Here is a 57,671-nt window from a genome sequence, read left to right on the forward strand (position 1 = left end):
AAGTGGAAACGTTTACTTACTTTTCCCCATCCAAAGAACATGACGGCGATAAATGTGGCTTCCATAAAGAATGCCAAAATTCCTTCTATAGCCAACGGAGCACCGAAGATATCTCCTACAAACCACGAATAATTGCTCCAGTTCGTACCGAACTCAAACTCCAGAATCAAACCGGTTGCCACACCAATGGCAAAGTTTATACCGAAGAGTTTCATCCAAAACTGGGCAGTCTTTTTCCAAAATTCATTGCCTGTTTTATAATACAGCGTCTCCATGATTCCCATCACCACTGCCAGTCCGAGTGTGAGAGGAACAAAAATCCAGTGGTACATGGCTGTCATCGCAAATTGGGCTCTCGACCAATCGATCAGCGAGGTGTCAATACTTTCAATCATAATCCTATGTAGTTTAAGAGTTAAAAATCAGTAGATTTACCGGGGATGGCACGTTCTATCAGTTCGTTTCCCACGTATGTTCCCTTGTCGTCATCCGTAGGATGGTCACGGAGGAAATCAGGGAAGAAGAACATTTTAAGGATGAAGAACATGACGAATAATTTCAGCAGAATGATAACCCAAAGGGTACGCCCCAAGGTCATACTACGGAAGCCCTCCAAATAGAAGTTCCAGATCGTAAGCAGTGTATTCTTCATATGTTGACGTTATAATTTGTAATGAGTACAAATATACATTTTTTATAATTAAAACAAACAACTAGTCAAAAAAGTTGTGTGATTTGTTGTGTTTTTCTTCAAAAACCTGCCTATCGACAGAAAAAAAACATTTAACGGCGAAAATCCGTCATCCGTCTATCGTTTTTGCGGCATATATAATATGTACGTACCTTCGCCAACAGTAAATCAATAGAAGTATGAATATGATAAATGTAAGAAGATTGACAGTGATGACATTTCTTGGAGCAGGTATGCTGTCCGGCATATCCGCCCAAGTTTCTCCGCTGCAAGTCGATACGCTGAAAGAAACGAAAATTCCGGCTCAATGGGATTTGCAGTCATGCATCGACTACGCAAAAGAGCAGAACATCACGATTCGCAAGAACCGGATCACTGCGGCTAGCACGCAGATTGATGTGAAGACAGCTAAGGCTGCCTTGTTTCCCAGTCTTTCGTTCTCTACCAGCCAGCAAGTGGTGAACCGTCCGTATCAAGAGACGAGTAGCCGGGTGAGTGGCAGCGAAATTATCAGTAGTAACAGCAAAACAAGCTACAATGGTAATTATGGACTGAATGCGTCGTGGACTCTATATAATGGTAACAAAAGACTGAAAACCATCCAACAGGAAAAGTTGAACAATCAGGTAGCCGAACTGGACGTAGCGACTTCCGAAAATAACATTCAGGAATCTATCGCCCAAGTGTATATCCAGATTCTTTATGCAGCCGAGTCTGTTAAAGTAAACGAAAGTACCCTGCAAGTTTCTATTGCGCAGCGCGACCGCGGACAGGAACTTCTGAACGCCGGAAGCATTGCCAAAAGCGATTTTGCCCAACTAGAAGCACAAGTGAGCACAGACCGATACCAACTTGTCACAGCGCAAGCCACTCTTGAAGATTACAAATTACAACTGAAACAACTGCTCGAACTGGATGGGGAGAATGAAATGAACATCTATCTCCCCGCCCTGTCCGACGAAAATGTACTGGCTCCATTGCCTACAAAAAAAGATGTGTACATTAGTGCATTGAGTCTTCGCCCCGAAATTGAAGCGAGCAAACTTAATGTAGAAGCTTCCGAACTGGGTATCGATATTGCCAAATCGAGTTATTTTCCCACGATCAGCCTTAGCGCCGGAATCGGTACCAACCATACCAACGGCAGTGACTTCACTTTTGGAGAGCAAGTGAAAAACGGATGGAACAATTCCATCGGATTATCTGTCAGTGTGCCGATCTTCAATAACCGTCAAACTAAAAGTGCCGTACAGAAAGCTAAACTGCAATACGAGACGAGCATGTTATCCTTGCTCGACGAACAAAAGACGCTGTACAAAACCATTGAAGGACTCTGGCTGGATGCTAACAGTGCACAGCAACGCTATGCAGCAGCAAACGAGAAGTTGAAGAGTACACAAATCAGCTATGAGTTGATTAGCGAACAGTTTAATCTGGGAATGAAGAATACCATAGAACTTCTTACTGAAAAGAATAACTTGCTGCAAGCACAGCAGGAACAGCTTCAGGCTAAATATATGGCCATACTGAATATGCAACTGCTGAAGTTCTATCAGGGAGATCAATTAGCAATCTAAATAAAAGCATAATAAACGAATGAAAACTAAAAAGATTATCTTAATCGCTGTGGCAGTCGTTGTGGTAGCAGGTGCAGGAATCTGGTTCTTTGCAGGTTCACCGGCCAAGCACAAAGTCACCTACGCCACTGCCAACGTGAGCAAAGGCGATATTTCAAATTCGGTGACTGCTACCGGAACCATCGAACCGGTGACGGAAGTAGAAGTCGGTACACAGGTTTCCGGTATCATCGACAAGATTTACGTAGATTACAACTCGGTAGTAACCAAAGGACAGTTGATTGCCGAAATGGACCGTGCCACATTGCAAAGTGAACTGGCATCACAACAGGCAACGTACGATGGTGCAAAAGCCGAATATGAATATCAGAAGAAGAATTATGAACGCAGCAAAGGCTTACATGAAAAGTCACTGATTAGTGATACGGATTTCGAACAGGCCCTCTACAACTACCAGAAAGCAAAAAGCAGCTATGACAGCAGTAAGGCATCGCTCGCAAAAGCGGAACGTAACCTGGCTTATGCTACTATCACCTCACCGATTGACGGAGTAGTCATCAGCCGTGATGTGGAAGCAGGACAAACCGTTGCTTCCGGATTCGAAACTCCGACACTGTTCACCATCGCTGCCGACCTGACACAGATGCAAGTGGTAACCGATGTGGATGAAGCCGATATAGGCGGCGTAGTAGAAGGCCAGCGTGCCAGCTTCACGGTAGATGCTTATCCGAATGATGTATTCGAAGGTGTAGTTACACAGATTCGTCTGGGAGACGCAAGCAGCACGAGCAGCACAAGTACCACTACTACAGTGGTTACTTATGAAGTTGTAATCTCTGCTCCCAACCCTGATCTGAAACTGAAACCGCGTTTGACGGCTAATGTCACTATCTATATTCTTGATAAAAAGGATGTGTTGTCCGTTCCGAACAAAGCACTGCGATTCACACCGGAAAAACCTCTAATCGGCAATAATGACATCGTAAAAGATTGCGAAGGCGAACACAAACTCTGGACTCGTGAAGGAACTACATTCACCGCTCATCCGGTAGAAATCGGAATCAGCAACGGTATATCTACAGAGATTATCAGTGGTATTTCCGAAGGAACAAAAGTTGTGACAGAAGCTACCATAGGAGCAATGCCCGGTGAAAATGTAGCCGCTGAAGGGAATCAGGAAAGTGGCGGAGAAAGAAGTCCGTTCATGCCTAGCCGTCCGGGAAGTAAGAAGAAATAATAATTATTAAAGAGGGTGCCATAATGAATAATAAAATGCAGATTAACGCGATTTATCGCAGAAATAATTGTATAAGTCGTTGATTAATATATCAATATAATTGAAATAATCTGCGATAAATTGCGTTAATCTGCGTTTTGACACACTCTCTTAACACATTATTTACGATGAAAAAAGTAATTGAAATACAAAATATCAAACGTAACTTTCAGGTAGGCGACGAAACTGTCCACGCATTGCGGGGCGTTTCGTTCAATATCAATGAAGGGGAGTTTGTCACCATCATGGGGACTTCCGGTTCGGGGAAATCCACGCTGCTTAATATATTAGGCTGTCTGGACACCCCAACCAGCGGAGAGTATCTGCTCGACGATATTCCTGTACGTACGATGAGCAAGCCTCAACGTGCGGTACTAAGAAACCGGAAGATTGGCTTCGTGTTCCAAAGCTACAACTTGTTACCTAAAACGACGGCTGTAGAAAATGTGGAACTACCGCTTATGTACAACTCTGCCGTGAGCGCTTCCGAACGCCGTCGCCGTGCCATCGAATCCTTACAGGCTGTAGGATTGGGAGACCGCCTGGAACATAAATCCAACCAGATGTCCGGTGGACAGATGCAACGCGTTGCCATTGCACGCGCATTGGTCAACAATCCGGCAGTGATTCTTGCCGACGAAGCGACCGGAAACCTCGACAGCCGTACCTCTTTCGAGATACTTGTACTATTTCAAAAGCTTCATGCAGAGGGACGTACGATTATCTTTGTCACACATAATCCCGAACTTTCGCAATATAGCAGCCGGAATATCCGTCTGCGTGACGGTCAGGTTATAGAAGATACGACCAATCCGAAAATTCTGTCTGCCGCCGAAGCGCTGGCTGCATTGCCGAAAAACGACGAGGATTAATAATTATTCAATGTGCCGATATACTAATGTGCCGATTGCTGTACAATAAACAGCTTGGGTGACTATACCTTCAGGAAATTACCCCATTAGTATATGGACAAATTAGCAAATTATTCATTATGAATGGAACTAATTTATTTAAGATAGCTCTCCGGGCATTGGCGAACAATAAGCTGCGTGCTTTTCTAACCATGCTCGGTATCATTATCGGTGTTGCTTCCGTCATCACGATGCTGGCTATCGGACAAGGTTCGAAGAAAAGCATCCAGCAGCAGATTTCCGAGATGGGATCGAACATGATTATGATTCATCCGGGAGCCGATATGCGTGGAGGTGTCCGTCAGGACCCGTCTGCCATGCAGACTTTGAAGCTTGCCGACTACGAAGCCTTGCGCGATGAGACAAGTTTCCTGTCCGCCATCAGTCCCAATGTTTCATCATCGGGACAACTCATTGCCGGAAACAACAACTACCCGGCTTCCGTGAATGGTGTCGGAACAGAATATCTCGACATCCGCCAACTGACTGTTGAAAACGGAGAGATGTTCACAGAAGCCGACATACAAAGTTCGGCCAAAGTGTGTGTGATCGGAAAGACGATAGTAGACAATCTTTTTCCGGACGGAAGTGATCCGGTAGGTAAGATTATTCGTTTCAGTAAAATACCGCTTCGTGTGGTAGGTGTGCTCAAAGCCAAAGGCTACAACTCTATGGGACAAGACCAAGATGCAGTAGTGCTTGCACCATACACCACAGTGATGAAACGTCTGCTTGCCGTTACATATTTGCAGGGAGTGTTTGCCTCTGCCCTCACCGAAGATATGACGGATTATGCTACTGACGAAATCAGTACGATCCTCCGTCGCAACCATAAACTGAAAGCTTCGGATGACGATGATTTCACCATCCGTACCCAACAGGAATTGAGCACGATGCTCAACTCAACCACCGACCTGATGACAACCCTGCTGGCTTGTATTGCAGGCATTTCGCTGGTAGTGGGTGGTATCGGAATTATGAATATCATGTATGTATCCGTTACGGAACGCACCCGTGAAATCGGTCTGCGTATGTCCGTCGGTGCACGTGGAGTCGATATTCTAAGCCAATTCCTTATCGAGGCCATCATGATTAGTATCACGGGAGGTATCATCGGAGTAATTATCGGTTGCGGGGCCAGCTGGATTGTCAAGAGCGTAGCGCATTGGCCTATCTATATCCAGCCGTGGAGCGTATTCCTTTCCTTCGCAGTATGTACCATTACGGGCGTCTTCTTCGGATGGTATCCGGCTAAGAAAGCAGCAGATTTAGACCCGATAGAAGCCATCAGATACGAATAATTGATTGACAACCGTCGGTTGTCAATTAAAAAAATTATCTTTGTCTTTATGAAACAAACCTTTACATCCGCACGTCGTCCCCTGGAGATACTGATACACATTATCAGCTGGGGGATTATGTTCGGTTTCCCGTTCTTCTTCGTTGAACGTGGAAACGGGAACATTAACTGGATGGCCTATATACGCCATCTTGCTGTACCACTCTCTTTCATGATTGCGTTCTACGTGAATTATTTCATTCTTGTTCCCCGTTACCTGTTTCAGAGTCAGGCCAAAAGATATATCGTCTACAACATTATCTTTTTATGTGTCATCGGCATTTTGTTACATCTCTGGCAAAGCCTGACATTCGATCCGTCATTTATGCCCAAATCCAAAAGACCGGGGATGCCTCCGGGATGGTTGTTCTTCCTTAGAGATATGTTGAGCCTCGTATTTACTATCGGTCTAAGTGCCGCTATCCGTATGAGCGCGCGATGGACGCAGAATGAAGCAGCCCGCAAAGAAGCGGAACGAAACCGTGCGGAAGCGGAACTGAAAAATCTACGGAACCAACTGAACCCTCACTTTCTGCTGAATACACTGAATAATATCTATGCACTGATTGCATTTGATTCGGACAAGGCGCAACAAGCAGTTCAGGAGTTGAGCAAACTGCTTCGTTATGTGTTATATGATAATCAACAGACATACGTTCCTCTCTGCAAGGAGGTTGATTTTATCCGGAATTACATTGAACTGATGCGCATCCGCTTGTCGGCCAATGTACAGATGATTACTAAATTCGATATTCAGCCCGACAGCCAGACGCTTATAGCCCCGCTTATCTTTATCTCATTGATAGAGAATGCTTTCAAGCATGGCATCTCCCCTACTGAATCGAGTTTCATCAGTATTCATCTTTCGGAGAATGATAAGGAGGTGATTTGCGAAATCCGCAACAGTAATCATCCAAAGACAGTGGAGGATAAAAGTGGCTCGGGTGTGGGACTGGAGCAAGTCAGCCGCCGGTTGGAGATTCTTTATCCCGGGGCTTATACTTGGTCGAAAGGCATCTCAAAGGATGAAAAAGTATACGAATCGAGATTAAGCATCAAGATCAAAGAGTAGATTTCAAAACATTGGATATAAGAACTTTAGATATAAATTAGTATGATGTTACGTTGTGCAATTGTTGACGATGAGCCGTTAGCTCTTAGCTTGTTAGAGAGTTACGTGAATAAAACCCCGTTCCTGCAACTCATAGGAAAGTATTCCAGTGCGGTTCAGGCAATGAAAGAATTGCCTGGCGAAGAGGTCGATCTCCTGTTTCTGGACATCCAGATGCCGGAGCTTAATGGTTTGGAGTTTTCGAAGATGGTAGATCCGCACACCCGCATTGTGTTTACCACTGCTTTCGGACAGTATGCCATCGACGGTTATCGTGTCAATGCACTCGATTACCTGCTGAAACCGATCTCATACGTCGATTTCCTGCAAGCCGCCAACAAAGCCCTTCAATGGTTCGAACTTGTGCAGAAACCGGAAGAGATAGACAGTATCTTTGTGAAAAGTGACTACAAACTGGTGCAAGTGGACTTGAAGAAAATCATGTATATCGAAGGACTGAAAGATTATATTAAAATATATACGGAAGATGCTTCCAAACCCATTCTATCACTGATGAGTATGAAAGCAATGGAGGAACTTTTACCTTCCAGCCGTTTCATACGTGTGCACCGCTCATTCATCGTACAAAAAGATAAGATACGCGTGATCGACCGCGGCCGTATTGTTTTTGACAAGACATATATTCCTATCAGCGATAGTTACAAACAAGTTTTTCAGACTTTTCTTGACGAAAGGAGCTGATTATTCATGAATTTATCGGTAAAAAAGTGATTTTTGTCGATTATAGTTTGTCAAAACCCGTTTTATATCTACCTTTGCAAAGAACAGAAAGGGATTGTGAAATTCCAAGAATAGAATAGTTTAGTTAAGTCTAGTTTAGTTTTTGTGTTGATCGGAAGCCTGCGAGCGAGCATGAGCTTCCGATTTTTTATTTTACTGATATACAGTATATTAAAAGCAAAATCGAACTATTTTTCTTATCAATTAGTAGTCTATATTAGAGAACAAAAACGTCACTTTTGACGCTATAAAATGGTCGGATTATGGTCGAAAAATTCCCGGATTAGAATCTGATTATAAGTAAATTACAATAGGATGTTAAAAAAATAATGGTCGAAAACGCCATTTTTACCCTAAAAACACAAATTATGGCTACATTAACATTGGTAATAGTTCCCGCAAAGAAGTTATCAGACGGGACACACAAAATAAGAATTCGAGTCGCACACAACTCCGAAACGAGATTCATCACAACGGATATAGTGGTAAGGGAAAACGAGTTTAAGAACGGGAAAATAATACACCGTCCAGACAAGGATTTTCTCAATACAAAATTACAACAGCTATACAATCTTTATTTCAAGCGATACATGGAACTGGAATACCCTGATTCGCTCACTTGTACGCAATTAGTCAGAATGATAACTAACCCGTTAAACGGAGAAAAGCACCGTAAGTTCGAGGATGTCGTGGATGAATATCTGTCCCAAATAGATAAAGAAGAACGTACCAAGACATACAAACTCTATCGGTTGGCCACAAACAAGTTTATGCAATTCATCGGGAGCGGTTCTCTCATGGAGCATATCACCCCTATCAGAATGAACCAGTATATATCATGGCTCAAAAAGACAAAGCTGTCAAGCACCACAATCAACATCTACATAACCCTGCTAAAGGTTATCATTAACTATGCTATAAAGATGAGATACGTCACCTACGATATCGACCCTTTCATCACAGCCAGAATTCCATCAGCCCAAAAGAGGGAAACGCAAATCACCGTCGAAGAACTCAAGACAATCAGGGACGCCAATTTAGAGCATTACAATCTCAACGTCACACGGGACATTTTCATGCTTACTTATTATCTTGCCGGCATGAACCTAGTAGACATACTAGCATACGATTTCCGGACGGATGAAATAAACTACATCCGAAAAAAGACCAAAAACACCAAAGAGGGGGACTCCCTGATTTCCTTTTCCATTCCCGAAGAAGCAAAGCCCATTATAAAAAAGTATATGAAAAAGAATACAGGGAAAATTATATTCGGAAAATACAAGAACTATACCTCCTGCTATAACCTGCTGGCCAGGAAAATCAGCCAACTGGGCAAGGTGGCAGGAATCAGGCATAAATTCACCCTGTATTCAGCCCGCAAATCTTTCGTCCAACATGGATATGACTTGGGAATTCCTCTTAGTACACTGGAATACTGTATCGGGCAATCAATGAAAGAAGATAGACCAATCTTCAACTATGTCACAATAATGAGGAAACACGCTGATAAAGCAATCAGGGAAATACTTGACAACTTGAAAAATGAATAATCACATATAAAATAAATCACTAAGAATTTGCATAATAACCAAATGCTTATTATCTTTGTAGTGTCAAATAAGAGTTCTTAATTTTAATGTTTAACTGATGAAAGATGAAGAAAAAAAAGAATTAGAACAAGAGTATGAGAATTTAAAACTTCTCGCTTCATTTCACGAGGCCTATGGGGTTCCTGAAAATGCCAAAGAACGGGAAGCGCTTATAAATGACATACTCGATCGGATGAACGAAATCCAAGAGAAATTAAAAAAGTTGTAATTAACATCCCTCCTTTCGGGGAGGGACAAACATTAAAAGCTATGATAGATTGGAATGATTGCCTGCCAACAAAAGAAATGCAGGCTGACTTTGAAAGATTCAAAGAACTAAAAACCACAGAAGAAAAAGAAGCTTTCAAAAAGGAAATGCAGAATAAATATAATAAACTACCGGAAGCCCAAAAGGAAGCCTACAAAAAAGCATCTGAAGCTGGGCTAAAAGCAACGGTAAATGCCTGCAATGATTATATAGAAAGAGCGGAAGAAGCCATATTACGTGATAAACTTGGAGAATTGCCCGAAGCAATCTCATTCAGTTATATTGCAAAGAAATATTTTGGTAAAAGTAGAAACTGGCTATATCAACGTATTAACGGGAATATAGTCAACGGGAAAAAGGCTCGCTTTACTGACAATGAACTCAAAACGTTCCTGAACGCTTTGAACGATGTTAGCGAAATGATTCATCAGACATCATTAAAAATCAGTTAAGCTCTTATTTGACACCATCCCTGCATTGAGCCGATGCAGGGATTTTTATTGTCTAATCGAAAAATAATTGTATCTTTGCAACATCAAGATAATACGGACATAATTCGGATTATTTTGGTTTGACTTTGGTGAGGGGGTGGTTCCCCTCACTTTTTTATTTCTACCGAACATTCTATAGTATATTATTTTCTGAAAGAATCACATTGTACAATTTTTCCAACAAATCACTAGACATATATTCGTTTTTGTTTGCCTTTTGAAACAAGACTGGTGGAAAATGTATATATTCCATTCGGCGGGATACAGATTCATCATTTATCCCCTCTTTCAATCGCACATCTTTCAACTCAAGGTTATTGAACAAATCGGCATTCAAGTATAACCTTCGTGTCTCAATTGTTGATAATGAACTAAATGAGTTAAAAAACAACAACACAAGTTCATACTTTGACAGTTGCGCTCGAAATATATTCGAATATTTTAGGGGCGAAGTGAATTCCGAAGTCATTTCCAAAATATAATAAGCATTCCTAAAATATGTGCCAAGTTGATTTTTATATGGGGCAAAACAATGATCAGCGGCTTTAGCACAAGCTTCAGCTATGGGCTTGAAATTATTCTGTTCAAAATAGATCTTAATTACATTTAAACAGAGGTAATCATAGGTGTTTATATGTACAGGATAAATATTAATCTTTCCTTTATGTACTCCAAATTCATGCTCTGAATAAATGTTGTTAATGGCAGCCTTCAATTGACCATATATAAGCATCCATTGCTCTTTAGACATATTCTTGGGAATAATTCTCCTTACAAATTCCTCTTTGGAAAAATTCTCAGGAATACCTCTTCTAATTTCCAAATAGAAAGTATGATATAACTCTACATAAATCTGTCGATAAGTTTTTTCTGGTGTACAAAACTCATTATAAGGAGTTATTTTCCATTCACATTGTTTTTCATCATATGCCCAATCTATTCTTTTCACTTGCAAGGCATCCCGATATGAAATGAAAATCCTAAGCAACTCAAAAAAGACAGCTCTATCCTCGCTATTCAAGAATTGCAGTTTATTCTGTCTTAATGTAAATAAAACTCCGACGAATGCTATTAATCCTGAAATCGCTCCTAATAGACTTCCAAATTCACCCCAGTCGGTCTTATCTGCAAACTTACCTTTGGTCTGAATAAAATAGAAAGCTAAAATGACTATTATAACTAATATGAGGATGATAGTTCCCCAAACGAGCCAACCTTTTACATTTCTTTTCATTCTTATCATAAATCAAAATCTAATAAGTTTTAAAACAATATTATCAATTCAAATATAATCATGATTTTGATAAATAAAAAATATTTCCAGAAATAATAGATTCCAAAGGTACTAAAGTTTGTTCCTATTTATCACAGCAAACAATATAATACAAGTGCTCACCAATTATAGCTATACTTGACTTAAAAGAAAAGTTCTCACTTTTTTATTTTCCCGACCGAACTTTTCAATTATATATTAGTACTATCTTATGTAACCCTTCTGGAGAGTTTGTTGATTCATGTGTTGTTGATTAGAAGGATTACAAAATAAAAGAGGTAGCCAAATTGTGGCTACCTCTCATTTTTTCTTGTACAATAATGAATTATTAATCAGTTTCTAAAATAACCGCATCTATTAATTTTTGCATATCTTCGATAAGATACAGAGGAACACAAACTATAATATCTTTCACACCAATGTATTGGGCCATTATAGCTCGATGTCTTCCTTCTTTTATGATGAGATCGTCTTGTTTCATCTCCAAAATAGGAGGATCAACATATTCTTTATTAAGCCATCTGTTTATAGTTCTGGCAAAACGAGATTCTTCAGGCCAATATCCATCAAATGTTTTGTTAAAAACCACATCATCCAAATTACTTGAATGTTCTATCAACTTTTCAAGATTACATCGCATAAAAACACAATTTGAACCAGGATATGCAGGATGATAAATTGGCCCTTGCATTTTTTCAATATTAGTTGTCCAAACAGGAACTATGTTTTTAAGTTCCTCATCACTCATTTCTCGACATTTATTCCTTAATAAAATATCTTCTTCATCTAAATCTTCATCATCATTTTTTTTCCAATCTTCCATAGTTATCACATTAGTTATAAAAAATAGCAATATTATGCTATGTTACAAAATACAACTACAAATTTAGAAAGCCCCGTATCCTTGAACGGGGCTAAATTCTAACTAATCATTTTCAGCTAATTTCCGAATAGCTTTTAGTCTTTCTTTTATAGCTAAAATTCTTTGTTTATCATCCGAAGAAGATAAGAATTTTAGCTCATCTTTAAGTAAATCGGCTTGTTGCCTTTCAAGTTCCCGAGCATCTTCCTGACTTATCGCTCCAAAGCCAGTAATTCTACAATTGTCATGTTCCATACAAATAATTATTTAAGTTAAACATTTGTATTCCGAGCAAAAAAATATGCCGGAACACATTTTCTTTGTATTCCGGCACGAAGGCACTTGTTTATACAGTTGCAAATATATATATTATTTCTCAAATATTGTATTTTTAACCATATATTTTTAATCAAGAATTGTATTCTCAACAAAATGGCTTCTTTCTTAATCCATACGCTAGCCAACAGATAATAATCAAAATAATTACTCCTATATAAACTTTATCTTTATGTAAATCCCACCAAGATAACTCGACTACCTTCTCTCTTTGATTTAGTAAAGCATTCACCTTGTTACTTATAGTATCAAGTCGATTCGAGAACTGCTGCAAAGTAATGGATAATGTTTCATCAACTTCACTCCGTTCTTGCTCCTGTTTGGAAGCGGTGGTAGTACTTTCTTTGACTAGATACTGTTTTCCGGTTGAATCCGGAAGCGACAAGTAAACTGTTTTATTCTCAATTTTCAGATCACTCAACTTGTCAGTAGTAACTTTCGTTTGCTTATTCACATCCAGCTGTAATGATTCAATTAAGTTTCGCAAATACAAAAAATCCCCTGAATAGTCAATCTGCTTTTGTGACTCAATGTTATGAGAAGTTTTGCAGGAAGTAAACCATATTCCTGACATCAGGAACATGGTTATATAGATTAGCATTTTCATACTTTCAGATATTTACAAATACCTTTCACATGAAGAGAGACAATAGTCCGTTTACCTTCTTCTGACAGCAAGAAATCCACATCTTCCTTGTTATCCTGAAAAAGGTTTTCCGTCAAAACAGCCGGACACTTCGTATGCTTCAAGATATAAAAACCACTCTCCTTATCTGGATCACCGTCTGCCATATCTTTCCGTATCTTCATTCCAAGCAAACATTCTTCAGCAGCTCCATACAGATAGTCAGCCAGCTTATCAGCTTTTGTCTGCCCCACACTGGTCCATGCTTCCCAACCACGTGCCTGCATCCAATTTGAGCCATTACCGGCTGCATTACAATGAATAGAAACAAGAATTGCTTCGGAAGCCTTATACTCGTTCACTCTCCGGCAACGTTCTGCCAATGGTACATCCACTTCTTCTTTCACGACCAGTTCCGCATCAATTCCTAGTTTACGCAATTCAAATACTACACGCCCGGCAATTTCACGGGTATAGGCGTATTCTTTTAACCTACCATCCGGGGAACACTTACCCGGAGTATTACTACCATGACCATTATCAATCAATACTTTCATTTTCTTCCTCCTTTTTATTAATTATTGCAATTCTACGTGGTGGAATACGGCGACCGCATTCACTATCAGGCCGGTCACAGCGATTATGTTCAGCATCTTTCAACTGCAATTCCAACTCATGACATTTATGTATCCAAGATAATTTATCATTTTGCTCATTACGTAATTCAACATAAATAGTGTCTATCTTCATATCACGTTGTGCAATACGATCCTCTAACCAATCCACCTGCTTACGCTCATTCTCATCTTCCATAGAATCAGCAGAAGCATCTTCCTTACGCGCATTTGTTTTGCGATTCACGTAAAAATTAACGATCCATTTAATCGCTTCAAACCCGCCCAATGCTCCTATTACAGCTAACCATTCATTTAAGCCCATTATTTTCTCAATCAATAGAAATGAACAAGAACAACCAGTATAGCAATTATACCAGGAAACAAGACAGTAGCTAACGCATCCAGCCAATCAAAGATGAACCCGCACTTTTTCTGAATGTACTCAACCACTATTGCAGCAATGGCGGTTGTCGTTAAAGAAACAATAGCAGATTTACAGAAATCAATGCCTAATAGAAGGAAACAGAAAACAAGCATTACAACAAAGACGAACATCCCGGCTTTGACGTGTGCCGGTCGGTTAGATTGCAAAATCCAATCATACAATACTTTTATACTCATAGCATTTAATTATTAATAAAATATTCTGTATGGAACAAATGTATTGAGTATAATAACGAGTTTTACAAAAATGGAAAATCTTGGAAATCAATTCTATGATAAATATCTATAAAACAAGACATTATAATTTTCACTTTTTCCATAAATAAAAAAGGGATGCTTGATAAGCACCCCTAAACAACCAACAGATTGAACTATTAATCCGTAAACATATACACGGAAAGATCAACCTTTTCTATTTCGTCTGAAATTGTATCTCCATACATTGTTAGACACACCCGATAACGGTCAATACTTCTTTGAATCTGTTGCAAGGTAGGTTTCTCGGGATATTCCGAACTGGCAAAAGTTACTAGTTCTTCACCATTCTCACTGGTACCAACCACCCGGAAGTGATGACGTACAATCCAAGTTCCGTCCGGCTGTTGCTCGATAGGCTTAGCAATCCCACGCGGTAAGATATTTTTTTGATCCATGTTTTTTGATATGTTTAATTAGTTGTTTTCTATGGTTATATTTATTCTTCAATACAAACTTTTCAAAATGTCCTTCGATATAAACATATTCCCACCATTCAGGAAGTAACATCGCTGCAATTTTACGGCGGATATTGTACGTTGCAAAGTGTTTCATCAGACCATAATAAGAGTTCATTGTACTCACAAACTTCTCAACATGTGCTTCAGCAAACCCGCTTTCAGCTATTTTATTAAATTTTCTAACAGCGTTATATGTGTTACCAACCACCCTGTCAGATACATAAATTCTACCCGGCAAAATGAACGCCCCTACAAACAATACTCCTTTTTTATAATGCTGAAGATACAGTTTCTTCGGATGCAACTGTAAAAGAAGCTGTTCTTTCAAGAAACCATCAAGAAGATGGACTTTGGACAATATTTCTTCCGGTGATTTCACTACGATACAAAAGTCATCAACAAAGCGTACATAATACATGAATCCCAGTATTTTCATCACGAAATAATCATATACAGACGCCAGAAAGTTGGCTATGAGTTGCGACGGCAGGTTCCCGATAGCCACTCCCCTGTCAGGGTCATTATGAAACAGACTTTTATTACTGGGAAGTTTGTCCCACATGGAGACGGGAGAGCGTCTGATACACTTATTTTGTGGACAATGAAAGATAGTAACGGCTAGAAGATAAAGCAGACATTCAATATCATCGCCTTTATAATTGTCCCTTACGAATATGTTCAGCATTTCCCATACCAACGATTTCGAGATAGACATGAAGAAACTGAACAGGTCATCTTTGAAAATGTACGCATCGGCAGTATAATTCTCACTGACCTCGACTATCATGTTATTCAGATAGTGCACGGCAGACAGACATCCCTCACCTTTCCGGCAGTTCTTCGAGACGTTCCCTTGTTCCCGAAAACGTTCCTCTAAAATCGGCTCGATACGAAGAGCGATCCAGTGATGGACAACACGATCAATGAAAGCGGCGGCAAAAACCTCCCGATATACCGGGTAAGTCCGTATGAATACTTTTGAAAAGTCCGGTACATATTCACCGTAAATAATAGAATACCATAGCCGCACCAATGCAGACTGATAATCATTATAAAACTCAACACAATCCGTACTCGTTCTTTTCTGCCTGGCACAATCTTCGGATGCTTCGAAAATACTGCTAAGAAGTATGTCATAGATTATATTACCTGTTGCGGCGAGGGGACGAACCCGGTTCGCGTTCTGGCGGTTGTTCGTGTTGACGTTGCCGTTGTTGAAGTTCACGTTCCAACTGCTGGAAGCCGTTGCATCCGCTATCTTAGTCTTTCCCGGCTCATCACCGGGGGGATGCCCAATAAATAATTCTAATTGCTCACCCATAATCTCCGTAAAGATTACAGCTCCGGCTTTGCGACTTGTTGCAATCCGTTAGCTTTTTGCCGTTGGAGATCTGCAACCGTTTTTTTGTACCAGCCGGTACTTTGCTTACCGATACTCTCTGCAAGCAGACAGATTTCAGCTGTTTGAGTCAGGCTGGTCAAATGTCGTTCTTCACACACTCTTAGCAGTAATTTCAATGCATCAAACTCACACAAAAACTTCATCAGATAATCTGCACGGTGCTCAAGGTTCATATCTGTATTTGCATAACGGATATATTCGCAACAATGGACGGCAAGCATCATCAACTCCGTACCAAATTCATACCGGAACGCCTTGGGGAATTGTTGCCGGGCATCAATGATAAGGTTCAGAAGCTTATACATCGAATTTGATATAGGAAGGTCCTGTGTAAGTGCCATGTTAATTTTTTAATATTTTAATGTATGTATTAGAGGACACAAAGTTAATAACTGTAAAGCAATTAACACAATTTTAGCACAAAAAAGTGAAACTAAAAAGCCCCTACCGGGGCTTTTATTTAGCTAAATCACTAAGGGATAAAGAATTAAAGGGATAAAGTGTTTATTGCGGCGAGGGGACGAACCCGGCCCGCGTACTGGCGGCTGCCCGTGTAGACGCCGCCGCTGCCGAAGCTCACGTTCCAACTGCTGGAAGCGTCATATTCGGTACTAGACCAATACCATTCGTTTGTAAATATATTTTGATTACCAAACATAGAAGTTATGAGCTCATTGATTTCGGTTTTATACTTGGCCACAAGCATAAGTTCCCCCAGTGCGGGCAGGTTCCACACGGTTGTATCTTCGATACCGTCGTTTTCAAGGGTACAGCCACGGTATGCGCGGGCGGCTTCAGCAGCAGGAGCGCCGACAGTTCCCTGAGTGTCCTTGACGCCTGCAAGGGTTTCAAGGATTACATCGGTATTTTCTTTGCCGTCGAACGTATCATAGAGTCCTTGGTTACCACTGCCGTAGTTTTTCAGGCCGCGCAGGTCTGTGCCGTAGCCACCCCATTTGAAGGTTTTCGTACCGTCGGCGGCGACACAGTCGCTTTTGGCGATAATGAACTGGTGACATTCGGCACGTAGCCGGATGCCGATACGGATATACTTGGAGCGGTTATTCGCGCTCATGGAGTTCCATTCGGAAGCCGTGAAAAAGACTTGTTCACCGTCTTCGATTCGAAGCGTAGCCAAAGAAAGGTCAAGAAGTGTACCTGCCCATTGCATATACTTGGCGATGTCACTCGCAGGGGTATTTTCATTGACGGTTGTAAAACCGATTGATTGCAAAGCTGCAACTTGGTCTTGTTTATTCAGGCGCATAAGCATTGCGTTAGCGATATTTTTATCCATTTTATTATATAATTTTAGGTTAATACTATTCAGAAGCAACAGCTCTCACATGGAGAAGATTTGAATTTTTGTTTTGGTTCGTAATACGTCCGGTATTCAGTTCGAACGTCCAGACGGAGTTAACATCCCAAATTGTTGATGACCAGTAGTATTTATCGGTCATCAGCATACTGTCACTACTCCAGAAGGTACGCATCATCTCATTGATTTTATCGCGGTAGCGGTACATCAAAAGCATTTGACCGGATGACGGAAGGAACCAGTTAGATTCATCCTCGATACCGTCACTTTCCAAAGTGTAGGCACGGTAGGCGCGGGCGGCTTCGGCAGCTGGCGCACCGATCACACCACTATTATTTTGGTCTTTCAGAGTTGCGATAATGAGGTCAGTATCTTCCTCACCCGTGAAGCAGCCATACATGGCGCCCAGTCCTTTTTGATTCAGGCCGTCTATGGCTTTGCCCTGACCGCCCCAGTAGAAGGTGGTAGTCATGTCGGCATTATAGCACTCCTGGGCGGAAATTACGAAGGAGTGTCCATGCGCACGGATACGAAGACCGCGTTTGATAAACAACTGTTTGTTGGTAACTGTGAGGGAGTTCCATTCCTCACGGGTGAAATACCATTTGGAGTTATCCGAGATGCGGTTACAGGCAAGATTCAAATCAAGCAGGCCGGCAGCCCACTTGATACGTTGTCCAAATTCAGAGGCGCGGGAGTTCTCGGTGATATCCGAGAATCCAACGGCGTTCAGTGCGGCCACCTGCGCCTGTTTGTTCAAGCGAAGCAGCGTTGCGCTTTGTTCATTCGTCATAGTTACTTGTTAATTAAATCATTAATATCCATATTGTCTTCAGCGAAGCGTTCGAGATATTCTTCGTAAGTTTCGCCGTTATAATATTCAAGGACTTCATTGATGTTGTCCAGCGTTACATTATCGTAGTACGGTTCCCCGCCATAAGACTCATTATTGAACCAGTTGATAAGGTCAATGTAGGCATCGATGACGGTAAGGATGACAAGGCCGTCGATGCCGGATTCAAGGGATTCGATTTCATCCGTTTCACGGATAACCGTCAACTCGTACGTGCCGTTGACCACCGGTTTATCCTGTCTGTTACCGTCCTCATCCATACCAGCAACTCCATATTCGAGAATGGCAAGAAGCTCGGAGCCGTCAGCTTTCAGTGTCATGTTCGAGATACGGAGCATGGAAAGTTTACGGGATGCCGTTTGTGAAGCGAGCACGTCACGGAGCATCTGGATGGCGTCAAGTTTAGGCGACGTTTCAAGACGCAGACGTTGAACGTTCGGCATGGATGTGATTTGCAGGCCGGACGAAGCGGAAAGGCCGGTATAGGTCAGTTCAGGAAGGCCGACAAAACGGATACTTGTCATTGTAGCCGGAAGAGAGATGTCATTAATCGGAGAAGTCTCTGCAAGAGTCAGGTTTTCCAATACACTGCCCTCGGTGTGGATATGCTCAATACGGGGACACTTGGAAGCATCAAGGCTCTTTGCTCCGGTATTCCTGATATCAAGTGTGGTTAGGAACGGCAAGTCTCCGAGCATATATGCCGCCAGTTTATTGTAACCCATACTACGTTCGACATGGTTTTCTCCACCTGTGACAAGGGTTTCCACAAGGCTCATGACCGAGAAATCGAAGTTGTCACTAAGCGTCAATGCGGAGAGGTCTATACTACTCATCCGGTCGGCTTGGTAGATGTACAGCAATGCACCCTCATCTTTGGCAAAGTTGGTGAATGTGTAGCTTTGTCCGGCTTCGAGGTAACAACTCTCCGAGAGGTTGCCCGATGCGTCATTGCCAACACCGAAGTAACCGGTTGCCGCTGCCATGATGGTTATTGTCGCATCTGCACCACAAGCGATACGCCCGGACAGAACACCGCTGAAGAAGTCTCCGGTCTGGTAATAACCGTCGCGGATGCGCCAACGGGTACGGATAAATGCCGGAAGTGATGTCAATCCAAGCCCTTGCAGAGCGTAGAAGTAGATAGCATCAGAAGTGGCGGTGTACTGGATATACTTCCGGTAGCCGTCGTAAGAACTGACCACTTTCGGCCATACCAACTGCCGTTTGGTACAATAAAAATAAATAGCACCATCCGGTGAGAAAGGTTTCATCATTTGACCGTCCACTTCTATTTGGCAGGAGCGCATAGCCGCGATGACCGTGCGCAGGTCTATGGTGTTTCCGTCGACAAGCAACACCTCCTGCTGTTCCCTACAACACACCCAAAGGATACTGTTCCACCCTGCAAACGGGTTGGTATACGTATCCGTCGAGGGTTTGCCGGGGTCTACTTCGGGGTCGGTATCGCAACCGCCGTCATTGTCCTTGTCGTTCACACCGTCAGCATCATATATCTTGTTAAGGTACATGATAAGCGCGTTCGGTGAATAGACGCCCTTGGTAACGCTCGCCCCGCTCTCCAAGAACCACATGGGCTGCATATTCTTTGCTTGCTGGTCTTTGCCGCAGGCGTAATCGGTAAAGCCGTAGTAGCTCATCACTGATTTGGGGTTGGCGTGCAGACGCAGATTATTGCGCCAGTTCTCCTGCCACCGGGCATCGTTGTCCTTGTTACAAGTATTGCAGAAGCGCAGCATATCATAGAGCTGGTAAGGCACTTTCTTCCCGAGCGCATAGTCGATGGCGAGCTGGTCATTGTCAACCATACACTCGAAATAGTATGTCCACGCCGGGAATGTGTCGCCGGATATTTCACCTTTGTCGATGAGTTTCTGAACCCAACTTGACTTCATTGAGCTGGGTTTCATCATATCCTCAACGGAAGAAACACCGCGCCACCAACACATCCCTTGGTACACGAGTAGTTCAAAACCTTCAACGGGGTTCAGCACATCACCCTCAATGAGCCATTTGCCACCTTCCTGATACATTGAACCGGTCGTATCCTTCCATGCGCCGTCAACGTAACGCATGAAGCGGTAGTCACGTCCGCAATACAAAGACAGCAGGTAGAGCATACCCGTATCAAGTCCGTCTGTAGCCTTGAAGCGTTCCTCTATCTGGTCAAGCGTTTCCTCTGCGCGGCCGAAGAACTCGACAAACGATGCGTCCTGATAGTTCAGACAGCCGAGGTTGTAACCGGGAGTGTTCATGAACCCAAGGGCGGTCTGTTCGCCTTTGTCCTCTTTCCAGTTACCGCGCGCCTCGAAGTAGACATTCTGCAATGTGTCCGACGTGGAACGGAACACGCACACCGGGTGGTTGGCGGTCGAGTGGTTCATCTCCAAGCCTTCGATGTGTATGTCACCCAAGTCATATGTGCCGTCAAAGAAGCGCTGGGCAGGGGTCAGGTAGTCGCCACCGAGAGAGCGGTAGGTGTAGTTCATCATGTCGCAAGTGCCGCAATCGTTCACACCGCTGGAATCAGAGAAGTCTATCTTGACGGTGATGATATCCACCGGGATGGTATTCTCGCCCACACGCACTTTTTTCTGCTTGAAAAGCGCGTAGGAAAGCAGTGCGTCCGCGTTGGTGTAATCTGGAAACAACGGAACAATCTCCTTCGCCTTGCCGAGATAATAACGGGGATTTTTCTTGCAACGTTTGGCTGATGTGGTTCCCTGCCTGCGTTTGCGTACGCCACGTGCCACAAATGAACGCCACGGATGAACGGGGTCGTAGTAATAAAGGTCGACGGTGAAGTTATCGCTTGTCGAAACACCGTTGTCAAACTCATTGAAGCTTTCATCCGATGCTACTTCCACAATATAGGGAATACCGCGCGCATAAAGTTCTGCGGCACTAGGACGTAACATCGTCGTGCCTTCAGCGGTCTGTGAGACAAGCACATTCTCAAACTCATATTCCTTGACCATTATTTCCGTGTCAGTAAGCCGGACAAGGTAGTTCTTATGTGCTTGCGCCCACTCAAAGTAGGTGTTCCACGCACAGAGGTTATAGAGGTAAAGGTCGCCTTTCTCTCCATTGAATTTGATATTGCGATCCTGGAAAAGATTGCCGGTGCCACCCACATAGCCGAGGGCCGCGACACGTTCGCCATCAAGGTAGAGACATATCATTGAATACTTGATGCCGCCACGTTCAATGTATATGCTTGTAGGCTCTACGACAATAGCGGCGGTTATCTCCTTGCCCTGCTCGTAGGAGCGTTCCTCACGCGACCTTATGCCGTTCTTGCAGTAGATGCCCACCTTTGAGCCGGTCACATAGAAGCCGGCGCCGGAACTCTCGTCGTAACACTCCATCAGTTTTGCGTTCTTGTCCTTCACGTTCTTGGTCGCAAAGGTGAACTGTATCGCCCCGCCCGTAGCCTCCAACATCGAAGAGCCGAACATATAATGGTTGAGCTGTCCGGTTACATTTTCCGCGATGCGCAGGCAATTCTTGCCGAGGAAGGTACCGAATCCGTTGCTGGTAAAGTTTGCACCGGCCAGTTTCAACTCATAACCGTTCGACGTGATGCTATGGTCTGCTTCATCGTTGGAGCGTCCCGAAAAATCAAAGTCGTAGATAGTGCCGGAAGTCAGTTCAGCGTCAATGGCCGAGCCGTCAACAGTAACAACGATATTGTCACTCGATACAGCACTGACAATAGCATTATAGGTTACCGCCGTGCCGTCAGCATAACCTTTTATCTGCTGTGAAACAGAATAACTACGAGTATTAAGGGCGAGAAGCTGCGTGAATTGTGTACCATTAGCAAATATGGCAACATGAGACTGTGACTTGCCGGGGACGTAAACCGCGACATCGAGTTTCAATGTATCGTACAGGCGCACTGTACCGCCGGTCGTATCATCGTACCGTAACGACACTATCGGAGTTTCATTCCCCTCTTCCACCACCATTACAGCCGTGTAGATGGTATTGCCTTTTGCACCGCTGGCTATATCAGTTCCCTGTATGCGGAGCGGGTAGCTGCCATGTGACAAGCCCAGTTCTGACGGATGCAGGGTAATGGAATGGGTAAAACTGTCATTGACGGCGGTTGTAGCAAGAAGATGCCATTCTCCATTAATCTTGATGTCCACCCGGACGGAAATGCCTTTATCCGACTGGTTGTTAGCGAACTTGTACAGGGGGATGGTAACGCTTCCTGTTGTCGGAGTTACGGGCGTGTCCGGGCTGTATTGCAACACTTGCACGCAGGTACAGGTTATATCAACGGCAGTAACCGAAATGTTCTTGCTTCCGGTATTCCCGGAATCATCGGTAGCCACAAGCTTGAACTTGCGGGAACCTGCAGCTGTGAAGAACGAAGTGAAGTCAAGCTCGAACGTGTAATCGGTCAAATCACCGGAACTCGGTCTGTTGACACGTTCCGTCCACACGGTCAGACCGCTGTCACGGTCAACTATCTCAAGTGTTTCAATGGAATTCTCTGTTTCAATGCCACCGCCGCTGGTCACGGAACGGACAGCCGCACGTCCCTTGATAGGTGAACCGTATGCCCCGTAGACGGGAGAGGATTCAAAAGCAATGGCCACAATAGTACCACCACCTCCTCCACCACCGCCGGTACCGACAAGAAACTGTTTCTCTTCGCCGACACCTTCGCCTTTGGCGTTGACCATTTGGATTTTGACAACGCCTTCAGTCTCGGTGTCAAGAGAAAAGTCCACAGGGATGCAATCATACGCACCACCGGTTGAGAGGGCTTTATCGCCCCCCTCTTCGGGAGCATCACCAAGTTCCACTTTCGAACCTTCACCGCCAAAGTTCTTCCAAAGTGCCACCTCATTAAAATCAGACACCGCACCTTGAAACTGCCGGGTTTCCATTTCATACTCGCCTGTTTTGTAAGTAATGATGAGACCCGTTCGCTCATATTTGATGCCAGATTCCTGTTGACAGGACACTATAGCAGCAATGGCTGTTTCAAGGGTATAGTAGCCGTCTTTCAATGGGCGGATTTCATCGACAATGACGATGGGGTGTGTTACATTGTCAGCGGGCGTACCGTTCTTCATATCCTCAAGGGCTTGCTTATCCTCGGCGGACAAAAGGCCGGCTTGTTCAAGGGTAGCGGAAGGCAGACGGAAGCTATCATCCGTTTCTTCACCAGTTGTTTTGGATACTTTCTTAAAATACACATTGAGATAGGAAGCGTCAGACAGGACGGAGAAAGAACCCGGTTTGATTATATCGAAAGGGATATTTTTCATTGTATCTTCCAAAGACTTTCCACGGTTGCCGGGGAAAGCTTCTTCTTCACCTTCCCCAAGAGACAACGGTTCAGGCAGGTATTTGGAAGGAACTTTGCTTTCTTCGTCCAAAGGAGCGATACCGTTCGCTTTTCCTATCCTTTCCTCAAAGTCATTTATTACAGAGGTCCATTTGCCCCATGTAACACTCCCACCGGAAACAATACCGATTCGTGAGATAGTACAAACCGTACCCAAATACACACCTTCTGCATTGTCTGACATAGTAGCCAGTTGTATGCACGAAGTGAACGATTGACAAACCTTATCAAGTTCCAACCGTTCAATCTGTATATTTACAGGAATCTTAGACGAATCAACAGACAAAATACACCGATAATTCCCAATAGAAGAATCACCGGAATACATTGTTTTCAATTTATCCTTAAAGCTACCAATAGTAGTAAAAGAGCCAATACTTTTAAATGGGTCAGTCAAAGGATTGGATTTATCAGACACTCCTGTTATACGTTTCAACAACTCGGCGTCTCCATCCGATAAATCTTTTGCAATCTTATTGACATTCTCCACTAATGCATCAAAATCCCCATTCACCATTTTAGCAATGGTACTTGAAAGTAAATCAATAGATATTTTCCGACCGCCGCTAACTTCAACGTACATATCTTTGGATAGCTCTGTTGTATCAGTCAGTTGCTCTATTGTAAGACTGTTTGTCTTCAACGCTTGTAGCACAAGGCTAATAATTTGTTGTTTCTCTGACTCTGTCATTTTATTCTATCTTTATTGTTTAAAACTATTATATTAATTTGATGACGGATCAGAAACTTCATCGGAAGCAACTGGTAACGTATCAACAAATTCACCGTCCCAAGTCACCTCATAATAAGTCCTATCATCAGTTCCTTTCAAGAACTCTAATATACCTCCTGATAATAAATCAATATCGTATGAACTTCCCTTTTGAGAGAATTGAACTTCACTCGAATAACCTCCCAAGGCAACTGTAATCTGATTAACTTCCGAAGTTACAACACCAGCGCTTGTGAGATTAAAAGGTATCATGAACGTCACCCCACTATTAGCAGGTTTATCTAAAATCACTTTACAACTATAATTATGAGATGTAAAAAGACTAGTCATAATCTTCTGATAATGCACATACAACTTACCGGTGATTACTGACGTATACTCTTCTACAGCTTCACCACCAGACTTTATGCTCCTCAACTCTCCACTATCAGATGTTATCCTATAAGTATCGTTTTGAATTCTTCTTATAGACATTTGGTTGTTCCATTCCAAAACAGGATTGATCGTTCTTACCCTCTGTAGCATTTGATTGAATACAAAACTCTTCAATCCCTCTATTTGCTGGTTAAGTTCCGGAACATTGCTTTCCTTTCTGGTATATCGAACACCATCAAAGTAGACGTAATTACAGCATAATACCCGATTCAGTAATTCTGCAAACCACACAGGGCATCCCATTCCATTTCCAAGTGTAAATAATACTGTTGTATATTCATGGCTGAACAGCTCAACAATATCCTCATCGGAAGTCACGAACTGCTCATTATCCACACCGAACGTCCATCCGTTATCTTTGAAACCACCAGGAACGCGAAAATCAAAAAAGTATTGCATCCCATCTATCCACCAGACAGCATCAAGACGCTGCTTATTATCTTTCATTGAATACTGGATAAGGCTGGTTTCTGATAACTCACATTCATCATCTGTAACTTTAAAAATCTCACTCGTATTCCCATTAACTGTTACAGTATAGTATCCACATGGAAGCAATGAAATGTTATAGAAATAAAGAATCTTATCATCATTCATCTTCCATGAGCTTAATGATACAGGTGTAGATATATTACTTAAAAGATTATTAATGTAAACTATAGGCTCCTGCTCTTTGGCTGTCAAAATCAATTCAACAAAAATCCTGTCTGTACGTGCGAATAATTGCACATATTTACTCTTCGCTCCAAATTTATCGGTAGACGGAGAAAAAAACAGCGGGGTAAACGGACTTATAATCATATTCTAGGCTTTTGTTATTGAACGGACAAATAAATCATACTTCACTCCCTCGTTTCTCTCAACTGTACTACTTACCTCTTTGATGTAGCCCTCGTAAACCAGATCATCTTTTAAGATTTTAATCGTTTCGTCATCTGTTGGTGGAATATCTTCATCATAAGTTGTGAAAGAAACATCTCCACAAGTTATAATACCACTTTCAACGTTAAAATCATCTTTCATTCCTATACCATTGACAACAACATCACTATTACCGTCAGAAGAAGAATAAGACAGTTTGTTAGTAAACATACCGATATAGCCGGCATTTGCCTGCAACATGGCACCCTGCCAATACATAGTATTAAACATCGTATCAGGACTAAGTACACCATCAACATTCCAGCCGGCTCTCATCAATTTATACTTCTTGTCATTGGAAGATAGAGTTGCACCGACAAAAAATACATCATTGTCACTTTCGTCATCTGTAGTATCCTTACCTCTATTTTGCGCCAGGAACTCAATACCATAAGCATCTGCACGGTAAGGGCTGATAAGTTCAAGTACATTGTCCGTTATGTCAACGCCAGTGGTATATTCAGTAGTAAACCGGAATTCGTCACGCCCATTCATACTCTCATACTCCTGTTTGTCATACCCGACCCTCACCCGGGAATATATCCTAGACTCTTCCATCTTATATTCAAAATCAGCGATATTACTCCCCAAATCTTTTACATTATTTTCTCCAAATAAGTTATTCCGATGCCTGAAAGATACTACTCGCCCATTAATCACGGGAACAAACCCAAATTCTGCTTCCATCCAATTAACGAATTTGGTATATGAAGTATATAGTTTAGCTTTTGGTATCCCACGAATACTCTCAGCGGTCAATATTACACAATTATCCAATCTTTCATCAATCCCGGAAGAAATCTCACCATCAATACCATCATTCCCGCCATTCATACTTTTAAGCAAACGCTTTAAGATAGTAACAGGCTTTATAGCATCTATATCAATAGGTAATCCAATAGAAGGAAATTCCATGGTTATTTTCAGGCTAGAAAAATAATACAACGCAAACTTTGTATTATAAGCTGCAAGCAAAACAATCCCATCATCAGCAGATAATGTTACTTCCCCATCCCAATTTACAGAAATTGATTCTCCGCCCCATCCCCCTTTCCACTCTTTCAAGAGTGTTCCGGATTTTGTTTTTAGCTGCATATCAGCAGCAAGGCTTGCGCCGTCCCATGAATATGCTCCCTTTATTGATATTTTGACAGACGTGGCTTTTTCTGTATAAATTAAACATGACTCCAAGTTACCACTTGCACCAACATCCTTCACCTCTATGCCACTACCTGACACTATTTCACTACTCCCTATATACATTGGAATAGTCATATAATGATCGCTACCACTTACTGCATCTACAAGAATGCTTCCACTTTCCAGAGTTCTCCCTCCACAATAATATGTGGCACTTCCTACATAAGACAATCTATCATAATAAAGCCGGGCTTCATCTTTCAGTTCATCTACCGAATATTCGTACTGTGTTCCTTTGTTAGCCTTTATGATATTAGCGACACTATCATCTATCGAATTGATAGAAACGGTATTTCCATCATAAGTCAATGAACCGAAATCCAGCCGGCAACTGAAGAATTCATCATAAGTATGAGAATTGGTTATAGTATAAACAGAGATACTGGCATTAGAAGCCAGGTATTTACTCAAATACTCCTCCAATATGAGATCATAGGCTTCTCCCACAAACTGGAATTTTGAAGTAAAGGTTCTAGTTATTCCTTCAAGTCCGGAGCGTTTACGGGAAAACTTTATTTCATCCCAATTCTGAATACAAGATTTGGGAATATCATAGGAAATACTATCAACGATAAGTACATATTTACAAAGCATTTTAACTCCTTTTGAACGTTCACGAGCAAATATATAGAAAAAGCCAACCGATTTCCCAGTTGGCTAAATTCTTGAAAATTGCGCTTTGCAAAAATACAGACTAACTATCTATTTATCAATTATATACCTACATAAAAACAAAAATAGTCTTTTTATATTACACCTATCTTCTTCCCTACCTTACATTTATTATCTTTTTCAATCTCAAGCCTATTAGGTATAGAAGGCCCTAAATTATACTGTTCTTCTAAATATTGACTTAAAGATTTTATAGCATCCAACGCTTTGCTTATATTATCTCTTCTTTTAAATTCTCCAACATCAATAAAAAAATTTATTAGTTGTTCAAACCAAACTGAGCGTTTCTTATCTAAAAGGATATTGGTAAATTCAGAATAACTTAGCAATTTATCTTCAGATTTGTTGTACATAATTTGGCCAATATTATGTTGCAATACGTAGTATATCCCTTCATTATTTAAGAATGCCAAACTAATATTAAATGCCTTATGGAGTATCTCTGTATCATGTTTTTCTTTTGTAATTATGTATGGAAATTCTTCTCTCATCTTTTCAATAACTCCAAAAAGACAGGCAATAAGATAGCATGTTGAAATAATATAATATCCATCATGTATAAACCAATCTCTATTTTTACCTTTTACATCATTAAACCGACTAATTCCAGAAATCTTACTATATCTAATATTGGATTTATTAGATATATATTCATTTATCTCATATAACCGCCAATATGTTTCTTCCAAGTATAGTCGTAAACCATTTAAATACCTTTTATTTAACTCACTCACTTCTTTTTCCCTATCTTTTAACTTATTAAGGTAATGTCCTAGAATAAATATAACAAATGGAATAAAAGACGTGATAATACTTAAGTATATTTTATCTTCCGAACTATAACTATTGAACTTGTTATTTGAATGAATAGTCTCTTTAGGAGTACAATTATCATTGTCTATATTGCCACACACTTTACCATTCACACAAAACAAAAAAAGTAGTATGAGTAACGTATTTTTCATAATTGCCGATATAAAAATGTACTTTACAAAGATAACATAAAAAATATCGTATTTCCCCTACTAATAGCCAATTTCTTGAAGTATAAACTTCCGAGCAGAAGAAATACGACTTCTTACAGTTCCAACAGGAATGTTTAGGATTTCACTTATCTCATCATATGAATACCCACTAGCATAATACATCACACTATCAATACAACGAGATTTTTTAGCACACCGTTGTATTGTGGAAACCAAATCATCAAACAGTATTGAATGAGTTGTACAGTTAGAAATGGCACTCCCGTCTACCATATCAAGCCCTGTAAAATGTATAAGGGAATTTCTATTGTATCTTATTATATAAGTATTCCTCATTATAATAAGGCACCACGGTTGAAGTGGTTTAGAACAATCAAATTTATCACGATTCACAAGTAGCTTATAAACTGTATCACCGGCTAAGTCTTCAGCATCTTGCATGGAACAGCAGAATTTTCTTGCCACCTTTAATATCCAAGGATATATTTCTGATAATTCCTTTTCAAAGTCCATTGTCAGCCCTCCTTATTAGGTGTATCTTCGGTTCGCCATTAATGCACCTTTCCACATATTTCCGGTGCATGATACTTTGTTCGTGCATTTCCTTAGCAGAACGCTCGATTGAACTAATAAGAGTGCCTATATCGGGGGGCAATAAGGCAATCATTTTTTTTACCTCGGACACTTCTGCTGTTATCCGATTACACTTCGTCTCTAATGTACGTAATTCTGACAATAAAACATTGTATAAATGCCTATTTATACAATGGATGCTGTTTTTTTTATTCATAAAAAAGTCGTTTGTGATTCTAAAGGAGATGTACAAACGACTGTATGAAATAATTCGCTTTAATTAAAAATTAATCGAATTACAGCATATATGTAATACCAATATTATCATGTGCTTCTTTTTCTGATCGATATTTCAACATCAGCTTGATGAACGATATTCGCATAGACAGCAGCATTAATTACGCGGGAATCAATACTCATTTTAAAGAATGTCATTAGAAAAGCAATCTCAGCATCAAAAGAAGAACGAATTTGTTCAGGAGTAGCCTTACTTCCTTTATGTTCCTCACTGCGTCTTTCCTCATTCCGTTTTTGCTCAAAAATTGCAGAATGAAGTAAATAATCAATCTTCGATATTACTTGTTCATCACTCATATTTCGGGTATCTACATTTAGCTGGTCCAATACCTGACGAACATCATCATAAAAGCCAAGAGAAACAAGAGCCTGACAAATACGAAGACTCAATAGTTTGGCACGTTCTTTCAGCATATCCTCTTTGTCCATTACCATAGCCTTCATATTTGAAGGATTAACAATACTTCTGTATTCAATGAGCAATTTAGATGCTATCTCTTTAAGCGTGCTCTCTGACACAAATTCGCGACCCGAAAGCAAACAAGCATAGTTTCCGCATGAAAGCTCAATGAAATCATTCAATGTTATCTGATTTAATCTTTCAATCATGACTATTTCAGTTTAGATAACTTATACAGTTCAAATTCACGGTTAGAAGCATCCTGACGCTGCATTTTAAGACTCTTCATCAAAAGAAAATTTGTTCTATCAACCCTTTTTTCTAATCGGGAATAATCATTGAAAACAATAGTGTCACCGGAAGAAGATGCAAAATATGTCGGTGAAAATGTAGGAAAGTCCCAATCCGGCATATCAAAATTAGAGATATCTACCTTATCAACATCAGGAAAGACTTGTGCACCTTTAGGAATATCAACTAAAGTTGGAGCATCAGGAGTAATCCATGCTTTTCCGGAATACATGATAACTTCATGTTTACCGGCATCACCAACTAAAGCGGTACCGCCGGGATGCCTATCATTACCTTTAGTACCGTCTGCATAGGAAGGAATAGGAGTTGCAAGAATAGTTGCAACCTGAATTGCTCCCATGGCACCAATAACAATAGATAAAGGAATATTCGGTAAAGCTTCAGTTATTGCCAGTGCAGTGGCTATTCCAGCTTGAGCGACACTAGCCGCCTTTTCCCAAATGGCTTGTTTACGTGCCATTTCTTGTTTTTGTTTTTCAAGTTCGGCATTCTTAGCTTCAGTTCTTTCCTTGGCCGCACGCTTACGAGCTTCTGCTTCCTCTTCAGATATGGCCCCCGATTCTGCTAAGTTCTCTATTCGTTCAATATCCTCATCATACTTTTCCTCATTGGCTTCCCGTTCTTCCTCTATTTTCTGAATCTGTCCATCATAAATAGAAGAGACTAAGTTTCCAATGGTCCCCACAGCTTGAGATGCAGTTTGAAGCCACTTTTTCAAGTTTTTCTGACGCTCTTTCTGAGCTTTCTCATCCGCTTTAGTAACCTTATTGATAGCCTCAATCTCCGCTTCTGCTTCTTTTTGGGCAAGGTCTGCTTTCAATTTAGCAAGTTTCTCCTCTAGTTTCTCCCTTTTATCCGTACTCAAATTGGCAGTAGCAAGTTCGGACTCCAAAGCATCAATAGCTGCTTCAGTAGTTTTACGTGCATAGTTTAATTTTAGCTGATATTCAAGTTCTGCATACTCCTGCTGGGTTATTTCCTTAGAAGCTAACTGTTTTTTAAGAGTAAGCGTATCCATAACATATGCAGCATCCCGGATTTCCTGCTCATGCGTTGCATTCTCTGCAATTAACTGCACCTGATCGGATGCATGTCTTTCGTTAAGTTCTTGTTTCTTTTTTGCATATTTTTCGTCAATGAGAAAAACATCTTCACCTGTTTTCTCCGCTGCATCAATTTCTGCTTCACGTTGCAACTCCAACTGGTGCAATTTCAAATCAAGTTCTTCTTGGGACCCCTTTTTTACAACAGCAAGAGCGTTCTCAACATCTTTCTTTTCACGGTCAGAATTATACTTAATAGAGAATTCATCTAATTTATCCTGCATTTCTTTCGCCAAATTCTGACGAATAGCAATTTCTTCTTTACTATAACCCTTAACAGCAGCAATCTTCTTTGAGTACGCTAAACCAATTTTAGCAAGTTCCTTTTCTAAGCCTTCATCCATGAGGGCGAGTTCAGATTCTTGATAAGTTTCTTTAATCTTTTGTTTTTCCTTAGCAGCTTTCTCCAGTTCACGTTTTTCTTTATCTGTGAGAGGTTTGTTGAATGTACTTCCCATATTTTCCTCTTGATAATCATTGGTAATACCTTTGATTTGCTCCATTTTTTCTTTCAACCCAGCAACATATGCAGTTTGCTCTTCAACAAGCTTGAAAGACTCATCTATGTCTTTTTTCATCTGATTAGTAGTTTTTTGAAGCCCTAGGCCTTGTTTCAATAAACTACGATTATTATACTCACTCCACTGCTTTTGGTTTCGTTTAGTATAAAGTTGCAATCTAGCTTCTTCTTGTGATAAAGTTCTTTCCAATATTTTAAGTTGTTCTCCTCTAGCTTTCTCAAAAGCTTCTGCACCGTCAACTCCCTCTTTTCTATATTTCAAAGCGACCCTATCAATACTTTCCTCCTTAGATTTAACCCATTCCTTATCCAATTTAGCAGCTTCTTGACCGTTACGAGCTGCATTGGCTAATCTTTCTTCACCAAGCTCTTCAGCAGTAGCAATAACAGCACGCATAGAACGAACAAGTTCAGTAAATTCATTTATAATTCCAGATAAAACGCCAGTATTCTTTCCCAAAGAAATCATGAGAGCTTCCCAAGCAGAACTTAAACTGGCAATTGCTCCCTTTGCATTATCTTCCATAGTATGAGCCATGTTCCCTAATTCACTCTCAACACCTGTAATCTGGTCACGCAAAGGAACTATTTTATCGGCAGCAGTTAAAAAAGCGTTGAAAGCAGCGACACTTCGTTTATCTGTCATTTCAAGAGTACTATTCAAATCTACTCCCTGCTCTTTCAATTTTTGCAATCCAGCGACCAATTCAGGTAATGTTCTCACCGGACCACCTAACGACTTGGCAAGTACCCCGTTTGTATCGGCTAAATTTAGAAGAATATTACGAGTAGCAGTAGCAGACATTGAAGCATCAAATCCTGCATCTGCCAACTTACCAACCAATGCTAAAGTATCTTCAATAGAGAAATTAAACGCTTTAGCTACTGGCCCCACGATTGGAAGTGCAGTAGCAAGATATGAAAAAGACAATGCACTCTTTGTTGTCGCAACAGCCATTGCAGATACATAGCGTTCAGTCTCACGGGTATCAGCATTAAACATTCTTAATGCAGCTCCTGTCAACGAAGCAGCCTCTCCCAACTCTGCACCGGTAGCTTGAGCAAAACGTAAAACAGATTCTGTTGCATCTAATATTTCTTTTCTTGTAAAACCTAATTTCGCTAATTCAATCTGCAATTCGGTAGCTTCAGAAGCTGTATATTTAGTTGTAGCTCCCAACCTTTTAGCATCAAGAGTTAATTCTTTTATTTGGTCTGATGTGGTACCGAGTATTGCAGCAAGCCGGCTATTAGCAAATTCAAATTCAACAACACTACCTACACCCTCACGAAGTTTAGTGAAAAGAGCAACGACACCACTTACAACAGCTTGCGCACCTATATATCCAGCAGCCCATCCTTTCAATCCGGCACTAACTTTACTTAATCCAGGAGCCATCTCCGTTTTAAGCATCCTTCCTGCATTCTGGGCAATAATACCCATATTCTGCATGGACTTATTACCGTTCTGTATTTCAATCCATGCTGCCTTTACTTCTTCCCGATATGCACCGATGGTCATTTTCTGTTGACTATATCGATCGGAATTTCGCTTTATGTAATCGGTATTGATTCCGATTGTAGAATTAAGACGGGCAAGCGTACGAATATAATTCTCATCAGTATCTTTCAGTAAATCAACAGCCTTTTGAAGCTGCTTATTCATTTCCTTTGCCTGGGAACGACTGTGTACTTCCTGATTAGTTAGTGTTATTGCCGACCGGATAATCTTTAAACGTTCTTCTTCAGATAGAACAGCTTTCTTACGAGTAGTATTACCGGCATTCTGCGCTTTTGTCAAGTTAGCTTCCGCTTTAGCTGCTTTTTCCAAGGACACAGCATTATCCGAGTTTGCTTTGGTTAGTTTCTTCAGTTCAGCAGCAGATAATTTCTCTACATTTAGCTTTTCCTCTATCTTCTTACTGACAGTTTGAGTTATTTCAGACTGTTTTCTAAGAGCTTCGGTTAATTCAGCAGATGCAGAACCAGCCGTTTTTGCTTGGGTATTATAAATATTACTCAACTTTTCAAGATCAGCAACGCCTTCTACATTTAGTTTCAAACCTTTTGCTAATTCTTTGGCCGCATTAGCATAATCGGCCCTCACACGCTCAATAGTATTATCAAGCTCCACCAATTTCTGCAAATCGCTCTCATCAACGAAATCTTTTAATTTTAAATCTGCCATAATTACAGGTAATGTCTATATTCAACAATCTTTCCTTTTATCTCAACTCCAAGTTTATCAAAAGCATAGGTACCATCTTCTTTCTGATAAACGACATACATGCAGCCATCTAAGACAGCTGCTTTCTTTGCAAGATCACTGATACGTTCCAGTTCACTCTGCATCTTTTTTGTTTCACAACCACAAGCCATTTTCTACCGATATCCACATTCTGAAAAGAAACGTTCCATCCAGGGACGGAGATACATAATATTAAAGTACTCTTTAGCTGTATCACCAATGCCTAAAATCTGCTCACCGTATTTCTTCTCAATAGAACTACCGTCCGTAAATCCTTTCGTTGAGAATCGAAGCCCGGAATCAATTCTATCGGCAGTTATGCTATCATAGAAAGTACCAGTAATAAAGAGGTTAGGTACCTCAACCGGACGCGGTGGCAAATAAAGCATCTCACTTCTAAGAGGTGGAGTTATCCTCTCCTTCCATCGTTTATATTGTTCCGCACGGTTCTGCCAGGGACCGGGCTCGTTAAAATAGGTGTCAGTATCATAATCAGGATTCAATAGATGTTCAGTACCGTCCAGACCGGAATATAATTGCTCCTGAATGCAATCAACGAGCACATTCTTATGTTCTTCCATACACCTAATACATTCCTCTTCAAACCCGGATGCAATGGAATGAATAACTCTATGTAATTCATCAAAATCTGCCATACAGTAAAAATATAACGGGCCGGGCTGTAATCACACCCCAGCCCGTCGGTTACTTAGTTATCGCATCGTACACTTCCGAGAGCTTCTTCTTGCGGTCAGCTTCCTTCAGTTCCTGCCACACGACTTTAATGTGTGCATTAATAAACTCTTCCTTCGTCATGCCCTTCACAGCAACCTCGACGAACGTAACATTATCTACCTTCATGACACCTGCTCGATACCTCTGATTCCTTTTTCATACAATACAGAAGGAGCTTTCAACGAAGGAACCGCCCCGGCTTTAGGAACAATGGTAATGATACCATCCGAATATGTAGCAGAAGTTACGTTATTCATAACTTCAGCAGCACCATCAGCAATAAGACTGCCAAATTCTTCTGTACGGTCATAACCACCAACAACTTCAACTATTTTGTAAGTATTTTCGGCCTCCAACTTTTGAAACACAACATCAACCAAGCCTTTAACGAAATTCTTGGGATTGAAGTCTAACTGCACGTAGTCAAAGTGCAATTGGCTGTCTTCCACATCTTCATGTGAAAAACTAACAGTCATCGCAGACTTAGCACTACTGGTCGGGTACTGTGTCACGGTCGGGTAAACAGTAGACATCGGAATACCGGCAAGGATATCAGTGTCATCATTATAACCGATCAACATATTATCCTGATTCCAAAAGTAAACGTCCCATCCTTTATTGGCACATTTCAGAAGCTGGGCATTCAAAACCTCATCAAATTTCTTCAAAGTGAAGGTGTCTGTTTGAGCGCTAAGCCCGTTGTATTCACTTGCACCGTACCCTACAGCATTAACTTGGGGCTCTCCACCATTCTTGGCATACTCCAGGAATGGCAAAATAGGGTAAATACGCCCAGGACGGTCTGCATGGCACAATTCGAGCAACTTCTCACCTGTTATATCAGCAGGGAGTTTGACACCATGTTCTGTCAAGATAGCACCTTTGACTTTTTTCCAGTCAATGCTACAAGCAGAACTACCAGTGTTCATCCGGGAACCCTTACACGTTCTAATCTTTCTCATTTTCTTCTACAATTAAGATTATTAATTTTTATTTCCATCGAGCGTATATTTATGGCATCAATCGGCTCGCTCACAGCCTCACCGGAATCTGTATAGGCTCCGTATCTGCCATATGAATAGTTTTCTGAATAACTATGTTTCACTTTTTCGTCATAGTCGCAGTCGAACCGAGAATCTTCATATAATACTTCCAATAAACGTTTATAGATTGGCCGAAGGATATTTTTAAAAGATGTGGTTCTGCGCATCTCATTGCTCCACTCTTTACAAGAAGAACATGCTATAATTAACGAAACCTTTGCTTTTGAAAAATAATCCGCGTCACCTCTATCTTCACTTATTGGAGTGAATAGTGCAACCAATGGAAACTTCCTTTCAGACTGGGCAGAAGACTTACTGTATTCATCTAAAATATCTTTGATATATTGACTGCTACCGAAGATGTAATTCAACCTTGGGGACTTCACTACTTTAGTTCCCCCTTTCCCATTTGGATAGAGGATTTCAAGCCCTTCTGGAAGTTCCTTTACAATCTCCTCAAACAGTTCTGTTATATCTAAATCTATCATAAATTGAAAGCATTAATTGGAGTCAAAAGATTCTTGGTTATTTTCACATCGAAAGGACAATCATTCGACATAGCCCATTCAACAAACTGTTTGTTCTTCTCTACCATGCTATTCCATGTGCTTACTTGTCTCTTCAAAGGAGCTACATATTCATTAGCACATTTCAAACGGACAAGCCCGGTTATTGTAGCCTGTGTGTTTGCGTCACGAAGAATATGATAAAAGACATAGTCAGCGAACGGTTCACACAGCTTCTCGCACAATATTGCATATCCGGACTGGGGTTCTTCTTTCTCTTCTGAAATATCAACTTCATTTGAAGAATCTTCCTTTTCCCGTTCAATAAGCTCCAAATAATCTGTGATAGCTTGGGAAAGAGTCACACCAACAACATTCCGGAGAAATTCGGGCTGAAATGCCTTAATATACCCATTTATCACCTCATTCACAGCAAGAGATTGAGGCGAAGGCATTTCAGCGACCGAAACATTCTCAATATGCCTGGGACCTGACGTAAAATATGAAACATCAATCAACATAGCGATAGTTATTTAGAAGTCTTGCCTTTCCCGGTTTTCTTTTCATCTTCCACGGAAACGGCTTTATCATCTGTAACAGTTACCACCTTGGCATCTTCCTCTTGCAAATCTTTTGAATCGGCAACCGGAAGATTCTTTTCATCAGAAGGCACCTGTACTTCAAGTTCTGCAATGCGAGCTTTCATTGTTTCACGCTCTTCTGTCAGTTCAACAATTGTCTTATCTTTCTCTGCAATGGATGCAGTAAGCCTGCCAATCTCTTCATTTTTCTCTGCAAGCATACATTCCAATGTCTTTCGGGCATCTTCTTCTGTAACAAGACCACATTCGGAAATAGGGATGAGTTGAATCATCCCTCTATTAATCCGAATGCGTTGCTCTTTAAGCACATTGGTTACATCCTTATCGTTACCTCTAAGTATGTAATCCATAATCCTACGCTTTAGTTATTGCAGTCTTCAATGCGGCCAAATCCCCATAAGCGAAAGCCCATGGCATATAAATCGGGAAGATAACTTCTTCTTGTGCCATCAGCACAACCTCGTTGCAAAGCTTGGTCTCCACATCTTCAGCCCATTCAAGTGTCAAAGTGGTATAATCAACCAAATTTGCAGCTTGGTTGAAGTCACCCAAAAGATACTTACCGGGAAGAATACCACCGTACTCGATAATCGGGCGACCGGCAATATATTTCACCCCATCAACCATTTTAACGATACCAAGATTACGTCCTGTCGTATCTTTCTCTGATTCCATACCGTTAACAGTCATTGGATTAAGAATAATAGCATTCGGGAAATACTGGGCATATGTCATTGCGGCGAAAGCTGTTTTCACTACATCTTCAGAGTTGGGTTCCTCAATGTTCTTAAAGCCGGCTTCATGAACACTGAATGTCATTTTATCCGTAGCCGTTTCAGCACCGGAGAACGCGATGCCAGGAATAAGGATACGACCATCTTCCATTTTCACAAGAGCGTGTGTTTTGTTCAGTTCTGTAAGAACAGCGGCACCAGCGAACGTGATGCTCATTCCATCAAGAATCAAATCCTGTGGTTCTGCAAACTCTACAATCACATCCTTATCACCGTTATATCCGGTAATAGCTTTTACAGCACCGGCGGCACCTGTAACAATGGCTGTACTGATAATCTTCTCTACAGAAGTCACCCCAGTATTATTAATAATACCAAGCAAATTCTCACCGTTACCGTCACCAAACAAGATGTTCCAGTCTTCTGCCATCCAAACAGCTTCAGGAAGCATGTTCAAGATGTAGGAACGAATGTACACTCTTGATTTCAACATACGTTTTGAGATACGGATATGAGTACCAAGACGCTTAGTTCCTGTCTGTATCTCTTTTACCTTGATGCTTGATTCAGGCAAACGACCGTTCTCTGTTACAAAACGGGCATTGCGGTTGAAAGCATATACTTGCGCGTAGGCGAGTTGAGGATATGCAGGATCAGCAGTCAACGTCGTTAATACATCACGCATATGCAGCTTTTTGTTGGCAACCTGAGTCACAACACGTTTCTGTTGTTGAGTAATCAACAAATCACCGGTGTAATTGTCAGTCATGGAAACGACATCTTTCAAGGAGAAACCGTCAAATTCTCCTGATTTGCGTGTTTTTCCTTCTGCGAAATCTCTGAATTTTTCAGAATCAAGCATCTCGTTCAATTTCTCGTCGAACTTATTGATAGTATCCATAGATAAGCCTTTTTGCTTCATCTTCTCAATACTTTCGCCAAGAGTCTTAACTTGGTCAACAAGTGCTTCATTGTCTTTAATCAGTTGAGCAAACTTCTCGCTGTCATAAGACTTCAATAAGTTATTAATATCTCCAAACTGTTTAGTTACATCATCAGGCGTAGCAACTCCTTCCAGTGATTTGTTTACGACTTCACACATCATGCCGACGATATTTTCCATAAATGTTTTCTGTTCTGCCGGCAGACCCTCCGTTTTCAGATTAAAATCTGATACTGTAAATTTTCTAATTGGCATAAAATTTAAATTTTAAGTTATTTATTCTCGAAACAGCTATTCAAACTCTTGAAATCGAGTAAAGTGCCATTATCAGCGGCTTTAGTCGTTACTTCATCGTTCCCATTTTCCCCGTCATTCTTTTCTTGAGTGTCAACAGACGGCTCATTTTTTCCGGTGGTATCTTCAGAAGTGTTTTGCAGAATAGCATTCGAACGATATACTTTTCCCCAACAGTGGGGACATCTTACATAATTCATAAGGTCTTGTAGACCCTTTTGAGTAAATTCTTTCTTTTCTGATTTGACAGAATCAATAAGAGAAATTACTTGGGTTCTAATCTCCGGAGTGAGCTTCTCCATTTCTTCCCTTACAATGTCCTGTGTTATCCATCTCTGATAATCAGCAGCATAGTCCAATACCTGCTGGGCAAAGGTATGCTCCGTTTCTGCATCATAATCAAATTGATGACCACAATGAGGACATGAGACAACGGCACCACCGTTGAGGCTCTTCAGTAATAAACTTAATTCCATATCGTAACCTTTTAAACGCTCATCACTATATCCATGCTGCAAGAACGCTTTACGAACGAAATCAACAGCCTCCTTTACCTGGTCGGCAGTAGCAGACTTAATATTCACAAGGAAAGTCTGGGGATTACTCCCCCAACTTGTCAATGTTGAATATTCCATCATACGCCATTCAAGCACTTTACAGGGATCAACAGAATCTCTTTTAATGGCCTTGACCCCAATAGAATGTTCAAGTGTTCTGCCATTCTCTGCAAACAGTTTATAATCAGCTAACGTATCACGGCCAATCTGTTTTTCAAGATTTAACTGACCGACCATAACCAAATTACCTTCTGTTTCCTTACCACTCAACGGAACACCTAACAACTGGTCTGTACGATGATTCAGGAACCAACGCATCCGACCAATATTTTCTTTCAATGTTTTATTGAATGAGCCGGGCATAGATATGTCATTTTGTGAGTCCTTCACACCGATACCGTTCACCGCAACGGTAACGATACCCTTCTCATCAACATCATTTGCCTTTGTCTTGTACTGAAGGCTTTTGATTTTCTCTTCCATCTTTTTCATCTCCACTTTTAGTGTTAAAAACTCGATTTACTTTATCCAGTTCCTCATCTGACATATCAAATTTCAATTTGTCAAACAAGGGATTTTCTATCATACTTTCGCCTATTTGGGCACGCCAGTCATTGAGTGTTATAAGCCCACATGAGAATTGTTCACGACAACGTTTATTTATATTTGTCTTTACGTCCTCGGATTCTTTCAATCCTTCCTGCAAACAATCAACATCAGAGAAATCACAATCCAAATAATATCCCCCTCCTTCAAGACCAAGGAAAGCTGTAAAATCCTTGCAGAATTGTTTGGCCATAGGAATAACAGTTGAACAATATACGCTCTTTTCAGCAGTAGCCTGATTGCTAAATGTGGACTGGTCTTTTCGCGGAACAAGAACGGCAGGGATGCCGTATGCCCCTGCAATATTTATTGCATCAGCCAAAGTCTCTTCAAACGGCTGTAACTCTGCAATAGAAAGATTAGTACGAACAAAGTCAATGTCTGCATCTGAAATACCATAAGGTACCTGGCCCTTCCTTACACCATACTTCTCAAAATTTTGCTTCAAAAGCTGTTCCTTTTCATCGTCAGTCAACGCTATTGAACCGGTAGCATCAGTTTTCTTACTTACAATAAAGCCCAATCCACCCCGCTTTACATAAATCACATTTCTAGCTTCATATACAGCTATTAGATTTGACATTGGCTTATTTTGGGAAGCAAGACGACTTTTGGACTTCAAGAACATAGCCCCTGAATAGAACTCTGCACTTCCGTCTCTATCATGCCATATTTGGTATGGAGGAATTTCCAAACTACCATTCCAACCATACTCCAAACGATAGCTACGAATAATATCTTCTGTTTGGGCAATACCAAACAATGGCATATTCCCATAAACAGGTTCTACAATAGTCTTATCAGAAGGTAGCACCCAATAATTATCGCAATATCTCCATTTTTCAGCTGTAGAAAAGACATCAGGCATAGCGGCACGAATAAAGCTATTCCCTGTACACAATTTATAAATATGGTGCTGATAAATCAATTCTTTCCAACGCATCAAACAATTAGGACGACTAAGTATTCCATTCATTCGTTTATTCGCCCATACTATACTGTCATCCTTAGTTTTCTTCAATTGAAAATTAGCACCTGCAATTCGCGATGCAATATAATCGATCGGGAAAAAGACTTCAGGTATCGTACTGAATAGTGTTAGATAGTTACTACCCGCTACAATAGGACTAGTAAGGTCCTCAATGTATGCAACTGACCATTTTTCAGCCTTGCCACTTTGAGTATCTATATCCTTATTTTCAGATGAAGTAACTATTTCAACTTCACCTTTAGTCTTAGATTTCTTTCCAAATAGATTATCAAAAAAAATATTCATTGGGTTCCTTTTTGAGCAAAACTAAGTAAAAAGGAAAACCGTTTTCCAAAACTCTAAAATCTTGAAATTACGAGAGCATAGTAATTTTAGTATAACACATTTATTTTCAAATACATAAAGCACAAATCAATTCAAACCTAATTTTACAACGAACTGTACTAGCCCACTCAAAACAGCACTGGCCTCTTTGGTTTCACTATCTTTATTATAGTCCATCAGGTTATTCATGAAGGCAACATATTCCGTATCAGATTCTACTTTTGATGCAGAAAAAAGAATACTATTTTTCACGTAATCAGATGTTGCAGCAATACGTTTGTCTACATCCGGAAACTCTTTCATTACACGAATCTCCTTGTTTGTACTAGAACGGAGTTCCCGGATAAAAGGGAAATAAGCATCCGTACATTCAATTACACATGAATCAGATTCATGGGACAAAATAGAAGAACGTATATCTTCTGTTGAAGTAGTATCCATAAATACGACATCAACAACATGCCATTTATTCCCACATCTAAACGCTTGTATAAGGACAAATTTCCCATTAACATTCGGCATCACATATAGAATCTTCTTAGTGTATTTACATTCGGTATCTGGATTGAAGAAATTAATAGTGCCATTACAAGCATACAAGTTCCTTTTTCGTCGGTTACTAAACTCTATATACTGCTCACTACACAAATCCACAACAACATAGCGAAACGTATCGGATAAATGACCATGTTCCTCATATGTCTGCAAAGTAGTTTTATTCTTGACCTTGGTTTTAAGAATGGCACCGTTAGCATCTTTCTGTACGCTCATGTAGTCCTCGATAGATACCGAACATGATTCGTCGATGTATATCTCTATGCCGGGAACAGTACAATCAAAGATAGCATTGATAAACTCACCGGTCATTGCGACACTCGGATTCTTGTTACCTACCTTATCTTCAATCTCGAACCCTTCTTTTTGTAATGTGTCTATGAATAAGTCCATCCAAGAGCGTTTTTCATCATCAATGCTGTTGGCCACCTTTGTTGAGGCATCACCATGTACATATAACCTATCAGAATATTGGATAGATTTCAGATACTTTGCAACAAGCTTGGAAGCTTTCTTAACTGTATTGTTCGGGCTTTCGGCACACGTTTCATGGAATTGCCAAACCTTGGTACCAGTTGTGAAATCGACCTGCCAATATGATACACTGATATATGGAAGCACGTTGTTATCGACAGAGATATGAATAGGCAAGTCCGGAACATACTTATGTTCACCGGAATGTTTGCCACGGTTGAAGGAACCGAAGAACTCGCTACCGGTACGAATGACACCCCATTCTCCCAATGCGTACACATTATAATAATCCGGGTCGTGAACTCTATCATATTCAAAGTCGGCAACACATTGCTCATCATAAAAACCGTATGTGCCATCAGGACTACCGACCACCCAAAAATTATTCAAATAGGTAGATTGGATAATAACTGTATTAGGTGCCTGTTCCTCGATTTGCTTAGTACGAAGATTAAGTATTTGCCTAGGTGCATTCTTCTTTACGGATTTGACCTTGGTAAGTTCTTCCGGCAACTCTTTGCCGGCAATGGTAACCGACATCGGCACATCGTGCCATTTGTCTTTATCAATGAACTCTTTCTTTATCCAATGGCTTTCACTGATCGGGTTAAAGGTACAAATAATCTGCTGCCCTTTCTTACCACGCAAACGCTTACGTAGCTGCTTGAAATCCGGATGCTCGAACTCTGACCATTCTTCTAACTGAACACGCTTGTAGTTAGAGATACCTTTTATCTTCTCCGGATCGTCAAGACCGGAGAAATCTATCTTCGCACCATTAACCAAACATTTAATAGTATTCTGTTGGAACTTGAACAAATGGGATATGCCAAGACCGGCCGCAGCGACTTTATAATCTTCATAAATGGTTTTGAGAATAGAAGCTCCTACCTTACGCATAACAAGAGTGTTCTCACCGTCCTGTAATGTCTGTATCAGTATGGTTTGTGCCACACTGTACGATTTACCGGAAGATGAACCTCCATAGAGAATGATAAAACGGATAGTCTCATCATTCAAATACTTCAATAGATAGAATCCGTTAGGATTTAGCTTCTTATAATTTATAACCATATTGTTCTAAAAGTAAGGTTATTCCGTAGGGAAAACACCGATATTTACACCTCAAATTGTTCTATTCGTCCGATTTATCATTATCTTCAAATCCGATACGAAGTTCACCGACTTTATTTCCGTCTCCACCTTTGATGTTGACATTCTTATCGGCTTCCCATCCATTCCAGGCACCAAGAATCCGGGCGGCTTCTGTCTTGCCGTTGAACTCATAATTAACCACTCCTCTATTATTCTGAATCTTCTTCAACGCATTACGGGCACGCTTTGGTAGTTGGGACGGACTTCTCATCTTTGTTTTCCCGGTAACAGGGTCTACATAATGTAAATCATCGGGATCAGCGAGTACAATATCCATTAATACCTTCTCGACCGTTTTCCTCTCTACTTCAGACTCTTTCGCCCTCTGTTGCTTAATCTCATTTATCCTTGTACTAACCTTGCTATTTGCTAATAGTCTACTCGCAGCGCTCCAAATTGTCTCTGGCTTCATGTTGGAAGTATTATAAGACATTCTATATGCTTCACTTGCATTACCTTCTGTATCAACGTAATATTTACAGAATTTCTCTTGCTTAAATGTTAATGGTTCCTCTCGCTTTCCCATATCAATTATTGTTTATTCCTATGAGAAAAAGAAGCTGCTCTCTATCTTTTAAAAGCTCATAGGTGGCAAGTAATGTACTGCCAGTTGTTAATATGTCATCGTACACTATAATTTTCTTTTCCTTTATCGGACGAAGAAGAAAAAAATCCGGATTCAATCTATCTTTAGTTAGGCACTGGATTGCATTCTCATAAAATGGTATTTTCACCGCCCCCGCAATTTTCGTACAGATAGAGGTTGAAAAATGAAAGCCCTCGTTATGTCTCCGTCGCGGTGTGGTGACTATACACCATCCTTCATATCCCCCTACTATGAAGCGGTGGAGAAACTCACACGCTCTCTCTGCAAAGAATGATGCAAGTTCCTCCGACTGTTTAATTTCTGAAAAGCTGGTACCAGTCTTGGAACGAGTGAACTGGGAGATGTAATAGATATCACCCTTTTTATGAAGTGATACCTTTTCTTTCAGATCACATAACCGTTCCTGATGAGACCAGCTCTTACATTTCACCGCTTCCGGCTTATCCCAGTCATCAATACGATATATCTTTCCTTTTCCTTTCATCAAAGATCTTCTTTACTCCGTCCTCGACAGATGTGTAAGACAAAGGTACTAAATAGATATCCCGGTTCACCGACTGCTCCAAATTGTCAAAATCCCGTTTTTCATTAATCAGCTCTATTTCAAGCGGTTTGTAGTATTTTACTAAAGAAGCAAAATACATAGTAGTCACAGGCTGGACGTTACAAATATTAATAAGTTGCCGGTTACAGCCCACCGCATAGATAAGTCCCTCGACAATATCATCTATGTAAGTGAAGCACCGGATATTCTGACCGCAGTTGTATAATGACACCCTTTCCTTATTAAGCAGGAACCAGAGAAGAGTTCTTTCGCGTGGGTTTGGTGAATATACATTATGCAGCCGGCACCCGGTCGCAGCCTTACAATAGATAGATGCATACTGTTCATCGAAATACTTGCTTATTCCATACATAGAAGTGGTATTCTCCGGATTAGCCGTTGACGAACTGGCATACACTAACTTTACATGATACTGGTTACATGCATCAGCTACTCGCATGAAAGTATCAATGTTATCTTTCCTGATTTGTTCCAGGTTTCCATTAAACACACTGGTTTGCGCTGCCAAATGGAACACACAATCAATCCCCCCATTCTTCAGGAGTTCACATACTTTTGTGGCTTCAGTACCAGACTTTCGGTCAAGTCCTATGACTTCAACACCTCTTTTTGCTAATTCTCGGCAAAGGGCTTTACCAATAAACCCTTCACTGCCGGTTACAATCATTTTTCTCATCATCACAAAAAAATAAGGGTGCATCTTGTTTAAAGACACACCCAAGTTCAACAAAAAGGCTGTTCCAAAATTAATTGAAACAGCCTATATACTTTACATGGCAAATATATTTCAGCCTACTTTTTAATTACTTCATTCGTTTGAGCATAAATAAATTGATAATACAAACATACTTAAACCCACCAAGGAAAACATCAATAACAGATTTCCATTACTAGCCTTAACTCTTTCAAGCTCTTCTCTAGTAGCATGCAATCCTGCATACGCTCTGTTTCTCTGCCTTTTCAAAATATCATCACTTTTTTTAAAATTGTTCATGTTGAATCAATTATTAAAATTAACAAATAGTAATGAAATCGCATTAATGCATCTCTATCATTCCCCGGGCATACTGAATGACGTTGCAAATATAACAACAAATTATCTATCAGCCAAATTATTCACATAGGAATTTATCTTTTTTTCAAAAAAAAATAAAAAAACTACTATAAATCAACTAGTTATATTCCATTCACTTTCCATAATTACATATCCACGTTTATTACACCTATGCAAATAAGTTGGGAAAGGAACCGTTGTATAATCTTCAACTGCTATCTCTATACTTCCACTCAGAACATTCCATTTCTACTTATTTAATACTAAGATAATCCCAAAAAGAAAGTCTACCTTTTACATTCTCAATAGGACTTTCAAAAAGTATTGGATTAGCTAATACCCAGTTATAAATAGGATTTTCATAATAGCCTTTACTATCATCGGATTTCTCTGCCCATTTAGAAGGATGATTGATAGAGCATCCAATTATTTCTACACTTCCAATGATAGCAGAATTGACAATGCCCTCTGCGCATATTATTTTTCGTTGAAACTCAACAGGCAGACTATCCCATTGAGCCTTTGTAAATACACTATTGGGATTTCTCATTTCTACAGGTTTTCCACTTGCATGGATTAACACCCTATGCCCGATGTATTTCTCAGGACACGCCCAAGTACGATTTTCGATATCCTTGATACCATGAACTATCAAAAAAGCCCATGGTTGTTTTATTGTTATTGCTTTCATATATTATTTTTTATTATTTACTTTGCATGTCCAAATTCTTATGATATATGGAATATATAAATAACGACCTATTTATTAAACTGCTAGGAGTCTTTATTTCATTTTTTGGAGTAATTGTTCCATTGTATAAATTTATTACAGAAAAGAATTTAAGTCAAAGAGATTTAAGATTCAAAACTTACCATCAATTAATAAAACAACTAGTTGAACCTGAAGACGGTAAAGATCATATCATGCTAGATAGACAAATTGCAACATGTTTTGAACTGAGAAATTTTCCTGAATATTTTGAAATAACCAAAAGAATACTTAGCGATTTAAAAGTAAAGTGGGAGCAAGACCCACGAAATAAACGTATTACCTCGGAAATAGATCACACGATTAAATACATAGAAACATATAACAAAGGCTATTTATTTATATTTCAAATATTAGGACTAAAAATTATAAATAAGCAAATAGCCAGTCGTAAAATGTATTCTTTTACCCAACGGTAAAACACCAATAAATAGAGAACTGCCCTCGTCACTTCATATTCCAAGGCAGGGGCAACTTCATTGAAAGGAGAATTATAATATATTTATTCGCTAAATTTCGGTATCGGCATCCAATGGGTTATGGCTAATCTTCCTTCATTGACGTTTGCTCCAGTTTCCCATTCACCAAGAGTTGAAAGAAAACAAATAAGATATCCATACGCTCCTTTGGTTAGAACTATAGTGTTAACTTCCGGCAAACCATCTTTTATGCTAATCCAAGGGGATTGTTTTGCCTGCCATTCTGCACCGGATTTGAAAGCACATTCGCGCATATCCTTAGCATCACAGCTATCATACATCGGAGAAGGATAACCTTCTTCTTTTTGACATTCAAGAGCATATTTTTCTGCTGCTTTTTCTATTTGCTTCATAATCATCATTGTTATAAATCACTTTTTTATTACAACTGCCATAGTGCTAACAGTTGTTCCACTTTCCTTGAATTCACCGGCTCCAATTTCAAAAACTTCTCCATGAACTTCTTCCAACCATTCCCGGAACTCAACACATTTCTTTTCAGACGCAAATTTCCAATGCTGACTGGTAATAGCTGCAAGAATTCCACTTTCTTCCAAGCGTTCATACATAAGTCTTACATGGTCAATATCCTGATTACCGGAAAATGGAGGATTAGCAATAATTTTAGTGTAATGTCCTACACTGTCTTTCGTAAAATCTTCATCAAGCAATATTACGTTATCAAGTGTATGAAGGAACTCCCTGTTTTCCGGCATCAGTTCATAGCATTCAACTGTTACTGACGGGCACGACCGATGAATCGCTTTTATCAGAGCACCACGTCCGGCACTTGGTTCAAGTACGGTATCTGTTTCGTGAATTCCACCGGCAAGCATTACCAGCCAGTCTGCAATATCAGCAGGTGTTTCAAAGAACTGAAAATCTTTTTGCAAATCGCATCGCTTACCTTCTTTCAAGATGGAGAACACACGTTCCGGATTAAAAGGAAATGTGAATCCCTGTATCTTACCTCCCTGCCATGAGCCGCCAGCTTCTTCTATCCATTTCTTTGCTTCAACGTAGGATTTCTTATTGAATTGTACTTTCGGAAGTTTAAGAACACTATCCTCAAGAGTACAATGTTTCAGTATTTCTTCCACATTCCATTTCTTACCTTCATCAGCCTGTTTCTTCTTTTCATCAACCGGAGCGTCCGGCGCTAACAGTGAGGATATTTTCGTAATAACCATATTACTCGCATCCATAAAAGTATTAACACAGGAAAGCGCTTCCATAAGAAATTCAGTATCAACATATCCGGCAGCGTCATAAACATCTATGCCTTCAGTCATATCCGACAATTCATTGAGCTGGGCTACACTACCACGTAACGTTTTTATTAAAGTCTCTTTGTTGTTCATCATAACTTTTTTGTAAATAAATTCTTGTTGTATCTACACTACCATGACCAAGAAGGTCTGCTAATTGAATTACATCTTTGGTTTTCTTCAGGAACATTTTAGCAAAGAAGTGCCGGAAGGCGTGAGCGTGCATTTTTTTCGAATCGATACCACAATGTTTACCCCATACTTTCAGATGCTGTGAAAGACCTCTTTGAGTCAACGGCCCGAATCTCCCGACAGCAAGAGTACCGGACTTGCCTGTCTCCTTTATATAGTCCTTCACTTCCCTCTGCAATTGCTTTTGGAAAAAGAAACGCCGATACTTGTTCCCTTTCCCTTTCAAAACAACTTCGCCGGCCGCTATATCCTCCCACGTGAATTGCTGAAACTCCGAGAGCCGAGCTCCTGTAGTACCCAATACCTTAATGAAGAAATAGTAATCCTTGTTGAGTTTTGTTTTCAGATACTCCAGTAACCTATTATATTCCTCTTCTGTCGGCACATTGTTTACATCCAACTTGCGTTTCATTCTAGGTCGTTTCAGTTCAATAGGTTTCTTCACCCATTTGGAGAACTTCTCAATGGCTGTAATACGTAATCGAATGGTAGCTGGAGAAAGTTTTTCCTCTTCAAGGCTTTTTATAAATCGTCTGCAATTATCCATATTTAGTTCATTGGCGTATTCAAAATATTTTCTCAACGAGGTATAATAGACATCAATTGTGTGAGAGGAATAATCATTGTTATCAGTCAACCATATTATAAAATCATTAAGCAGTTTCTTATTCTTCTCTGAAATAACCTCAAGTTTCTCCAAAGGCTTTACAGCCTTTTCCCGTCGGCCATATCCGATTTTAAGATAAGACAATAAATCACAAACAGCCTCACACATAAACGAATGGCGCACCATAGCATCAGCATTTTTATGTTTATATTTATAATAACCACGACGATTGATTTCTTCGGAATTTTCAAGAAAATCAGTCACATATTTGATGTATTTCCCGATGCTATCATAGCTCCTACCCGTCGTATACAGGTAGGATATGTAATCTACCAATATTTGTTTTCGTTTATCATCCATTTTTTTGTTATGAGAGTTAATACTTCTTCCCGTGCATCTTTTCACGGAGTTCGTTATACTTCATTTTCTGCTCGATGTGCCAAAGCAGGTCTACATCTAAGTGCTTGGCAAGCCCGAAAATAGATAGTATCATATCATTCACGGCTGTAGAAAAATCAAATATTCCGTCATATCTAACGGGAAGTGTAGAGATGAAATAGATTGATTCGGTAAAAGTTTCGCCTTTACAGGCTTCTGCCATATCTTCAATACAGTCATCAATATCTCCGTTGGCAGGGCTTATTCCTCGAAGTCCTGCAAGATCAAGCAAGCGGATAACAGCATCAGCTAATTCTTCTTCGATTGAACCTTTAATGGTTTCGTTATATGCAACTTCGTAACCGCGCTCTTTGGGAATGTCAGAATCCAATCCTTGACAAATGCGGCTGTTAGCAATCTTCTTATTATACCGATCAACATTAGCACGCCTTCCTTTTCTATCTGCTTCCACAGCTTCCATCAGTTCAGAAATCACAAGGCAAAGAAAATGATTGTTACTTAGCTCTTGATCGTGAAACCCATGTTCACAAGCTGTTTTATATGCTTTGTCTCTTAATTCATTTAAATTCATTTTACTCATCCTTGTAATGCTTAAATATATCTATCCAATTCCTTTTCTAATAATTCTCCATCTATTTCAGGAAACAGCCTCAGAACTAAATCCAAAGATTTGCAATAATTGTTACTGTATTCTTCAGTATCCATTAATCGAAGTACCATAGAACAAAAGATACTTTTTGTGTCTTTTAATTCGCCTTTCATCAGCAATTTTGACAGTTCGATAATTTGACTAGTAGGATTATGAAAACTTCCGTTTATATATTGAAAAATTAGTCTTCCTTCAAATTGGCATATTTCACAATCTAGTTCACAATCAATGTACTCTATTTTACCATTTATGAATTCACAATAAACACATTCACTATTAGAAGCAAATAAAATTGCAAAATCATAGATATCATCACTATTACCTACAATTATTGAAGTAGATTCAAGAGTTTCCGAAACACCATTATTCCACTTTGCATCTTCAATAAGTTCCCTCACATATTCTTGAACTCTTGTGATGTTCTGCTCTATTAAATCTTTTTTACTCATAATTTCAATTCAATTAAGTTCGATTATTTTTTTGCAATATTCTCCCAAAAAACAGCACCTTCAGGAGTATTATAAAAAGGGAATGAAATAGCTAGAAACCGATGAAAGCAGCAATCAACATCTAACAAATTGTTCATCCGTTCTTCATTTGTCATTGAGAAGTCAGGACACTCAATATTAAATGTCTCATTTGCTCTTTCTGTATTATATTTCCATTGATTGAAAATACCTAGTCTTTCTAATTTTTCTATTTTTTCATTCCTCTTCATATTGATTGACTTTTAATGCTTTACATCTATAAAGGTAATCGTTATTGACAAGTTTAGCAAACAGAATCTTCGCCATTTTAACGCCATTTTACTCGGTCTTTTTCTTCAACAAATCAAATATTATCCTCTCACCCTCTTTTAAACCATCAAGATAGCCTTTTGCATGTTCACCGGCATTATACACTATAAAAGAGAGGATCAACAAAAACAGCCCGAGCGAACGATGCCAGTATGGAAGTTGGACTGTGAACGGCTTGATTGTTATAGAAAAGTGTCCTACATATAGCAGGAACACAAACAAAATCACACATGAAATAATTGTTGTTTTCATATTAATCTGTAAATAAATTAAGTTGAGTTGTAAACTCGGGTTTATAAATTCTAAATTTACGGTTAAAGAAAGTCTCAAAGGCTGTTACAATTTCAGAGATGGTATTATCAGCAATTCCTAATAATTTATCATCGGCAACTATAAGAGATAAAGCCTTGTCAAGAGTCATTTACTTCTCAATAAACAGGGAATACACCAAATATCTACGGGTATATTCCCCAGCCTTGAGTGACTCAACTTCTTCAGGAGTGGCCTTTCTCTTGTACAATACTTTATACCAATGTGTTTCAGCAGTACGAGCACGCTTTTGTCTCGGTAACAAGTCATAAAACACGGCAATTTCATTCTTTTGGATACACTTATGTTTTTTACGAACACCATACATCACATAAGGAGTGTTCCAATCAGGATGAGTCTTTCGATATTCAAGCTCCAGCTCTCGATCAATAAGATCTTGCTCAAAGTCTTGTTTCATTAACCATTCCTCGAACCAGGCAGCAAGTGCTTCTTCTCGATCATAATAATCTTTTCCATTTATACATAAGGGAATCATAATAACTATTTTCGTTGCATTTCACGTTTAAATCTTTCCTCTAAATCAAAAATGGTTTCTCCACTATTACGCCTATAAGGCCTATCAGTGTTTAGCTGAAGCTCTTTCAGCTTTTTCCAATACCATGGAAGGTATAAATACATATTCTTCAACTCCTTCAAGTTCTTATTTCCACAACACCAGCAACTCACACGATCAAGCAGTTCATATAGCCTTACTCCATCCTCATGCCAAACAAAGCCTTTTGTGTAACAGTACTGGAGTGCATCTGCTTCTGTAACACCCCAGTCACGAAGTGGTAAAATCCGATTAGGCCGATTTTCTTTTTCAAAGCGATGCGTCTCATCGGCAGCAATACCGACATAATCAATCCCGTCTTTTGTGTGAGCTTTCAATGCACGAAGTTTTTCACTCGTTCCCCACCGACATGTTCCCCCACACCAACTATATCCTTTTTTATGGATAATATTGGTCCCTCTTTTCTTAACCGGTCTTTCAAACATTGTCCAAAGAAAAGGTTGCTCCGGATGCAGTTCTGTATATTTAATGCCAAGTTTTTTAAGAATTGGAAGAACAGCATCACGAGTGTTATAGATTGCCTGAAATTCCATACCAGTATCATAGAAAACGACTTCATCCAACTGATATCCTTTTTCTATTAGCATGAAAAGCATTGCTAAGGAATCCTTTCCAAAACTGACTGAAGCATAATATTTCATACAAAAAAATTAATAGACAAGTTCCTTTTTCTTCTTTGCCCTCTCATTATTAATCTGTGACATACACATACGGCACCAGGAAGTCAACAAATGATATTCCTTACCTTTTCTCACCACTATACGATTGTAGAACCGGTTCAAATAAAAGTAATTTCCGCAATGGGTACATCTTTTCATTTCACGTCCTGAATCATCTATAATCCGATTACGTGGCTTACGACGAATAAGAGTACAACTTTTACACTTCTCATCAGTTTCACGGTGCCGCCGGCAATGTGATAAGGATTTTGCTCCACATTTAGCAAACACCTTACAATCTCTACGAGGTATTGATTGATACACATTCATGGCTTCCTCGCATTCAAGAATTTATTTACTACACGAGAAAGTACATCCTCATTCTCCGGCATCAGCCATTCTTTTGCAACGTTCCAAGCAATACTCATAGTCGGATTGAAGTTATCCTTCCTGACAGTGTGATGAGACAAACGTCCTTCAGTGGGCTTCAAATCCTTATCGTGTAAGATACACAGTCCATTCTCGAAAAAAGCACAAGACTCCTTGCCAGCAACGGGCTGAATCATCGGAATAGCAATATTAATAACCCCTAGGAATATGCCAGCAGCCCAGTTTGTCAGTGCTAACCTGTCGGCATAACCAGCATCAATTATTCGTTCAATATCATCAGGAGTACCTAAACATGGCGTATGACATTGTTGTTTACAAACACTGCATGAGCATTGTACAGGTACACGACCTGAAGCCCTCATTACCCTTTGTAATGAGGTTTCTTTTGATAATTCTCTCATAGTAAATTATTTGAGATACTACAGATTATTAAACATCGCCCCACAGCTTTACTGCAAGGTCATAATTCTTTTGAGCTTCGTTTACATCTTTCTTAGCATAAGTTAAAGTGTAAGAGTGCATACGTGGATACTTCCCAGATTTGACACCTGCATGATACTCCTTTGCGACTTCTAATTTATGCTCATAGAAATCTATGCTTTCAGGCATTGACAAATTTATGGTATTAGCTCTCTTATCCCAATATTCTGCTTTACTTTCGTGTTCTGCTGCTTTTTCGTCAAACTGAACACTTTTACCCATATTGTTCCAAGCATCGTCTATCGCTTTTCTATGTCGCTTTTCGCTATGATGTCCTACTTTTATAGGTTCACCAAGGGAAAGAAAATCTTTATCTTTGTTGGACTTATTATAGTATTCATTACTTCTCTGTACAGCAGATGCAGCCCATTTCCTACGACGTTCCGCTCGTCGCTTCGCCCATTCTTGAGCATTAAAGCCGTCAGCTCTAACAATGGAGTAATAGTAAAATCCATCTTTCTCGAAGATTAGATTAAATACTATACTTTCGTTCTCCTTACCGTACTTGGTAGTAACCTCAATAGTTTCACCTTTTTCATGCTTCTCATCACACTTTGCCAAAAATACATTTGGCGCAAATTTGTAATACGTGTTCATTTTCTTAATTAAATTGGTTTGACTTATATGAAAAATGAGAAACCACAGCTACTTAGCCGTGGTTTCATCATTAAATAACTTTGGTTGACTGGGTTGAACCAAATCATCGAATAAACCAGGAACACGAGGTTGTAACGCCTTGTATTCTTCCCGAAAGAATTCTTCTTTGGTTCTCCCATGTTTTTTACCCTTTCGTGTATGTACATCGAAAGTATAGTCTGGAATAGGAATAGGATAACGCCTGACATCATTTATCCACTTTTCTATATCAATATCCTTTCTATCATAAATGAAGTTTTGCAAATGATCCGCATCACGATTCTTTCTACATTCACAAAGGAGAATAACAGCTTTACTGACAAATATCCTCCCTTTGGGTTCAGTAGCAGTCTTGTTTACCAGCTCATGCCCCTGCCACAATGCTTCTATCTCTTTAGTAATGATTCCATAGCAATCTTCAGCACTAATGGTAAACAGACGCTTCCACACATAGTCGCGGTACCCACTCGCCCAAAGTTCCAATGCAAAAAAGCCGGCTACCCCGGTGTCGGCTCGCCTAATGGCTTTCTGCATTGCAGAACTCACCTCAAAGAAATCATATCTGCAAACTGTTCTTATAATCATAATTCTAATTTAATGGTTTGACTTTTAATTGATTACATCAGTAAAGTTAGCTAAAAAAGACGAATATGGCAAACAGAATGGGCACCATTTAAACGCCTTTTTTACAGACTATTAGAATTTGAATTTGCACGATATATTATACTGAACAAGCTGCTTTGTTTTGTCTTTCCCATTAGTGGTTGCACTCTTTAGTAAAATACTATCACCAAAATTCTTTTTGATAAAGAGGATAGATTTACGTTCCTCTTCCTGATTCCTTATAGAAGCAAGCCCGCCAGCATTTACAAAAGTGTTCTTTTGCTCAAAATTATACCGCAAATCGGTTAAAACCTTACGCTCTTTGTACTTCATGTAACAAGAAATCCAAAAATCTTCCTTCAAACGTATTTCCTCATTCCACCAAGTGTTTTTGTTATAGATTACTCCATAACTGCAACCGGTTATCATTTTCGAAAGAGAAAGAAAAGCGGATTCATCATACATTACCGGCGATATCCGAGCGGTGAAGCCAAACAGATGTACATCCATCATACTGGCCATCTCAAATAATGACTGAATGATATTAGTAATCTTATCTTTATCCTTTATCCGGCTAGGTTCTCCTTTTTCCACATAAATAGGTTTGCAGGCATGGACATCATCATCAAGCATGAAAAGTTCTCCAAAATGCTTTGCCATCCAGTTACGTTTCGGGATGAGGCCTATAACGTCGTCAGGATGAGTAACAATTTCACATTCCGGGTTAAATTGCTGATATAAGTCAGCTTGACTTTCAGCAACGCAAATGATAGGATCGTTCACCAACTTTTTAGCGAACACCCGGTCATGGCGTTTATGACTTGGTATTACTATCTTGCAGGGCATGGCGAACGTCTTTTATATCAATTACATTGGATTTACTTATTTTCCCGGTTTTGTACGACTTCATGTGCTGCATGTCCAGCCTTTCACGAAGCCAGTTGCTATCTACCTCATTACTTGAGGTGATGATAAACAACTCATGTTTTTCGTCATACTTTGGAATGAGAGGATAAATGGCTGTATCATCCGTGATGGCATCGAAGCGCTCTTTAAATTCATCCTCTTTCTTCTCCGGGGCAAATTCGATGCCCCAGTCTTGGAGTTCCGCCTTATTCCACTCGTTTTCCATAACGTCCAAATCATTCTCACCAAAATTGACATTATCTTTAGTGGCATATTCCCTCAACTTTTTAACGGGGGTATCAGGTGCCAGAATTTTACAAGGCAGTTCTTTATAACCTAACTCCTTGCAAGCTCGCAAACGTAAATTACCACAAACAACAATATATCTGCCATCATTGTAGGGAAAAACTATAAGTTCTCGAAGCTCAAGCATCTCTGGCGAATCCTGAATGCTTTTCTTCATCGCTTCAAAGCGGTAATCACGAAAAAAACGTGGATTTTTCGGCAATCCCGTGAGCTGCCCCTTATTAAAATCAAGTAGGCAGACTTGAATAATCTCTGTCATAACTAACTATATTAAAATCAACAACACAAAATCAACAACACAAACAGTCAGTAACAACACCTAATCATTTTTTCTATCATCGAACTCTATCTTATCTTTGATAAGCTGTTCAATGTCCTCACAACCAAATCTTTTTAAATAGGCAACAAGGTAAATTATCATCTCGGCTGCCAATTCTTCATCTTCCGAATATTTAGGAAGATTATCACTCCTATATTTAGAAGCAATATCGAATTTTCTCCAAACGGCTTCAATTCTTATACTAAACGCTTTTCTTGAGCTATGCTCATTCATCTTAAAGCGCTTCCTCATGATATTCAAGCATCTCTGGGCAAACCTATTCAATGTTATCATATCGATCGGGTTAAATTGTTAGACTATGAATAATCTCACACGATTCTATTAGGTTGGTCTCTGATGCGAAACCAATGAACATATTCTTTACCTATCAGCATACTAATTATTTATTTTGAGGGTCTGTTGTATCCAAATACTTCCTGTATTCCAATTCTGTTTTGGCAAGATTGATTACGGTATTAACCCCTTGGAAAACTTGTTTTGCTTGGCTCACTTTACTAGGATCTTCTTTCACATCCTTAATTTGTTGAAGAACCAAATCCCTCAAATCGTTCAAAATAGTAGGATTCACAGTTGACACCTTATTCAACCGTTCATTCGCTAACACGACAACTGTATTTGTTATTGGCCGGAAACGGTTCAACTTGGAAGCCAAATCAAACATACTAAACACTAACACTTTGCCATTATTCAAGTATATCTCAACTTCGGTACCATCATCACCGGTACCGTCACAGTAATTGAGAATTACAACTTCCTCATTCTGATAAAGGAATGGTTTATTAACCATTTCTTTCAATCTATCTATTGCTCCATCAGTCATGATTCATTCTTTTTTGTTGCTTTATTAATTTGTCTATTCAAAGCTCCTTTTAGCTTGATTAGGTACTGAACATCTTCCGGATATCGGGCATACAAAGAATTCTCTTTTTTTAATTGTTCAGAACGACTGATCATGTAAAGGTTCTCAATGGAAACGTTTTGCCTATTGCCATCCTTAAACTGAATATTATAACCAGGGGGGATTTCTCCATTATGCTCAATCCATACAAGCCGATGTTTAAGTTCAAAGACATTCGGTTCAGCAGTTTTCACTTCAATGTAACCGTCACGAGTTATGCGTTCATAACCGACTGGTTTATGATTTTTGGGGATATGTCCTTTCTTAAATCGAGTAGCTTTCGTTTTTGCTAATTGTTCATCTGACATATATTCCGTTTGCTTACGTCCCTTATTCATCGGTTGGTGTCCTTTGGGAAAGAACCCTTTTGAAGAATGTTCAAATAAGAACTTTGCCGACTTTCTCAATTTAAGTTTGAAAGCCATACCGGAAA

At 40.0% G+C, this 57,671-nt stretch carries 62 protein-coding genes and 1 pseudogene (2 of these 63 cut by a window edge); 10 read left to right on the top strand and 53 right to left on the bottom strand.

Features of this window, described 5'->3' with window-relative positions; genetic code table 11:
* On the bottom strand, positions 1–395 hold the 5' end (the start) of the coding sequence (locus AAHJ11_RS01215) for a cytochrome ubiquinol oxidase subunit I (RefSeq protein ID WP_074557140.1). Its footprint begins 1,153 nt before the window's first position; 395 of the gene's 1,548 nt are visible here — the first part of the coding sequence; the start codon lies at positions 393–395; the stop codon falls past the left edge of the window.
* A 20-nt stretch (positions 396–415) separates the two neighbouring features.
* Positions 416–652, bottom strand: coding sequence for a DUF4492 domain-containing protein (locus AAHJ11_RS01220; RefSeq protein WP_004300334.1), 237 nt, complete (start codon positions 650–652; stop codon positions 416–418).
* Positions 653–870: 218 nt separating this feature from the next.
* Between AAHJ11_RS01220 and AAHJ11_RS01225 the strand changes: the two genes are divergently transcribed.
* From AAHJ11_RS01225 to AAHJ11_RS01265, 9 genes are all read left to right on the top strand, one after another.
* A complete protein-coding gene (locus AAHJ11_RS01225; protein WP_167511894.1) occupies positions 871–2,268 on the top strand; it encodes a TolC family protein in 1,398 nt (465 codons plus the stop codon).
* Between the two features lie 19 nt (positions 2,269–2,287).
* On the top strand, positions 2,288–3,505 hold the full coding sequence (locus AAHJ11_RS01230; RefSeq protein ID WP_413578936.1) for an efflux RND transporter periplasmic adaptor subunit: 1,218 nt from the start codon (positions 2,288–2,290) through the stop codon (positions 3,503–3,505).
* 167 nt (positions 3,506–3,672) lie between these two features.
* The gene (locus AAHJ11_RS01235) at positions 3,673–4,416 is read left to right on the top strand and encodes an ABC transporter ATP-binding protein (RefSeq protein ID WP_004300330.1); all 744 of its coding nucleotides are present in this window, start codon (positions 3,673–3,675) and stop codon (positions 4,414–4,416) included.
* 119 nt (positions 4,417–4,535) lie between these two features.
* The gene (locus AAHJ11_RS01240; protein WP_099145813.1) at positions 4,536–5,756 is read left to right on the top strand and encodes an ABC transporter permease; all 1,221 of its coding nucleotides are present in this window, start codon (positions 4,536–4,538) and stop codon (positions 5,754–5,756) included.
* 48 nt (positions 5,757–5,804) lie between these two features.
* Positions 5,805–6,866 (top strand): sensor histidine kinase, encoded by a 1,062-nt coding sequence (locus AAHJ11_RS01245; RefSeq protein ID WP_099145814.1) that lies wholly within the window; start codon positions 5,805–5,807, stop codon positions 6,864–6,866.
* 42 nt (positions 6,867–6,908) lie between these two features.
* Entirely contained in the window at positions 6,909–7,607 is a 699-nt protein-coding gene (locus tag AAHJ11_RS01250; RefSeq protein ID WP_320975309.1) for a LytTR family DNA-binding domain-containing protein, read from the top strand.
* Between the two features lie 368 nt (positions 7,608–7,975).
* The gene (locus AAHJ11_RS01255; RefSeq protein ID WP_413578938.1) at positions 7,976–9,199 is read left to right on the top strand and encodes a tyrosine-type recombinase/integrase; all 1,224 of its coding nucleotides are present in this window, start codon (positions 7,976–7,978) and stop codon (positions 9,197–9,199) included.
* 97 nt (positions 9,200–9,296) lie between these two features.
* Positions 9,297–9,467 (top strand): hypothetical protein, encoded by a 171-nt coding sequence (locus AAHJ11_RS01260; RefSeq protein ID WP_004313367.1) that lies wholly within the window; start codon positions 9,297–9,299, stop codon positions 9,465–9,467.
* A gap of 41 nt (positions 9,468–9,508) precedes the next feature.
* On the top strand, positions 9,509–9,958 hold the full coding sequence (locus AAHJ11_RS01265; protein ID WP_413578939.1) for a DUF5053 domain-containing protein: 450 nt from the start codon (positions 9,509–9,511) through the stop codon (positions 9,956–9,958).
* A gap of 172 nt (positions 9,959–10,130) precedes the next feature.
* Here the strand turns inward: AAHJ11_RS01265 and AAHJ11_RS01270 are convergent, their stop codons facing one another.
* The 33 genes and pseudogenes from AAHJ11_RS01270 to AAHJ11_RS01430 all read right to left on the bottom strand — a co-directional run bounded on the left by AAHJ11_RS01270 (position 10,131) and on the right by AAHJ11_RS01430 (position 46,668).
* On the bottom strand, positions 10,131–11,231 hold the full coding sequence (locus tag AAHJ11_RS01270) for a putative phage abortive infection protein (RefSeq protein WP_413578941.1): 1,101 nt from the start codon (positions 11,229–11,231) through the stop codon (positions 10,131–10,133).
* A gap of 367 nt (positions 11,232–11,598) precedes the next feature.
* Positions 11,599–12,093: a hypothetical protein gene (locus AAHJ11_RS01275; protein ID WP_073344921.1), complete on the bottom strand. Its 495-nt coding sequence runs from the start codon at positions 12,091–12,093 to the stop codon at positions 11,599–11,601.
* 102 nt (positions 12,094–12,195) lie between these two features.
* Positions 12,196–12,387, bottom strand: coding sequence for a hypothetical protein (locus AAHJ11_RS01280; RefSeq protein ID WP_413578942.1), 192 nt, complete (start codon positions 12,385–12,387; stop codon positions 12,196–12,198).
* A gap of 169 nt (positions 12,388–12,556) precedes the next feature.
* A complete protein-coding gene (locus AAHJ11_RS01285; RefSeq protein ID WP_024987000.1) occupies positions 12,557–13,075 on the bottom strand; it encodes a hypothetical protein in 519 nt (172 codons plus the stop codon).
* Complete coding sequence (locus tag AAHJ11_RS01290) at positions 13,072–13,650, bottom strand: N-acetylmuramoyl-L-alanine amidase (RefSeq protein ID WP_413578944.1); 579 nt, start codon at positions 13,648–13,650, stop codon at positions 13,072–13,074. Before AAHJ11_RS01290 ends, AAHJ11_RS01285 begins: the two co-directional genes overlap by 4 nt.
* Entirely contained in the window at positions 13,634–14,032 is a 399-nt protein-coding gene (locus AAHJ11_RS01295; protein WP_195475203.1) for a hypothetical protein, read from the bottom strand. The genes AAHJ11_RS01290 and AAHJ11_RS01295 overlap by 17 nt, the downstream gene beginning before the upstream one ends.
* Positions 14,033–14,043: 11 nt before the next feature.
* A complete protein-coding gene (locus tag AAHJ11_RS01300; RefSeq protein WP_413578945.1) occupies positions 14,044–14,331 on the bottom strand; it encodes a hypothetical protein in 288 nt (95 codons plus the stop codon).
* Positions 14,332–14,528: 197 nt separating this feature from the next.
* Positions 14,529–14,807, bottom strand: coding sequence for a hypothetical protein (locus tag AAHJ11_RS01305; protein WP_004300310.1), 279 nt, complete (start codon positions 14,805–14,807; stop codon positions 14,529–14,531).
* A complete protein-coding gene (locus tag AAHJ11_RS01310; RefSeq protein ID WP_413578947.1) occupies positions 14,770–16,191 on the bottom strand; it encodes an RNA-directed DNA polymerase in 1,422 nt (473 codons plus the stop codon). Before AAHJ11_RS01310 ends, AAHJ11_RS01305 begins: the two co-directional genes overlap by 38 nt.
* Before the next feature lie 14 nt (positions 16,192–16,205).
* Complete coding sequence (locus AAHJ11_RS01315; protein WP_413578948.1) at positions 16,206–16,613, bottom strand: four helix bundle protein; 408 nt, start codon at positions 16,611–16,613, stop codon at positions 16,206–16,208.
* A 146-nt stretch (positions 16,614–16,759) separates the two neighbouring features.
* Positions 16,760–17,569, bottom strand: a complete 810-nt coding sequence (locus tag AAHJ11_RS01320) for a DUF1566 domain-containing protein (protein ID WP_413578949.1) — start codon at positions 17,567–17,569, stop codon at positions 16,760–16,762.
* Positions 17,570–17,594: 25 nt separating this feature from the next.
* A complete protein-coding gene (locus AAHJ11_RS01325; RefSeq protein ID WP_413578950.1) occupies positions 17,595–18,383 on the bottom strand; it encodes a Vir protein in 789 nt (262 codons plus the stop codon).
* A gap of 2 nt (positions 18,384–18,385) precedes the next feature.
* Positions 18,386–24,523: a hypothetical protein gene (locus AAHJ11_RS01330; RefSeq protein ID WP_413578951.1), complete on the bottom strand. Its 6,138-nt coding sequence runs from the start codon at positions 24,521–24,523 to the stop codon at positions 18,386–18,388.
* Between the two features lie 432 nt (positions 24,524–24,955).
* Positions 24,956–25,801, bottom strand: a pseudogene (locus tag AAHJ11_RS01335) (hypothetical protein); the annotation flags it as partial.
* 3 nt (positions 25,802–25,804) lie between these two features.
* Positions 25,805–27,715 carry a hypothetical protein gene (locus tag AAHJ11_RS01340; protein ID WP_413578952.1) on the bottom strand — a complete coding sequence of 637 codons (1,911 nt, stop codon included), beginning with the start codon at positions 27,713–27,715 and terminating at the stop codon, positions 25,805–25,807.
* A gap of 152 nt (positions 27,716–27,867) precedes the next feature.
* Positions 27,868–28,758 carry a hypothetical protein gene (locus tag AAHJ11_RS01345; protein WP_217722315.1) on the bottom strand — a complete coding sequence of 297 codons (891 nt, stop codon included), beginning with the start codon at positions 28,756–28,758 and terminating at the stop codon, positions 27,868–27,870.
* Between the two features lie 60 nt (positions 28,759–28,818).
* Positions 28,819–29,292 (bottom strand): RNA polymerase sigma factor, encoded by a 474-nt coding sequence (locus tag AAHJ11_RS01350; RefSeq protein ID WP_258986851.1) that lies wholly within the window; start codon positions 29,290–29,292, stop codon positions 28,819–28,821.
* A 384-nt stretch (positions 29,293–29,676) separates the two neighbouring features.
* Complete coding sequence (locus tag AAHJ11_RS01355; RefSeq protein WP_217722319.1) at positions 29,677–30,258, bottom strand: hypothetical protein; 582 nt, start codon at positions 30,256–30,258, stop codon at positions 29,677–29,679.
* 2 nt (positions 30,259–30,260) lie between these two features.
* On the bottom strand, positions 30,261–34,172 hold the full coding sequence (locus AAHJ11_RS01360) for a phage tail tape measure protein (RefSeq protein WP_413578953.1): 3,912 nt from the start codon (positions 34,170–34,172) through the stop codon (positions 30,261–30,263).
* A 2-nt stretch (positions 34,173–34,174) separates the two neighbouring features.
* Entirely contained in the window at positions 34,175–34,336 is a 162-nt protein-coding gene (locus AAHJ11_RS01365; protein ID WP_004311558.1) for a hypothetical protein, read from the bottom strand.
* A gap of 30 nt (positions 34,337–34,366) precedes the next feature.
* Entirely contained in the window at positions 34,367–34,888 is a 522-nt protein-coding gene (locus AAHJ11_RS01370) for a hypothetical protein (RefSeq protein ID WP_004300282.1), read from the bottom strand.
* Between the two features lie 201 nt (positions 34,889–35,089).
* Entirely contained in the window at positions 35,090–35,929 is an 840-nt protein-coding gene (locus AAHJ11_RS01375; RefSeq protein WP_008765950.1) for a hypothetical protein, read from the bottom strand.
* Positions 35,926–36,498 (bottom strand): hypothetical protein, encoded by a 573-nt coding sequence (locus AAHJ11_RS01380; RefSeq protein ID WP_004315583.1) that lies wholly within the window; start codon positions 36,496–36,498, stop codon positions 35,926–35,928. The genes AAHJ11_RS01375 and AAHJ11_RS01380 overlap by 4 nt, the downstream gene beginning before the upstream one ends.
* Entirely contained in the window at positions 36,495–37,037 is a 543-nt protein-coding gene (locus AAHJ11_RS01385) for a hypothetical protein (protein WP_258909687.1), read from the bottom strand. Before AAHJ11_RS01385 ends, AAHJ11_RS01380 begins: the two co-directional genes overlap by 4 nt.
* Before the next feature lie 8 nt (positions 37,038–37,045).
* Positions 37,046–37,468, bottom strand: a complete 423-nt coding sequence (locus AAHJ11_RS01390) for a hypothetical protein (RefSeq protein WP_413578954.1) — start codon at positions 37,466–37,468, stop codon at positions 37,046–37,048.
* A 4-nt stretch (positions 37,469–37,472) separates the two neighbouring features.
* Positions 37,473–39,050 (bottom strand): phage major capsid protein, encoded by a 1,578-nt coding sequence (locus tag AAHJ11_RS01395; protein WP_413578955.1) that lies wholly within the window; start codon positions 39,048–39,050, stop codon positions 37,473–37,475.
* A 17-nt stretch (positions 39,051–39,067) separates the two neighbouring features.
* Positions 39,068–40,129, bottom strand: a complete 1,062-nt coding sequence (locus tag AAHJ11_RS01400; protein ID WP_258909685.1) for a phage prohead protein — start codon at positions 40,127–40,129, stop codon at positions 39,068–39,070.
* Positions 40,083–41,528, bottom strand: a complete 1,446-nt coding sequence (locus tag AAHJ11_RS01405) for a phage portal protein (RefSeq protein WP_008017300.1) — start codon at positions 41,526–41,528, stop codon at positions 40,083–40,085. The genes AAHJ11_RS01400 and AAHJ11_RS01405 overlap by 47 nt, the downstream gene beginning before the upstream one ends.
* A 126-nt stretch (positions 41,529–41,654) precedes the next feature.
* Positions 41,655–43,670 carry a PBSX family phage terminase large subunit gene (locus tag AAHJ11_RS01410; RefSeq protein WP_413578956.1) on the bottom strand — a complete coding sequence of 672 codons (2,016 nt, stop codon included), beginning with the start codon at positions 43,668–43,670 and terminating at the stop codon, positions 41,655–41,657.
* Positions 43,671–43,731: 61 nt separating this feature from the next.
* Complete coding sequence (locus AAHJ11_RS01415) at positions 43,732–44,277, bottom strand: terminase small subunit (protein ID WP_342989473.1); 546 nt, start codon at positions 44,275–44,277, stop codon at positions 43,732–43,734.
* Between the two features lies 1 nt (position 44,278).
* The gene (locus AAHJ11_RS01420) at positions 44,279–44,842 is read right to left on the bottom strand and encodes a hypothetical protein (protein WP_413578957.1); all 564 of its coding nucleotides are present in this window, start codon (positions 44,840–44,842) and stop codon (positions 44,279–44,281) included.
* Positions 44,811–45,602 (bottom strand): NAD-dependent epimerase/dehydratase family protein, encoded by a 792-nt coding sequence (locus AAHJ11_RS01425; protein ID WP_413579265.1) that lies wholly within the window; start codon positions 45,600–45,602, stop codon positions 44,811–44,813. Before AAHJ11_RS01425 ends, AAHJ11_RS01420 begins: the two co-directional genes overlap by 32 nt.
* 628 nt (positions 45,603–46,230) lie before the next feature.
* A complete protein-coding gene (locus tag AAHJ11_RS01430) occupies positions 46,231–46,668 on the bottom strand; it encodes an ASCH domain-containing protein (protein ID WP_413578958.1) in 438 nt (145 codons plus the stop codon).
* A 47-nt stretch (positions 46,669–46,715) separates the two neighbouring features.
* Between AAHJ11_RS01430 and AAHJ11_RS01435 the strand changes: the two genes are divergently transcribed.
* Positions 46,716–47,165, top strand: coding sequence for a hypothetical protein (locus AAHJ11_RS01435; protein ID WP_342989469.1), 450 nt, complete (start codon positions 46,716–46,718; stop codon positions 47,163–47,165).
* Positions 47,166–47,248: 83 nt separating this feature from the next.
* Here AAHJ11_RS01435 and AAHJ11_RS01440 read toward each other — a convergent pair whose 3' ends face one another.
* From AAHJ11_RS01440 to AAHJ11_RS01525, 18 genes are all read right to left on the bottom strand, one after another.
* Positions 47,249–47,578: a DUF551 domain-containing protein gene (locus AAHJ11_RS01440; protein ID WP_413578959.1), complete on the bottom strand. Its 330-nt coding sequence runs from the start codon at positions 47,576–47,578 to the stop codon at positions 47,249–47,251.
* Between the two features lie 18 nt (positions 47,579–47,596).
* Positions 47,597–48,589 (bottom strand): SAM-dependent DNA methyltransferase, encoded by a 993-nt coding sequence (locus tag AAHJ11_RS01445; protein ID WP_413578960.1) that lies wholly within the window; start codon positions 48,587–48,589, stop codon positions 47,597–47,599.
* A complete protein-coding gene (locus tag AAHJ11_RS01450) occupies positions 48,546–49,652 on the bottom strand; it encodes a tyrosine-type recombinase/integrase (protein ID WP_004311542.1) in 1,107 nt (368 codons plus the stop codon). The genes AAHJ11_RS01445 and AAHJ11_RS01450 overlap by 44 nt, the downstream gene beginning before the upstream one ends.
* 16 nt (positions 49,653–49,668) lie before the next feature.
* A complete protein-coding gene (locus AAHJ11_RS01455; RefSeq protein ID WP_117512288.1) occupies positions 49,669–50,271 on the bottom strand; it encodes a hypothetical protein in 603 nt (200 codons plus the stop codon).
* Between the two features lie 11 nt (positions 50,272–50,282).
* Positions 50,283–50,789 carry a hypothetical protein gene (locus AAHJ11_RS01460; RefSeq protein WP_117512287.1) on the bottom strand — a complete coding sequence of 169 codons (507 nt, stop codon included), beginning with the start codon at positions 50,787–50,789 and terminating at the stop codon, positions 50,283–50,285.
* A 23-nt stretch (positions 50,790–50,812) separates the two neighbouring features.
* Entirely contained in the window at positions 50,813–51,058 is a 246-nt protein-coding gene (locus tag AAHJ11_RS01465; protein ID WP_008765965.1) for a hypothetical protein, read from the bottom strand.
* A gap of 88 nt (positions 51,059–51,146) precedes the next feature.
* Complete coding sequence (locus AAHJ11_RS01470; RefSeq protein ID WP_149964706.1) at positions 51,147–51,389, bottom strand: hypothetical protein; 243 nt, start codon at positions 51,387–51,389, stop codon at positions 51,147–51,149.
* Positions 51,390–51,558: 169 nt separating this feature from the next.
* Positions 51,559–51,942, bottom strand: coding sequence for a hypothetical protein (locus AAHJ11_RS01475; protein ID WP_413578961.1), 384 nt, complete (start codon positions 51,940–51,942; stop codon positions 51,559–51,561).
* A 5-nt stretch (positions 51,943–51,947) separates the two neighbouring features.
* The gene (locus AAHJ11_RS01480) at positions 51,948–52,661 is read right to left on the bottom strand and encodes a phosphoadenosine phosphosulfate reductase family protein (RefSeq protein ID WP_413578962.1); all 714 of its coding nucleotides are present in this window, start codon (positions 52,659–52,661) and stop codon (positions 51,948–51,950) included.
* Between the two features lie 9 nt (positions 52,662–52,670).
* The gene (locus AAHJ11_RS01485) at positions 52,671–53,009 is read right to left on the bottom strand and encodes a hypothetical protein (protein ID WP_413578963.1); all 339 of its coding nucleotides are present in this window, start codon (positions 53,007–53,009) and stop codon (positions 52,671–52,673) included.
* Positions 53,006–53,470 carry a hypothetical protein gene (locus AAHJ11_RS01490; RefSeq protein WP_413578964.1) on the bottom strand — a complete coding sequence of 155 codons (465 nt, stop codon included), beginning with the start codon at positions 53,468–53,470 and terminating at the stop codon, positions 53,006–53,008. The genes AAHJ11_RS01485 and AAHJ11_RS01490 overlap by 4 nt, the downstream gene beginning before the upstream one ends.
* A 28-nt stretch (positions 53,471–53,498) precedes the next feature.
* On the bottom strand, positions 53,499–54,146 hold the full coding sequence (locus AAHJ11_RS01495; RefSeq protein WP_008765970.1) for a DUF3560 domain-containing protein: 648 nt from the start codon (positions 54,144–54,146) through the stop codon (positions 53,499–53,501).
* 48 nt (positions 54,147–54,194) lie between these two features.
* Complete coding sequence (locus tag AAHJ11_RS01500; RefSeq protein WP_413578965.1) at positions 54,195–54,770, bottom strand: hypothetical protein; 576 nt, start codon at positions 54,768–54,770, stop codon at positions 54,195–54,197.
* Positions 54,771–54,881: 111 nt separating this feature from the next.
* Positions 54,882–55,634, bottom strand: coding sequence for a hypothetical protein (locus AAHJ11_RS01505; RefSeq protein ID WP_195663717.1), 753 nt, complete (start codon positions 55,632–55,634; stop codon positions 54,882–54,884).
* Positions 55,603–56,259, bottom strand: coding sequence for a ParB N-terminal domain-containing protein (locus AAHJ11_RS01510; RefSeq protein WP_004311535.1), 657 nt, complete (start codon positions 56,257–56,259; stop codon positions 55,603–55,605). The genes AAHJ11_RS01505 and AAHJ11_RS01510 overlap by 32 nt, the downstream gene beginning before the upstream one ends.
* Positions 56,260–56,319: 60 nt before the next feature.
* Positions 56,320–56,613, bottom strand: a complete 294-nt coding sequence (locus AAHJ11_RS01515; RefSeq protein WP_004318818.1) for a hypothetical protein — start codon at positions 56,611–56,613, stop codon at positions 56,320–56,322.
* 106 nt (positions 56,614–56,719) lie between these two features.
* Complete coding sequence (locus AAHJ11_RS01520; protein WP_413578966.1) at positions 56,720–57,160, bottom strand: hypothetical protein; 441 nt, start codon at positions 57,158–57,160, stop codon at positions 56,720–56,722.
* Positions 57,157–57,671 carry the 3' portion of an HNH endonuclease signature motif containing protein gene (locus AAHJ11_RS01525; RefSeq protein ID WP_413578968.1) on the bottom strand. The gene runs 250 nt beyond the window's last position, so the window shows 515 of its 765 coding nt (coding positions 251–765); its start codon lies beyond the right edge, outside the window; the stop codon is at positions 57,157–57,159. The genes AAHJ11_RS01520 and AAHJ11_RS01525 overlap by 4 nt, the downstream gene beginning before the upstream one ends.

This window comes from Bacteroides sp. 90-K9/2 (assembly GCF_047310725.1).
Classification (GTDB): domain Bacteria; phylum Bacteroidota; class Bacteroidia; order Bacteroidales; family Bacteroidaceae; genus Bacteroides; species Bacteroides vicugnae.

Bases quoted from the DNA above. Each gene is read 5' to 3' on its own strand.
- AAHJ11_RS01355 (WP_217722319.1), bottom strand. From the start codon at position 30,258: ATGATTGAAAGATTAAATCAGATAACATTGAATGATTTCATTGAGCTT.
- AAHJ11_RS01245 (WP_099145814.1), top strand. From the start codon at position 5,805: ATGAAACAAACCTTTACATCCGCACGTCGTCCCCTGGAGATACTGATA.
- AAHJ11_RS01385 (WP_258909687.1), bottom strand. From the start codon at position 37,037: ATGTTGATTGATGTTTCATATTTTACGTCAGGTCCCAGGCATATTGAG.
- AAHJ11_RS01485 (WP_413578963.1), bottom strand. From the start codon at position 53,009: ATGAATGTGTATCAATCAATACCTCGTAGAGATTGTAAGGTGTTTGCT.
- AAHJ11_RS01380 (WP_004315583.1), bottom strand. From the start codon at position 36,498: ATGATAGATTTAGATATAACAGAACTGTTTGAGGAGATTGTAAAGGAA.
- AAHJ11_RS01400 (WP_258909685.1), bottom strand. From the start codon at position 40,129: ATGGAAGAGAAAATCAAAAGCCTTCAGTACAAGACAAAGGCAAATGAT.
- AAHJ11_RS01435 (WP_342989469.1), top strand. From the start codon at position 46,716: ATGGAATATATAAATAACGACCTATTTATTAAACTGCTAGGAGTCTTT.
- AAHJ11_RS01310 (WP_413578947.1), bottom strand. From the start codon at position 16,191: ATGGGTGAGCAATTAGAATTATTTATTGGGCATCCCCCCGGTGATGAG.
- AAHJ11_RS01320 (WP_413578949.1), bottom strand. From the start codon at position 17,569: ATGGATAAAAATATCGCTAACGCAATGCTTATGCGCCTGAATAAACAA.
- AAHJ11_RS01500 (WP_413578965.1), bottom strand. From the start codon at position 54,770: ATGATTATAAGAACAGTTTGCAGATATGATTTCTTTGAGGTGAGTTCT.
- AAHJ11_RS01255 (WP_413578938.1), top strand. From the start codon at position 7,976: ATGGTCGAAAACGCCATTTTTACCCTAAAAACACAAATTATGGCTACA.
- AAHJ11_RS01285 (WP_024987000.1), bottom strand. From the start codon at position 13,075: ATGAAAATGCTAATCTATATAACCATGTTCCTGATGTCAGGAATATGG.
- AAHJ11_RS01350 (WP_258986851.1), bottom strand. From the start codon at position 29,292: ATGGACTTTGAAAAGGAATTATCAGAAATATATCCTTGGATATTAAAG.
- AAHJ11_RS01345 (WP_217722315.1), bottom strand. From the start codon at position 28,758: ATGAAAAATACGTTACTCATACTACTTTTTTTGTTTTGTGTGAATGGT.
- AAHJ11_RS01480 (WP_413578962.1), bottom strand. From the start codon at position 52,661: ATGAAATATTATGCTTCAGTCAGTTTTGGAAAGGATTCCTTAGCAATG.
- AAHJ11_RS01365 (WP_004311558.1), bottom strand. From the start codon at position 34,336: ATGCAGAGTGAACTGGAACGTATCAGTGATCTTGCAAAGAAAGCAGCT.
- AAHJ11_RS01325 (WP_413578950.1), bottom strand. From the start codon at position 18,383: ATGACGAATGAACAAAGCGCAACGCTGCTTCGCTTGAACAAACAGGCG.
- AAHJ11_RS01490 (WP_413578964.1), bottom strand. From the start codon at position 53,470: ATGAGAGAATTATCAAAAGAAACCTCATTACAAAGGGTAATGAGGGCT.
- AAHJ11_RS01430 (WP_413578958.1), bottom strand. From the start codon at position 46,668: ATGAAAGCAATAACAATAAAACAACCATGGGCTTTTTTGATAGTTCAT.
- AAHJ11_RS01260 (WP_004313367.1), top strand. From the start codon at position 9,297: ATGAAAGATGAAGAAAAAAAAGAATTAGAACAAGAGTATGAGAATTTA.
- AAHJ11_RS01510 (WP_004311535.1), bottom strand. From the start codon at position 56,259: ATGACAGAGATTATTCAAGTCTGCCTACTTGATTTTAATAAGGGGCAG.
- AAHJ11_RS01370 (WP_004300282.1), bottom strand. From the start codon at position 34,888: ATGGCAGATTTTGATGAATTACATAGAGTTATTCATTCCATTGCATCC.
- AAHJ11_RS01360 (WP_413578953.1), bottom strand. From the start codon at position 34,172: ATGGCAGATTTAAAATTAAAAGATTTCGTTGATGAGAGCGATTTGCAG.
- AAHJ11_RS01340 (WP_413578952.1), bottom strand. From the start codon at position 27,715: ATGCTTTGTAAATATGTACTTATCGTTGATAGTATTTCCTATGATATT.
- AAHJ11_RS01265 (WP_413578939.1), top strand. From the start codon at position 9,509: ATGATAGATTGGAATGATTGCCTGCCAACAAAAGAAATGCAGGCTGAC.
- AAHJ11_RS01515 (WP_004318818.1), bottom strand. From the start codon at position 56,613: ATGATAACATTGAATAGGTTTGCCCAGAGATGCTTGAATATCATGAGG.
- AAHJ11_RS01505 (WP_195663717.1), bottom strand. From the start codon at position 55,634: ATGCCCTGCAAGATAGTAATACCAAGTCATAAACGCCATGACCGGGTG.
- AAHJ11_RS01390 (WP_413578954.1), bottom strand. From the start codon at position 37,468: ATGGATTACATACTTAGAGGTAACGATAAGGATGTAACCAATGTGCTT.
- AAHJ11_RS01395 (WP_413578955.1), bottom strand. From the start codon at position 39,050: ATGCCAATTAGAAAATTTACAGTATCAGATTTTAATCTGAAAACGGAG.
- AAHJ11_RS01470 (WP_149964706.1), bottom strand. From the start codon at position 51,389: ATGAAAACAACAATTATTTCATGTGTGATTTTGTTTGTGTTCCTGCTA.
- AAHJ11_RS01415 (WP_342989473.1), bottom strand. From the start codon at position 44,277: ATGGGAAAGCGAGAGGAACCATTAACATTTAAGCAAGAGAAATTCTGT.
- AAHJ11_RS01315 (WP_413578948.1), bottom strand. From the start codon at position 16,613: ATGGCACTTACACAGGACCTTCCTATATCAAATTCGATGTATAAGCTT.
- AAHJ11_RS01450 (WP_004311542.1), bottom strand. From the start codon at position 49,652: ATGGATGATAAACGAAAACAAATATTGGTAGATTACATATCCTACCTG.
- AAHJ11_RS01300 (WP_413578945.1), bottom strand. From the start codon at position 14,331: ATGAGTATAAAAGTATTGTATGATTGGATTTTGCAATCTAACCGACCG.
- AAHJ11_RS01295 (WP_195475203.1), bottom strand. From the start codon at position 14,032: ATGGGCTTAAATGAATGGTTAGCTGTAATAGGAGCATTGGGCGGGTTT.
- AAHJ11_RS01305 (WP_004300310.1), bottom strand. From the start codon at position 14,807: ATGGATCAAAAAAATATCTTACCGCGTGGGATTGCTAAGCCTATCGAG.
- AAHJ11_RS01465 (WP_008765965.1), bottom strand. From the start codon at position 51,058: ATGAAGAGGAATGAAAAAATAGAAAAATTAGAAAGACTAGGTATTTTC.
- AAHJ11_RS01230 (WP_413578936.1), top strand. From the start codon at position 2,288: ATGAAAACTAAAAAGATTATCTTAATCGCTGTGGCAGTCGTTGTGGTA.
- AAHJ11_RS01460 (WP_117512287.1), bottom strand. From the start codon at position 50,789: ATGAGTAAAAAAGATTTAATAGAGCAGAACATCACAAGAGTTCAAGAA.
- AAHJ11_RS01375 (WP_008765950.1), bottom strand. From the start codon at position 35,929: ATGAGAAAGATTAGAACGTGTAAGGGTTCCCGGATGAACACTGGTAGT.
- AAHJ11_RS01405 (WP_008017300.1), bottom strand. From the start codon at position 41,528: ATGAATATTTTTTTTGATAATCTATTTGGAAAGAAATCTAAGACTAAA.
- AAHJ11_RS01455 (WP_117512288.1), bottom strand. From the start codon at position 50,271: ATGAGTAAAATGAATTTAAATGAATTAAGAGACAAAGCATATAAAACA.
- AAHJ11_RS01330 (WP_413578951.1), bottom strand. From the start codon at position 24,523: ATGACAGAGTCAGAGAAACAACAAATTATTAGCCTTGTGCTACAAGCG.
- AAHJ11_RS01425 (WP_413579265.1), bottom strand. From the start codon at position 45,602: ATGATGAGAAAAATGATTGTAACCGGCAGTGAAGGGTTTATTGGTAAA.
- AAHJ11_RS01280 (WP_413578942.1), bottom strand. From the start codon at position 12,387: ATGGAACATGACAATTGTAGAATTACTGGCTTTGGAGCGATAAGTCAG.
- AAHJ11_RS01275 (WP_073344921.1), bottom strand. From the start codon at position 12,093: ATGGAAGATTGGAAAAAAAATGATGATGAAGATTTAGATGAAGAAGAT.
- AAHJ11_RS01440 (WP_413578959.1), bottom strand. From the start codon at position 47,578: ATGAAGCAAATAGAAAAAGCAGCAGAAAAATATGCTCTTGAATGTCAA.
- AAHJ11_RS01475 (WP_413578961.1), bottom strand. From the start codon at position 51,942: ATGATTCCCTTATGTATAAATGGAAAAGATTATTATGATCGAGAAGAA.
- AAHJ11_RS01420 (WP_413578957.1), bottom strand. From the start codon at position 44,842: ATGAAAGGAAAAGGAAAGATATATCGTATTGATGACTGGGATAAGCCG.
- AAHJ11_RS01250 (WP_320975309.1), top strand. From the start codon at position 6,909: ATGATGTTACGTTGTGCAATTGTTGACGATGAGCCGTTAGCTCTTAGC.
- AAHJ11_RS01495 (WP_008765970.1), bottom strand. From the start codon at position 54,146: ATGAACACGTATTACAAATTTGCGCCAAATGTATTTTTGGCAAAGTGT.
- AAHJ11_RS01445 (WP_413578960.1), bottom strand. From the start codon at position 48,589: ATGATGAACAACAAAGAGACTTTAATAAAAACGTTACGTGGTAGTGTA.
- AAHJ11_RS01240 (WP_099145813.1), top strand. From the start codon at position 4,536: ATGAATGGAACTAATTTATTTAAGATAGCTCTCCGGGCATTGGCGAAC.
- AAHJ11_RS01225 (WP_167511894.1), top strand. From the start codon at position 871: ATGAATATGATAAATGTAAGAAGATTGACAGTGATGACATTTCTTGGA.
- AAHJ11_RS01220 (WP_004300334.1), bottom strand. From the start codon at position 652: ATGAAGAATACACTGCTTACGATCTGGAACTTCTATTTGGAGGGCTTC.
- AAHJ11_RS01270 (WP_413578941.1), bottom strand. From the start codon at position 11,231: ATGAAAAGAAATGTAAAAGGTTGGCTCGTTTGGGGAACTATCATCCTC.
- AAHJ11_RS01290 (WP_413578944.1), bottom strand. From the start codon at position 13,650: ATGAAAGTATTGATTGATAATGGTCATGGTAGTAATACTCCGGGTAAG.
- AAHJ11_RS01410 (WP_413578956.1), bottom strand. From the start codon at position 43,670: ATGGTTATAAATTATAAGAAGCTAAATCCTAACGGATTCTATCTATTG.
- AAHJ11_RS01520 (WP_413578966.1), bottom strand. From the start codon at position 57,160: ATGACTGATGGAGCAATAGATAGATTGAAAGAAATGGTTAATAAACCA.
- AAHJ11_RS01235 (WP_004300330.1), top strand. From the start codon at position 3,673: ATGAAAAAAGTAATTGAAATACAAAATATCAAACGTAACTTTCAGGTA.